Below are 55,279 nucleotides of genomic sequence, written 5' to 3' on the forward strand. Positions count from 1 at the left end.
TGGCTGCGCGGTCTGCTGGGCGACCTGCACCGTCCCGGGTTCGGCGCCGCTGAAGTCGACGACCATGGTCGGCGCCCGCCAATGGGCCGCCTCGGGGTTGGGCGGAGCAACCGACTGCATCACCATCGGGGCCGGCGCGGCGGCCTGCATTGGCGGCGGCGGGACAGGCGTGGCCGGCTGCGGCGCGGCAGGGGCGGGGACCGGGGCGGTCGCGGCCGGAGCGGCAGCCGTCTGGGCCTTGGCCTCGCGGCCCGATGACAGGCCGTTGAACACCATGAAGCCCAGCACCAGGGCGCCGCCGACACCGACCCACAGGGTCATTGGAGAGTCGGGGGCCTGCACGCGGGGGCGGGCGGCCTCGCCTTTGGCGAAGACCGGGCTTACGTCCTGCGGTTTGGGTTGCTTGACCTTCATCGACGCCACCAGGGGTCCTTCTTGCGCTGTCGGAGCGCGCTGGCCTCCTCGACACGGAAGCCGTCGTTATAGATTCGCGTGACCTCGCTGCCACGCCGCAGCACGAAGCCGCGCACCACCCGGTCGACCACCACATAGCCGTCGCGCTGGCGCGTGTTGACCACCGCCTCGCCCCCATCGGGGTCGACGGCGAAGATCGCCGGCAGGTCCTCGTCCTTGCGGAAGCTGAAGTACGTGTCCTGTCCGTCGTCGAACACCTTGATGGGCAAAGTCTTGCCCGACCCCTCGTACGAGTAGGCGACGTTGCGCTCGACCGGCGGCGGAGGCGGGGGAGGCGGCGCGATATAGGCCACCACCGGAGGGGCGTAGAGGAAGCGCACGCTGAAAGGGGCGTTGCGGGCGGCCGCGCGCGGGCGCAGCGACAGCTCGAAATTGTAGCGCCGCAGGTTGGTGATCACCGTCATGTTGGTAGCCGGCCGCTGGGACATCGGCTTCAGGAACAGGAGATTGGCGCGGCGGTTTGGCGTCACCTGCCAGCCCATGGAGTCGCCGATGGCGACGTTCTCGATCTTTTCGCCGGGGTCGAACTCGACCGAGAGCTGATAGCCCAGGGCCACGCGCAGCTCGACCACGGCTTCGGGATCGTACTCGACGACATGGATGCGTGGGTCGCCGGGACCGGGGCGCGGGACGACGGCCAGGGCGGGGGTGGCCACGAGGGCGGCCATGAAGACGAGAGTGGGTACGCGGATCATCGGGCGGCTCCCGCGCGGCGCGCGGTGACTGTGTTGCGGCGATAGGCGTCGCCCAGCCGGCGGCCGTCGTCGACAGTGACCGAGACCTGACGGCTTGTGGCGGACATGACGGCGGTCGCGGCCTGGGCGGCGCGGCTGCGTTCTGTGGACTGAGCCTGGTCGCGCTGCAGATCCATGGCGAGGCGCTCGGCGCGCGAGGGCATGGCCGCCGCGCTGACCTGGGCGTTGGCGGTGGCCTGCGATCCTTCCGTGCGGCGCGTGTCGCGATCGCGGGTCAGCGAAGGAAGGCGGAAGCTCAGCGCCATGATCCAGGCGCCCATGACCAGCGCCGCCTGGCCTGCGGCGAAGACGAAGACCAGGGCCGCGGCGCTCATGGCCGTCTGGGGATCCAGCCGCACGGCCGCGCGCTGGGCGGTCAACGTGTCGATCCACGGCTCGATCACCGATAGCATCAGCACGATCAGCAGCCAGGCGACGAGGGGAGTCAGCGCGGCGGCGGTCATGGCGCGCACCCAGCCCACGAACAGGCCGCGAGTGGCTGGAATCAGGGCCAGAACGATGAACACCGGGCCGATGGCGGTGAGCACGCCGATCGCCAGGGTGGCGGCCGAGATCACGCCAGCGCTGGACAGAAACAGCAGGCCGGCGGCGCCGGCGGAGGCCTCGGCGGCGGCGGCCTGCGGGCTGGAGTAGCCCTTGGCGTTCGGGCCGGCGAGCTTGCCATAGGCCGCGCCGGTTTCGCTGAATTCGTCATAGGCTGCCTGCAGCCCGTCGACCGGGCGCGAGGCCAGCGCCGCGCCGCCCTCGGTCAGGGGCGCGGAGACGATCGCGGCGATCTCGGTCGGCGCGCGGTCGGCGACGTCGAAGACGAGGGTCTGGAAGGCGGACCAGCTGGTCACCATCATCAGGATGACGCCGATCTTGATCGCGATGCCCGGCGCATCCGACAGCCGCGCCGACCCTTGCGCAAACAGCATCCGGTAGCCGATCAGCGCGACATAGATCGTCAGCACCGCGGTCAGCACGCCCTGGAACACGGGCGAGCCCTGGGTCAGAGCCTGATAGCCGCTCTCGGCGTAGACGCGGGTCTGGCATTCCACGGTGGCCAGGACGCCCCGGATCACCCCGTCGTCGACCATGGCGGCGCAGGCCTGGCTCATGCCGCGCTCCGGCCCTTGGACGTGTCGCCGGCCATGAAGCTGGGGAGCCACGCGGCCGGTTCGTCGCCGACCTGCGCGCGCAGCGCATCCAGGCGGCGCACGGCGCGCTCGGTGCCGGCCAGGACGGCCAGCTCGCCCGAGAGCCCGGTCAGGTCGAGGCGGGCGACGACGCTGTGGTCGCCGCGCTTGATCAGGAAGCAGCGCGAAGTGTCGGGCAGGTTTCGCACGAGCTCGAACTCGTGCTCTGTCAGTCCGAAACCATCAATGTAGTCCGCAGCTTTCGCCCGATTGTTCGGGAAGAAGATCTGCGTTGCCGCCTGCTCGATGATCGCCGAGGCGATCCGGCTGTCCAGCGCGTCCGAGGCGCTCTGGGTGCAGAAACCCACCACCCCATTGCGCTTGCGGATGGTCTTTTCCCAATCCTTGATGCGGCGGACGAACACCGGGTCGTCGAGGACCTTCCAGCCCTCATCGACGACGATGATCGCCGGGTCGCCATCCAGGCGCTGCTCGAGCCTGTGGAACAGGTACATCATCGCCGGAATGCGGATGGTGGGACTGTCCAGCAGCCGGGTCATGTCGAAGCCCACGATGCGGGTCTCGATGTCCAGCAGGTCGGCTTCGTTGTCGAACAGCCAGGCGTGATCGCCGCCTTCGCACCATGCCGACAGGCGCGCCGCCAGGTCGCCGGCATGCGGGCGCCGCGCGCCGCGGAACAGTTCGCGCAGGTAGCGCAGGCGGCGGTGGCCGGCGGGCTGGGCGTAGTTGGCGTCGATCGCATCGGCGATCATCAGCCGGTCTTCGCTGTCCAGCGTCTCGCCCTCGGCGGTGAGCAGTTGCGCCACCCACTCGGCCAGGAAGGCGCGGTTGCCGGGGGTGTCGGGGAGGGCTAGCGGGTTGAAGCCCGTGGGCTCGCCAGGTGAGATCACATCGTAGCGGCCGCCGATGGCGCGGATGAAGGGTTCGGCGCCCCGGTCCTTGTCGAAGTAGGCGATCCGCGGCTTCAGGCGCTCGGCCTGGGCCAGCAGGAAGGTGAGCAGCACGGTCTTGCCCGATCCGGAGGGGCCAATGACCGTGAAGTTGCCCAGGTCGCCGTTGTGGAAGTTGAAGTGGTAGGGCCCGAACGCAGTGGTCTCGAGCACGGCGATGGCCGGGCCCCAATGGTTGCCCTCGGCCTGGCCGGTCGGGTGATTGTGGAAGCTGGCGAGGCCCGCGAAGTTGCCGGCGGAGATCAGCGCTCTGCGGGCGATGTATTTGAAGTTGCCGGGGAACTGGGCCCAGAACGACGGCTCGAGGTTGACGTCCTCGCGCACCGCCACCGCACCCGTCTCGGCCAGCGCCGACTGGATGTCGGCGACGTTGGAATCGAGGGCGTCCAGGCTGTCGGCCTTGGTCAGGATGGTGAGGTGGTGTTCGCCATAAGCCGCGCGGCCCGAGCCTACGTCATCGCGGGCCTGGGCCAGTTCGCCGCGCAGGCTGAAAGCGTCGTCCTCGGCGGCCTTGAGGCGGCGCAGCGCCAGGCCCATCCGCTCAAGCGCCGCCTGGCGATCGACGAACGCGAAGCTCTCGGTGAGCACCAGCTCCATCGGCAGGCGCAGCACGCCATCCAGCAGGCCCGGCGCGGTGCGGGCCGGATAGTCCTTCATCGACACCATGGCGCCGAAGGTGGGCTGGCCGTCCTGGCCAGGGCCGAACTCCATGGCGTCCAGGCCGAAGCTGAGGCGGCGCGTGCCGATCGCCTGGGCGAAGTCGCCGCTGGGGGCCAGGATTGGGCGAAGCTCTCCGTTGAGGATCAGGCTCAGGAACTCGGCGCACTCCGAGCGCTGGGCGCCGCCGCCGGCGGTATAAAGACCCAGGGTGCGCGCGCCGTACGGAGATAGCGCCGCGGAGAAAGCCTCGCGGGTGGCGTGCAATTCGCGCAGGTCCCGGGGCAGGTCCGCGTCGCTGGCTCGCGGGCCCTTGAACAGGCGCTCGATGAAGCCGGCCGAGCCCTGTGTAGGCCGCAGCACCAGCGTCAGGAAGATATCGTTGACGTAGAGCCTGCGGCCCTCGAGCTGCGCACGCCAGCGGGCGTCGAGCGTGGCGCAGAAGGGCTCCTGTGGAGAGGCCGGGTAGGCGGGCGTCACCAGGCGGCGGACCACATGATGATAGACGCCCAGACGGGAGCTCGCCGCGCCGCGCAGGACGGTCTCGCGGATGGCCTTGCGATAGTTCAGCTCTTCGTCGGGCGCGGTTTCGAACGGGAAGCCGGCCAGATGCAGCGTCTGCACCAGCAGCCCATCCTTGGTGCGCAGCGTCACATCGTCCACATGGCCGAGATAGGGCAGGCGGTCGCCGACCTTGGCCTCGCGGGGCGCCAGCACCTTGGCTGCGCCGGTAGTGAGGAAGGTGTCGCTCACGGCTGGTACGAGTTCCCGCCCCAGAAGCTGAAGTTTTTCACCCGCGGACAGCTGGACAGCTTGGTCACCCAGAGGTCGAAGAAGCGCGGCTCACGCAAAGAGCCGACATAGCCGACGCCGTGCATCACCACAGCGATCCCCAGCGCCCAGAACGAGCGGGTGATCAGGAAGGCCTCTGCCGTCACCACCATATTGAGGACCATGTACGGATAGGTGACGCCGGCGATCATCTGGGGCCGCGTCAGCGCCGCGAAGACGGGATCCGAGGCCAGCCGGGTCATGGCGCTAGCCCCCGGCCAGACTGCGCAGGCCCGCGACGATCGTCACCGCGCCGAAGATGATGAAGATGCCCACCAGGGTCACGATCCCGCGGCGCCAGTCGAAGCGGCCGACCAGCATCATGTAGCCGATGATGGCGACGGCGATGACGGCCGCGGTGGTGGCCAGGTTGCCCAGCAGGGTGCCCTGGACCCAGTTCAGCGCGCCCAACAGGGGCGAGGAGCCGGCCGGATCGTTCTGGCCCTGGGCATGGGCGGGCGCGGCGGCCAGAGCGGCCAGGACGGTGAGCGGTACGAACTTCTTCATCAGCCTCTACTCGGCGCGGGCGCCAACGGCCTGGGTGGCCGAAAGGCGAGCCAGGATGGCGCGCACATAGGATTGGGTTTCGGCGTAGGGCGGCACGCCGCGATGGCGGTCCACGGCGCCGGGCCCGGCGTTGTAGGCCGCGAGCGCCAGGCGCAGGTCGCCGCCATAGCGGCGCAGCTGCTGGGCCAGATAGGCCGCGCCGCCGTCGATATTGCCTCTGAGGTCGCCCGGATCCACGCCGAGGTCGCTAGCGGTCTTAGGTAACAGTTGCATGACACCGCGTGCGCCCTTTGACGAAACCGCAGCGTTATTGAAACGTGACTCCTGCCACGCCACCGCCTCGACCACTTCGGCCGGCACAGCGTGACGAACCGATGACTCGCGGATCAGGCGCACCACCTCCTCGGGCGGCGCGGTCTGGGCCGTCGAGGGTTCGGGCGGCAGGATGGGGGCCGCGCCCTGGGCGGTATAGACCGCGGGGCCCGCGTACGTCGTGACAGCGCCGTCGTCGCCGATCTCGAGCACCTGAGCCAACGCTGGACCGCCTGCCGTCAGGGACAGCGCCAGCGCAGCGCCGGAAATCCACGCAAATGACGCCCCGCGAAACATGACTTCGCCCCCAATCGACGGCCTCAAGACTAGCCCATCCGGGCGTTGTGCGACCAGACCACTTCGTCGCACGACGGTTTAGGTGAGGTTCTGGAGCCGCAGTCGGGCGGTTGCGCGACGGCTCTGCAACGGGAACGTCACACATCTGTCGGGGAGGTGTCACGACCCGCTCCTAGAACGAGCCCAGCAAGCGGGGGACAGGTCCGGGGGTGGGCTTCGGCCGTCAATCCTGCGTGCGCGCTTTAGCGTAGCCTCGTCGGGAGATACGGATGACCGGCTCGAATTTCAGGATGTTGCTCGTGGCCTCGCTGGCCGCGGTGTCGCTCGCCGGTTGCGGGGGCGGGGGCTCGGATATCGCTTCGCCCGGGGAAGGCCAGTTCGCCACCGGCGGGACGGGCGGCGCTGGCGGCGGCACGGGCGGCAACGGCCAGGCCTCGGCTGACTGCCCCACCGGCTTCATCAACCTGGGCACCGTGGCGAACGGCACGCTGCGGTCGTGCGGCATTCCGCGGGCGATCAACGCCAACCTGACCATCCCCTTCCGGCCGGGCACGGCCTACCGTATCGACGGCGTCGCCGCCGTGGGGCAGGACCGCGGTCCTGACAGCGCCAACCCGCGCGCGGGCACGGCCTCGGCGGTGCTGACGATCGAGCCGGGTGTGGTCATTTTCGGCGGTGTCGCCGAGTACCTGGTCGTGAACCGCGGTTCGCAGATCATCGCCGACGGCACCGCCTCGCGGCCGATCATCTTCACCAGTCTCAACGACCTCAACGGCGGCCCCGAGCTGTCGGGCCAGTGGGGCGGCATCGTCATCGCCGGTCGTGCGCCGATCAACCGCTGCCCGCCCACCACGACGGCCTTCCCGGCGAACCCGACCAACTGCGAGTTCCGCTTCGAGGCGATCCAGACGATCAACTGGGGCGGGAATGCGCCGACCGAGTCGAGCGGCGTTCTGCGCTACGTCCAGGTCAAGGAAGCCGGCTACGAAGTCGCGCCCAACGAAGAGCTGAACGGCATCACCTTCGGCGGCGTCGGCAGCGGCACCACTATCGACTTCGTCCAGGTTCATGGCTCGGCCGATGACGCGGTCGAGTTCTTCGGCGGCACCGTCAACGCCCGTCACCTGGTGCTGACGCAATACGACGATGACGGCATGGATACGGACGAAGGCTTCTCGGGTTCGATCCAGTTCGCCGTCATCTTCAGTGACAACCCGACCGAAGAGTCGCGCTGCTTCGAAGCCTCGTCCGCTGGCTCGACGTCGGGCGGCGTGCCGCTGCTGCGTTCGCGGCCGAAGGTCTCGAACTTCGTCTGCCGCCAGGGCCTGGCGACGACCAACTTCGACACCCGTCAGCACCAGGGCATGGTCCTCAACTCGGGCACCGGCTACGACCTGCTGAACGGCGTGATCTACTCGGCCAACACGCGCATCCCCTGCCTGGATATCGACGACGCGGCGACCATCGCGGCCCCGGCGCCGACCTTCCGCTCGGTGGCCTTCGCCTGCGGCGCGGGCCCGTTCCGGACGACGGACAACAACCAGGACGCGGCGGCGGAACAGCTGTTCACCGCCGGCGCCAACAATATCGCCACGGGCTACACGCCCACCTTCAGCCAGGTGTTCATCAACGGCGGGAACGAGAGCGGCCGCGTCGCCAGCAACCCGACCGCCGTGTCCAGCTTCTTCCTCGTCACCAGCTACATCGGCGCCGTCTCGGGCCCGAATGACACCTGGTTCGTGGGCTGGACCTGCGGTCTCGCCGGCGCGGCCTCCTGCTGATTGCGGCTCCTACCGGGCGGCGGGGACAGCCCCGCCGCCCGCTCCCATTTCCTTCCGACGAAGGTCAGAAACACCGATGAACGCCACCATCCGCAATCTCAGCGCGCTGCTGCTCGCGGGGACCGCGCTCAGCATCGCCATGCCGGTCCACGCTCAGACAGCTCAACCCGCGCCTGCCGCCGATCCCGGCACCGAGGTCGAGGAGATCGTCGTCAACGGGAAGTTCATCCCGGACCAGATCCGCGACACGCCGGAAGTCGCCAACTTCCTGACGATTGAAGATATCCAGCGCGCCGGCGACGACACCGCCGCCCAGGCGCTGACCCGGGTGACCGGCCTCTCGCTCGTCTCCGGAAAGTTCGTCTATGTCCGCGGCCTGGGAGAACGCTACTCGCAGGCGCTGTTGAACGGCTCGCCACTGCCCAGCCCAGAGCCGCTGCAGCGCGTGATCCCGCTGGACCTGTTCCCGTCGTCGATCCTGGCGGGCACGTCGGTGCAGAAGACCTTCTCGGCCAACTATCCGGGCGAATTCGGCGGCGGCATCATCGACCTGCAGACGGTTGGCGTGCCGGACGAGGCCTATCTGAACGTGAGCGTCGGCCTGGGCTACGATAGCGAGACGACCGACAAGCGCGGCCTCACCTACTACGGCTCGAAGTACGACGAACTGGGCTTCGACGACGGCACGCGCAAGCTGCCCGTGGGCGTCCGCCAGTTCGCCGCGAACCGCCCTGTGGTGTTCACCGGCGCGACCGGCGGACTGACGCAGGCCGAGTACAAGGCGGTGGCGCGCAGCTTCTCCAACTCGTCGGTCAATGTGATCCAGAGCGACAAGCCCTGGGCGAACGGCAACGTCGACCTGTCGGCCGGCCAGTCGTTCGAGACCGACTTCGGCCGGGTCGGCGTGGTGGGTGTGCTGGGCTATCGCAACAGTTGGCTGAACCGCGAGGGCGTGCGCCAGACGACGCTGCCGGACGTGGGCGGCATCGCGCTGGCGACGGATTCCACCTTCCAGGCGACACAGAACGACATTTCGTGGAGCGGCCTGGGCGGCGTGGCGCTGGAGTTCGGCGACAACGAGATCCGTTACATGGGCCTCTGGATCCGCTCGACCTCGAAACGGGCCCGCATCACCGAAAACTCGGCGATCTCGCAGGGCAATTCGAACGTCAACGCCTACGCCACCGAGTGGTACCGCCGCGAGCTCCAGCTGAGCCAGCTGTCGGGTAAGCACAAGCTGGGTGACATCGACATCGACTGGCGCGGCACCTATGGCCGCACCACCCGCGAGGCGCCCTATGAGCGCGCCTACCGCTACGGCCTGCGCGCCGATGGCAAGCGCACGGCGCTCCTCTCGGGCGCCAACCAGCTTGTCTCGTTCTCTGACCTGGACGAGAACATTGGCTCGGCCAACATCGACTTCCGCTATGAGTTGCCCGTCGATCTCGTTCGCCAGGCCGAGCTGAAGGTCGGTTACGCTTGGCAGAAGAACGACCGCGCTTCGGTGCGCCGGGACTTCACCTATGACCAGGGCCGCAACTGGGACCCCCTGCGCTACGGGACCGAACGGATCGATTTCCTGGTCGCGGACCGCAACATCAACGACGACATCGTCGTGCTCCGCGAACTGTCGGGCTCGGCGCTGACCGGTGACTCGGCGCAGTACGAAGCCGGCCTGGAGGTTCACGCGGCCTATGTCCAGATCGACGCCGAGATCGTGGAGTTGCTGCGCGCCGGCGTGGGCCTCCGCTACGAGGACGCCAAGGAGACGATCCTGACGCGCGACATCTTCAACGTCGCCGCGGGGCCGACCTTCCAGCGGAAGATCTCGGAGAGTTACGTCTTGCCGACGGCGACCCTCACCTGGAACTTCGCCGAGGATCAGCAACTGCGCGCCGGCCTCTCGAAGACGATCGGGCGTCCGCAGTTCCGGGAACTGGCCCCGCAGCGCTATCGCGACACCGAGACCGACCGGATCCTCACCGGCAACCCGTTCCTCGAAGATACGAAGTTCACGAACGCGGACCTTCGCTACGAGTTCTATTTCGACCGCGGCCAGTACGTGACCGTGGGCGGCTTCTTCAAGGAGCTCAAGAAGCCGGTCGAGAGTCTGGCGGTGCTGGGCTCGGACGGCAATTTCCAGCAGACCTTCTACAACGCGCCCAAGGCCCAGATTTACGGGGCGGAGATCGAGCTCAAGAAGTACTTCGAGCACGAGTTCGGCAACCCGTTCCTGGACAGCAAGCGCTGGCTGGTGGCCGTCAACTACACCTACAATTCCTCGAAGCTGAAGGTCGGCTCGGGCGACACGATCGTCCTGAACACCACGGGCATCCGCACGACCCCGCCGGCCAGCGACTACCTCACCGACGGCGACCGACTGCAGGGCGCCTCGAAGCATCTGGCCAACCTGCAGCTGGGATTCGAAGACGACGAGGCGCAGTCTCAGGCGACCGTGCTGATCAGCTATGCCAGCCCCCGCGTGACGGCTCGGGCCAGCAGCATCGACCTGCCGGATCTGGTCCAGAAGCCGGGCGTCCGGCTGGACTTCGTCTATCGCAAAACCTTCACGGTCATGGAGCGCGAGTTCAGCGGCTCGTTCGAGGCCCGCAACCTCCTGGGAACGGACTCGCAGGAGTACCAGTCGGCCGGCGGCAATCGCTTCGACACCAACAGCTACGATCTGGGCCGGACCGTCTCGCTGGGCCTGACCGCCCGGTTCTAGTGATGCAGGTCCCCCGCCGCGAGGTGGGGGGCCGGCTCAGGCCTCTGCCTCGGCATCGTAGGACGGCCGGAGGGGTTGCGTGCGGATCAGCTCGGCGACCTCATTGGGCGCCAGCTGAAACAACAGGCCGATCGCGCGCATCGAATGACCGCGGCGGTGCATGTCCCGGGCGAACTTCAGCTGATGCTGGGTGAGGGGCGTATCCTTGACGCGGGCGCGGCGGCGGCTGGCTTCGCGCAGGGGCTTGCGGGTCTCATGGTCGGCCAGCATCACCAGCGCCCGGGGAATCGGTCCGTCAGGGGCCAGGCTCTCCACCCGCGATCCGCCGGTCACCCGCAGCGTGACTCCGGCTTCGAAGAAGTGACGCAGCAAGCGAGCGAGCTCGCCCGTGGTCGCGTCGAAAGCGGAGAGGGCATGAACCAGGACCTCGTCGCCTGACCGCAGTCCATAGAGCAGCTGAAACAGAATGCGCTGGCTCGCCGACGTCGCCTGACGCTCCTCGAGGACGACATCACAGCCTACAGCTTCGATGAGTCGCCGCTGCAGGTTCGGCTCAGGAAGGTCCGGCGAAACGCGAACGACGCCATACCGCATCCGTGACTTTTCCTCCCTGGCGGGCGAGCGCCGGTGAGGCAAACGCCCCGCGACGCTGACGAAGCGCCACTATGCCGGGCGAGTACGACGTGTATGTGAATGTCACACGCCAAGTTGCTGGTCTTGCAAAGGATTTAGAACTGCAGCGAGAATTTCGTAAGACTGTCACAATAGTTTCACGTGCCAAGGATAGAAAACGAGGTTTTCCTCCCAACCAGAGACGGATTGAGCCGTTCTGAGGAGGAAATGATGCGCCTGATCGCCTGCGCCATCGCCCTTTCGGCCATCGCCGCTGCGCCGGCTCTGGCCAAGGACGCGCCGGTTCCGAACGACACGACCAAAGCGGCCCGTACGGTCTATGTCTGTGACAACTCGGCGATGACCCGACGCGCTTTCACGCGTGAGCACGGCGCGATGGAGTTCGTCACCGCGAAGGCCGTGACCGAGAGCAGCTCGGCCTGGGCGGCGCCCAAGTGCATGAGGCCCGCCGAAGCGCGCAAACTCAAGGAACTGGCCGGGCGCTGAACTTAGCGCGGTGACTCTGGGAACGCGGCGTCGCCCTCCGGCGGCGCCGTTTCGCTGACCGGCAGGGGCTCGGGCGGCTTTCCGGCGCGCAGCGCCGTGACCATCGCCAGCACCGTTTCGACGACCACCTCAGGTCGGTCGGCGGGCACCTGGTGCGAAGACAGGATCGTGCGCTGGAAGCCGCGGTCCGAGCTGAGCGCTAGGCGCAGGTGCTCAAGCTCCCACACGGATTGGCCGCGACCGTAGCCCACCGTTGGCGACGTCGCGGCTGTTTCTGAAGCGGTGATGACGTAGATCGGCACCTCGTGCAGCAAGGTTCCCAGCCGTTGCACCTGGGCCGAAGTGTCGCTGTAGATCTCGTCGAGCTCCGACAACTGGTTGCGCCAGGCTTCGGCCGGTCGCAGCCGGGTCATCTCCGCGGGCGTCCCGCGGCGGGGCAGACAGCCGGACCAGCGAGGATCGGTCGCCGGGGGCGTGGGATCAAGCTCGGCCGTGGCGAGGCAACGGCTCACCGTCCGGCGAAGGCTCTGCAGACCGTCGACGGCGGGCGATGGCGCGACCCGCTCGACGGTCGGGTCCAACAGCACAAGGCCCTCGACCTCTCCCGGCCGGCGGGCCGCGAAGAGGCGGCTGTAAAGTCCCCCGGCGGAGAAGCCCACAACGACGTACGGCCCCTCAAGTCCCCCCGCGTCCAGCGCCTGGTCCAGGTCGCGGGCCGTCGCCGCGCCATCGCGAGGCAAGGGGCCAGGGTCGCTGAAGCCATAACCGGCCCGGTCGTAGCTGCAGACCCGTGTGGTCTTGGCGATTTCCGGCTGCACGCGCAGCCAGCCGTTCACCCCGGCCCCATAGCCCGACTCCAGAATCACCAGAGGCGCGCCGCGGCCCGTGCAGTGGAAGTTTAGCCTGCGACCGTCGGAAATCTGGACCAGCTGGTCCGGGCGATCCTTCGCGGTTGCGCCCTCGTCGCCGCCGCAGCCGACGAGAAGCGCTGCAACCGCCGGGAGGACGGCTGGCGCCAGGCGGGAGCGACGACGGGAGGATCTTTCAGGCGGCGGATTCACAGTTCCTCGCGTCGAAGCGACGGTTCGTTAAGGGGAGACAGAGCATGGGTTGCTCGCTGTGTGGAAGGCGGCACGCATCTTGCTGGCGTGGTTCCGTCGCTTTGACAGGGTTGGACGCACGCCGGCAATTGCGCGTTGCGGCCCAACTGATACGTAAGTGCTTGTTGGATTGACGGAGGACGCGGGTGGAAACCGTCTACGATTGGATCACGGTCGCGATCTTCGGCGGGCTTGTTGTGCTGTTTCTGCACCGCTCGGTGCAGCCCGGCGAGCCTCAGGATACGATCCTGCACTATCTCCCGCCTTCGGTGGGCTGCGCGGTCGCCAACTATTTCGGCAATGAGGGGCAAGGCCTGGTCTCGTTCCTGATCGTGGCCGGCGTGCTGCTCTACGTCGCCCTGGTGCTGAAGCCCTTCGGACTGAAGTTCCCGCCGAGCAAGCGCTAGCGGCTATTCGGCCCATGAGCGCTTCCAGCGATCGAGAGAACGGTTTCGGCGCCCTAAGGCTCCTGTTTGCCTCGCTGGTCATCGCGTCGCACACGCCTCAGATGTTCGACGGGGACTATTCCCGCGAGCCCCTGAAGGCGCTCTTCGGGACCATCAGCCTGGGCGAACTGGCCGTCGACGGCTTCTTCCTGATCAGTGGCTACCTGATCACCGCCAGCTTCATGTCGGATCCTAAGTCGTATCTGCCGAAGCGGGTGCTGCGCATCTATCCGGCGTTCGTATTCTGCTTCCTCGCCTGCGTTCTGGTCGTCGCGCCTCTGGGCGGGGTGGACCTGCGGGCCTTGTCCATGGGCGAGTGGGTCAAGCTGGGCGGGCAGATGCTGCTGCTGAAGACCCCCGATTCGTTGGGGGTCTTTCCCGGCCTCGCTATCCCGGCGCTGAACGGCTCTATGTGGACCATCAGCTACGAGTTTCGCTGCTATCTCCTGGCCGCGCTGCTGGGCGTTCTGGGGTTCTATCGGCGACGCGGGCTCTACCTGGCTCTGACCATGATGCTCCTCGCCGCCAACTTCGCCTTCCTGACGCCCGCCGGCGGTGTGCTCGAGCAGTTGGCGAGGCCGTTCAACGCTCTCCTCGGACAGCCGCAGGAAGCGATCCGACTGACCTCCGTGTTCATGTGCGGCGCCTGTCTCAAGCTGTTCCCGATCGACTATCAGGGGCGCTTCGCAGCGCTGGCGGCGGTGGCGCTGATCCCGGCGCTGTTTGTGCCGGTGCTGGCGGGCGTCGCGCTTTCGACGCTGGGCGCCTACGTGCTCTTCTGGGTGGCGTTCAAGGTCACGTGGAAGCCGCTCCGGACCATCAACGCAAAAGACGATATCTCGTACGGCCTGTACCTGTACGCATGGCCGGTCGGAAACCTGCTGCTGTTCTATTGGCGCGACCTGAATCTCGTGGCTCATGGACTGCTGACGCTGGCGGTCTCTGTTCTGCTGGGCTTCCTGAGCTGGCACCTGCTTGAGAAGCATTTCATGAAGTTGAAGCGCTACTTCGAGCGGCGTGAGCGACCGGTCGCCGTCTCGGGGCCTGCGCAGGCAGAGAGCAGCACCCCCGCCGCTTAGCGGTCGAGGCCGTAGCGGTAGAGCAGGCGGACACCCACGTCGCCCAGGCCGGGATTGTAGTGGCCGGCCAGGCGCCCATGGCTGACATGGATCCACGAGAGCTCCATGGAGAGGCGGGGCGTGGCCTTCCAGCCCAGCGACAGCTCGGGCTCGAATAGCACGCGAGAGCCCAGGTCCAGCTTTGTCTGACGGTCGCGGATGCGCTTCAGCCGCTCTTCCGGCGTCAGGCCCGGCGCGTTAGGCGAGGGCAGGTTCACCCGGCCATCGTGGACGGCGACGCCGATGCCGGGCTGCAGGTAGAGCCGCTCGTTGAGGTCGAAGCGCCACGAAAGGCCTGTCGCCACGTAGTTTGTGCCGCCCGAGGTGTTGACGCCCGCCAGCAGATGCACCCGCGCGCGTCCCAGGAAATCGAGCTCGTCCAGGGCGGTGGTGCGGGCGCCGACGACGATCTGGGCGCCGTCCTCGAACTTGCCGTACGAGATGCCATCGTCAACATCGTGGGCGTAGACGCCGGCGAAGACCTCGCCGGCCGCCGCGGGCCCGGCGATGGCGGCCGCAGCCAGGGTCGTGAGCAGGATCCTGGACATGCCGGCCTCCGTGGAACGCGAGGAGGCTAGCGCACCGCCCCGCTGTCGCCCAAGAGGCAAGGCGCGGTACGCAGTATGATCGACACGTCCAGCCAGAATGACTGGCGCTCGACATACTCCAGGTCCAGCGCCACGCGGCGCCGGACGTCCTCCGGCGTGTCGACCGGACCGCGCGAGCCGTTCACGGCGGCCCAGCCCGTCAGGCCGGGCTTGATCCGGTGGCGGTGGGCATAGGTCTCGACCAGCTTCGAAGCTTCGGCTCCGCCGCTCAGCATCCCGATGGCGTGCGGGCGGGGGCCGACGATCGACATCTCGCCGGTGATGATGTTCAGGATCTGGGGCAGTTCATCCAGGCTGGTCTTGCGGATGAACTTGCCCACGCGAGTGATCCGGTCGTCGTTGGCGGTGACCTGGCGCGCCGCCTTGTGGTCGGTCGCCTCGGTTCGCATCGAGCGGAACTTCCAGACCAGGAACTCCTCGTTCATGTAGCCGTGTCGGCGCTGACGGAAGAAGATCGGTCCCGGGCTGTCCAGGCGAATGGCGATGGCCACGGCGGCCATGAGGGGCGCCAGTATGATGAGGCCCGCGACGCTCAGGGTCAGGTCCAGGACGCGCTTGGCCAGCAGGTAGCCTGAGCGTTCGGAAGCGCCCGCGACGTGCATCAGGTCGAAGTCGGCGATGCGGCCAACCGCTTTCGCCTCACTCTCCTCGTCCTCGCCGTCGAGCAGCAGGGAAATCGGGTTGGGAATGGGGGCCAGGCGTTCGAGCAACTGCGCGATGCGGGCGCTCGCCTTGGGCGGCACCGTGATCACGATGCGGTCGACATAGGGCAGGATGCGGTGGTCGATCAGGTCGGCGGTCTTGCCCAGTACGGGCACCCCGCAGACCTCGGGGCCGACGCGCTCACGTCGGTCGTCGAAGACGCCCAGGATGTTGACATCCCGGGTCTTGAGCGCCCGGCGGATCAGACGCTGCGCCGCTGCGGTGCCTCCCACGATGATGAGGTTTGGCGTGAGCTGACCGATGGCGCGCAGGCGGCGCAGGACCAGCATCCAGATGCCGTGGGTCGCGAAGAGGGCCATCGAGGCGGCGGCGACCCAGGCCGCGCATCCGATCGCGGGGAACGTGGGATCGATGAGGCCGCAAACGGTGCCCGCGCCGCCCCCGGCCGCGGCGGCGGCGATCAGCAGCCGGCCCAGCCGGCGGCGTAGGCGCTCGCGCGTGTTCATCGAGTAGGCGCCGGTGGCGACCAGCAGGACAAGCGCCAGCGCGGGCGCGCCCAGCCACATGACCTCCGGCAGAGCCATGAACTGGCTGGCGATCAATGACGCGAGGACGAGGCCGGCGGCGTCACCGGCCTGGAACAACCGGGCGAGGCCGGCGCCGGACACGCGATTGCGCACGCTCTGCAGGCGTTTCGGTCGCAGGGGACCGCGGCGATGCGCCGGGGTAGCCCCCGCAGAATCTGCGATGGCGCGGTGCGCGCCCGTGTCGTCCGGCATTCGGATCCCCACCTTTGCGGCGGACCCTAGCGGCAGCCCCTGAGGGATCAGTTAATCGCGGGAGAAACAGGCGGCGTGACGCCCAGCTTCTTCAGGACGAACTGGTGCATCGGCAACGGGTTCTGAATGACCGGTCCCCCGAACGGCGCGCAGAGCGAGAACAGCAGCAGGGCGATAAGGGGGCCCTTCCCCAGCTGCAGAGGCTTCTGAGCGCCATAGGCCATGAGGAGCAGCAGCGACATCGAGGCGCTCAGGCCGACCCAACGGTAAAAGTCTGTGGCGATTACATAGATCAGGAATGGCGCCACGGCGGAGGCGGCGAGGAGAAGGCGCTGGAACCAGCGCGGCTCGTTGCGCACGAGCAGCGCGAACACGAACGCCGCGTAGCCGACTGGGACGATTAGGAAGCCCGCGTGGCGCAGCAGGTGCATGGCGAGGAAGCCCAGCGAGCGCTGGTTCTGTTCGATCGATGAGCCGACTTCGAAATAGCCGCTCCAGAGGTCCATCTGGCCGACCGCGTGCGGGATGAGCCGCGCCATGGCGGCTTCGTACTGGGCCTGGGGCATGGACGTGACGCCGAACAGGATGACGATCAGCGCGCTCACCGACAGCGCCAGAACGGGCGGCGCCAGCATCCTCAGCGACCTCCCTGGCTGGGCCAGCAGCTGAAGATCGTTGCGTAGGAGGTAGGCGGTGAACTGGGCCGGCGCCGTGAAGAGAAAGAGCTCGTGCACAAACGGTCCGACGAACATCACCGCGCTGAACAGGAACACGTTGCGCACCAGGACGATGTTCAGGAACGCGAGGATGAGGATGAAGACGTCCAGTGATCCCGTCGTGTAGGCCACCTGCAGGATGAAGGCCGGCGACAGGAAGACGGCGGCTTTGAAGAGCCATCCCTGATCGTACTTCGATCGAAGAAAGTAGACGGTGGTCAGGCCGATCAGCGCGAGGAGCGCCAGATGCTGGACGGTGATGGCGAAATGGTAGGCGTTCTCGAACAGGCCTGGAAACGGCGTCGCCTGCAGTAGCGTGCCGACGAGACCCCGCCGCACGAACCCGAAGTCGCCGTAGTTCACGTAGAACGGCCACACCCGCCCGAAGGATTTCACACCGAGGTCGGTGACGATCCAGCGGTCCAGGATCAGGAACGCGGCCAGGATGGACGCCAGCGCAGCGACCAGAGTGGGCTGGACGGTGCGGCTGAGCTTCATAGGCGGGTGCGCTTGAACACAGCTTCGGGCAGGTGGGTGATGATCAGCATGACCAGCGCCCACACCGGCTTCACATAGATGACGTCGCGCTTGCGTCGCACGGCCTTTTCGATGGCGGCGGCGACGGCCGCGGGCTGTGCCGTCAGGGCGGGCGACAGCTTCATGCCTTCGGTCATTCGCGTGGCGACGAAGCCCGGTTTCACCGTCAGAACCTGCACCGGCGTTCCCGACAGCCGGTTGCGAAGCCCCGACAGGAAGGCGGTGAAGCCTGCTTTGGCGGAGCCATAGACGTAGTTCGAGCCGCGGCCGCGATCGCCGGCCACCGAACTGATGCCCACCAAAGCGCCTGAGCCCCGGGCCACGAAGCGGTTGGCGAAGGCGGCCAGGATCAGCGCCGGGGCCTCGAAGTTGCTGCGCAGGACGATGGCTGCCTGGACCTGGTCCACCTCTGACGTCGGCTGGTCGCCCATATAGCCGATGGCGCAGACGACGACGCCCGGGAGGTTGGGCAGGGCGTCGATCCAGGCGTCGGGGGCGTCCTTGAGCGCATCGTACTCATGCAGGGTGGCGGCCACGCCATGGCGCAGGGCGATATCGGCGCGGTCGGCTTCAAGGCCCTGGGCGCCGCGCGCGGCGAGCTGGATCGGGTGGCCGGCCGCTGCGAAGCGACGAGCGATGGCTAGGCCCATGTCCGAGCGACCGCCCAGGATCAGAACTGGGGGCTTGGTCATAGGCTGAGCCTCTCTGACTGACCTGAAATGAACGCGCCCGAACGGCCGGCGTCGGCGCGCATGGCGAGGAAGCGGTCTACGCGAGGATCCGACCGGCGCAGCGTCTCGGCGGTCATCCGGCTGTCCTTCGCGAGGTAGAATCGACCCCCGTGCGCGATAGTGATGGCGTCGAGTTCAGTCAGCAATCGCAGGCTCTTGGGGTTCACGGGGAAGTCGATGGCGAGCGTGTAGCCCTCCATCGGGAAGGAGAACGCGCTCTCTTGGGGCCCAAGGCGCTTGAGGACCGTCAGGAAAGAGCCCTGGCGAGCGCCCGAGATCGCCCTCAGCATCGCCTCCAACCCCTCTCGGGCGGAAGCCAGGGGGAGGGCGCACTGGAACTGGGCGAAGCCCTTGCGGCCGTACATGCGGTTCCAGTGGAGGATGGCGTCGAGCGGGTAGAAGTAGGTGTCCCAATCCACATAGTCGACGCCGCTCGCCCAGGCGCCCTTGCGGTAATAGAGCGCGTTGAAGGCCCGAACCGAGAGGCCGTTGATTGTGAACGAGGGAGCGTCCAACGGCATGGTGAGTTTGCGTTTTGGGGGCGTGCGTAGCGGGTCGGCGCGCTTTGCGTCCGGCAGTTCGGCCCGGGTGGCGTGCTCGCCCAGGGTGATCAGCGAGCGTCCCATGGACTTGCCGGTGCAGAGGCAGTCGATCCAGGCCACAGCGTAGGCCGCGTCGCTGCCGGCCTCCAAGGCCTCCATGGCGGTGGCGAGGTCGGGGGCGGCGATGGCTGTCTGGCGGATCCAGGCGCTCTCGACGGGGCGCAGGCGGATCGCCGTGCGGAGGATCACGCCGGTCAGACCCATGCCGCCCAGGGTAAAGTCGAACAGTTCGGGGTTCTCGGCGCGCGAGCATCGGCGGACCTGGCCGTCCGCGCCCATAACGTCGATCCAGTCGACGAACGACCGAAAGGAGCCGTTGCGGCGGTGGTTCTTACCGTGGACGTCGGCGGCGATGGCGCCCCCCAGGGTGACGTACTTGGTGCCGGGCGTGACCCACGGGAACCAGCCGCGGGGCAGGAAGGCGTCGATCACGTCGCCCAACAGGACGCCGGCTTCGGCGGTCAGCTGTCCGGCCTCGGGGTCGAAGGCCAGCATGCGGTTCAGGCGCCGCATGTCGACGGTATTGGCTGGGTTCTGGGCGCTGTCGCCATAGGCGCGGCCGTTGCCGCGCGCGATCAGCGGGCCGCCGGAGACCTGGGCCCGAAGTTCGTCCTCGCTCCGCGGTCCGGTCACCCGGCAGTCGCGGCGTGGAAAGCGTCCCCAGCCTTCGACGTTCATGCGCCCCCCTTGGAGGCGGCCACGGCGGGCGCGAAGACGAACCTGCGGTCGAGCTGGTACTTCACGACGTACCCCACCGCGAGGCCCAGGCAGGCGCCCAGTTCGCGCATGAGGTCGGTGCGCCAGATCAGCCAGAAGGCCGTCTCGGCGCCCCAGAAGATCGCCGTCGTGATGACACCCATGGCCGTATAGAGGGCGAACTTCCTGCCGTGGGCCTGCACGCCGGTGGCGGTGTCGTAGAAGATCCAGCGCTTATCCAGCACGTACTTGATCGCCAGGCCGACGAGCGTCCCCACCGCGACGGCGGCGGTGAACCCGAGGGCAGACGCGTTGATCGCCAGCACCACCCGCTGGGCGGCGAGGTTGGCCACCGTGGCGACGACCGCAAAGGCGGAGTAGCGGACGACAAGGCTGCCCAGGGTCACGGGATCGTGCCCGCCACCACGATAGCCCCGATGACGACGCCGCAGATCTGGCTGACGCGATCCTTCACCGCGAAAACCACCGGGTCATCGTGCATGCGGCGACGATGGGTGACGAACACCATCCGGCTGATCCAGAAGAACAGCACCAGGCAGATCCCCAGCAGCATGTAGGGCCGGGGGTAGAGCGCCTTCACCTCGGGCGAGTTGGTGTAGAGCGCCATGACAAGCACCGAGACGTAACCCGAGGCGGTCGCCATGCTGGTGATCAGCTGCAGGTCTTCGCCGCGGTAGCCGCGCCCTTTGGTGACCGTGTTCGAGGCGACCTCGTCGGCGAGCTCGGCCTGACGCTTCACCGCCGCCAGCGAGAAGAAGAAGAACACCGAGAAGGCCAGGAGCCAGATCGAGAGCGGGATGCCGGTCGCCACGCCGCCCGCGAAGATGCGGATCGTGTAGAGGCCGGCCAGCACGCAGATGTCGATGATGATCCGGCGCTTGAGATAGAGCGAATAGGCCGTCGTGGTGACGTAGTAGCCCAGCATCACCAGCACGAAGTTCGGCCCCAACGGCAGCGCCAGCAGGAAGCCCGCGATCAACAGCGAGGGCGCGAGCCATGTGCCGTAGGCCAGGGGGATGGCGCCCGACGCGAAAGGACGCTTGCGCTTGCGCGGGTGAGACCGGTCGGCCGAGAGGTCGAGGAGGTCGTTCAGGACGTAAACGCTGGAGGCCACGAGGCTGAAGACCACGAAGGCCATCAGCGCCTGGAGCAGGGTCGCGAGTTGCAACGCGTGGGCCGTGAACACGGGCAGGAACACCAGCACGTTCTTGAGCCACTGGTGCGGGCGCAGCGCCTTCAGCACCGCCTTGGCCGAGACGCGTTCGGGCGAGAGATGCTCGACCTCGCAGCCCAGCTTGTCGACCCGCGCCCGAAGGGCCTTGGAGTTGGTGTGGGTGATGGCCTGGGCGCTCTTGGACCAGACCGCGAGGTCGGCGTTGGTGTCGCCCATGTAGGCGAAGCCACCCTGGCCGTAGCGCTCTTCCAGGAATGCGCCCTTGCGCGACGCCTTGAGGTTGGTCGAGCCGTCGGAGCCGTGCGCCTCGTCGAAGATGCCCAGGTGCGCACTGATCTTGTCCGCCAGGCTCTGGTCCGAAGCCGTGACGAGGGCGGTTCGGCCGCCGGCTTCGCGCCAGGCGCGGACGTAGGTCACGACATCTTCGTTGTAGGGCAGCACGGTGACGTCGACGTCCGACATCTCGCAGAGACGCTGCTTCACTGCGGCGCGGCCCTTGGCCAGGCCTGCGGCGGCGACGAACGGCGTCGTCCAGTTGTGCGCGAGCGCCGACCAGAACGTCTCGAACAGCATGTCCGTGCGGATGAGCGTGCCGTCCAGGTCGACGGCCAGGACTCGTCCCTTGAGGTTTGCTGGCTTCAAGGCAGGTCCTTCCCCTTCGGTCCGTCCAAGGCGCGCATGATCGAGAGGTATCTGGTTCCGCAGGCGTTAAGGTTAGATGACGCGGACATGCCCCGTCGATCTCGCGACGGACATTACCGCTCGATTGCGCGGGTTTCTGTCGGCTCTAGTAGGCCCGTTCGTCGCCGAAGATCAGCGGGATCGTGCGCCAGATGATCTTGATGTCGAGTCCGAACGTCCAGGTGTCGATGTACTCGTTGTCGGCTCCGACACGATCGATGATCGCTTGTAGTTCCTTCACCTCGCCTCGGAAGCCGCAAACGGCGGCGTAGCCGGTGAGACCGGGTTTGGCGCGGAAGCGGAGATTGTAGCCCGGCGCCTGCTCGCTCCAGGCCTCGTCGTGGGCGACGGCGTGGGGCCGCGGGCCGATCAGGGACATCTCGCCCCGCAGCACGTTGAGCAGCTGGGGCAGCTCGTCGATCGAGAACTTGCGCAGTATGGCGCCCAGCGGGGTGACGCGCTTGTCGCCCTGAGTGGCCTGCCGAACGGTGTCGCCGTCCTCGGTCACGGTCATCGTGCGGAACTTGAAGACGGTGAAGATCACGCCGTTGAGCCCGGTGCGGCGCTGGCGGAAGAGAGCGGGCCCTGGCGATTCCAGACGCACCAGAAGCGCGACCGTGAGCAGCAACGGAAGGAAGAACAGCAGCGCGCCCGCCGACAAGATGATGTCGAACGCACGCTTCCGCTTGCTGGTGGCCACGGCCATCACGGGCGCGTTGGCTGCGACAGGCGGCCGGTGACCGCCCGTAGGCGACCAGTTGGCGGCTTCGGCATGCGCTCGGAACTCCGCAGGTTTATTCATAGCACCGCCGTCGATCGGGCTTGTCGAGGCCGCTCAGGAAGGCGGACAGCGCCTCGGCGCTCCAGAGGCGCACCATAAGACGCGAGCCCTGGCCGTCGAATTCCGTGCTGAGGTTGGCGGGGCCGTCCGCCACGTCGGCGTGGCGGCTGACAAAGCCGTAGAACGCTGCACGGATCTTGTCCGCATCGTCCTCGGCTGCGAAGCGCGTCTCAAATCCGGACATCATCCCCGACCGTCCCGTGGACCACGCCCCATCTGGAGCAAAACCCGCGCCAAGCTTCCCGTCCCGGCGCTGCGTGATCTGAACCATATTCGGTCGAGCCGGCCGTTCGGTTGCAGACAGGGTTGAGGAAATGTGACCGCCCTGGGGCGAAAGGGCCTAATAGGCCTGCGGATCGCGGAAGATAATGAGCGCCGTCCTGGCGAGGATCGCGATGTCGAGGCCCAGCGACCAGCTGTCGATATAGAGGTTGTCGGCGGAAATCCGGTCCCGCATGCCGCGGAGATCCTGAATCTCACCGCGCAGGCCGTTCACCTGAGCCAGACCGGTCAGGCCCGGCTTGACCCGGAAGCGGTCGGCGTAGGCGGGGATGCGCTCGCCGTAGAACTCATCGTGCGCCAGGGCGTGGGGGCGAGGCCCAACGATCGACATGTCACCCATCAGCACGTTCAGGAACTGTGGGAGTTCATCGAGGCTGAGCTTGCGGAGCAGGCCGCCGACCGCGGTGACGCGGGCGTCGTTCCGGGTGGCCTGGCGGACGTCACCGGCGTCCTCGGTCACGGTCATCGTGCGGAACTTGTAGATCGTGAAGATGCGTCCGTGATGGCCCGTCCGGCGCTGCCTGAATATCACCGGGCCCTTGGACTCCATTCGGACCGCCAGCGCGACGCAGCAGAGCAGCGGTAGGAAGAGGAAGAGGGCCAGGGCGGCGCCTACGATGTCGATCGTGCGTTTGCTCCAGCTGCGCGCGGCGTCATAGCCGAACGGCGTCGATGCAGCCCGGCCGGCCGGCTCTTCAGCCTGCACCACCGAGCCTATCGTCCCTTCGGCGATATCCGTCATCGAAACAGCCCCAATCTACGCAACTGACTGGACGCCCCCGCCACCAGTCCACCACTCGTTAATCGTCTTCTCCAACGAACTGTTCACGCTCATTGGTACATTTTACGACACAGCCCAAGAATTGGGCGTGCCGGAGTAGGATCATGCCGTCCGACGTGTCGATCGACCTCGTCGCACATAGCGCCGTCGAAGCCCGCGCGACCCGACGCCTGCCGGTGGGCATAGGCCTGACCATCGGCGCCTGCGCGTCTGTGGCCCTGTGGACCGTCATCGGCATCAGCCTGCGGGCGCTTCTGGCCTAACGTCGACGCCGAGGTCGCGGCGCGGGGAAATTCCCTCGCCGCTCCTATAGTTAGCCATATTTTACCTGCCCCAGCCCCTTCGGGTCAATCAACCGCGTTCGGCGAGCGATGACGCGCCGGCATCATTTGCCGTGGTCCGGTCTCGGCGCTAGGTGGGGGCGTTCGCGCCGTCGGGGCGCGCGGAGGCTGTTCGATCCCAGCGCCCGTCTATCCGGTGATCCTTTGCGGCGGCGCCGGCGAGCGCCTGTGGCCGGCGTCTCGCGCCGACCGTCCGAAGCCATTCCTGCGTCTGACCGGCGACCGGTCGCTTTTCCAGGCCGCAGCGCTGCGGGCGTCGCCGCTGGGCCCGCTTGTCGTGGTTGGCGGGGCGGCCCACGCGGATCTGATCGCGGATCAGCTCGCGGAGATCAGCGTCGCCGCGACCGTGCTCCTGGAGCCGGTGGGCCGGAACACCGCCGCAGCTGTCGCCGCGGCTGCTGGATGGGTCGCTGCGCGAGCCCCCGGGGCGGTGGCCGCGATCCTGGCGGCCGACCATCACATTCCCGATGCAGAAGCGTTTGGCTCGGCGGTGCGAGAGACGCTGGCGGCAGCCGAGGGCGGCGCGATCGTGACGATCGGGCTGCGGCCCACGTCGGCCTCCGAGGCTCTGGGCTACATCCGGCCGGGCGAAGGGGCGGGCCCGGTGAAGCCCATCCGGGCGTTTGAGGAGAAGCCGACCGCCGAGGTCGCGCTGGGTCTGATCGCGGCCGGCGCGCTCTGGAACAGCGGGACGTTCGTTGCGCGCGTCGCGACGCTGTCGGGCGAACTGCAACGCTGGGCCCCGGACGTGACGAACGCCGTCGCCGCGGCGCTGGCGGAGGCGGTCCAACGCGACGACGCGATCTGGCTGGGGCCCGCGTTCGCCCTCGCGCCGAAGATCGCCTTTGACCGCGCCGTGATGGAGCGAACGGATCGCGGAGCCGTCCTGCCCGCTGATTTCGTCTGGTCGGACCTGGGCGCCTGGGATGCGGTGATGGCGACGGGGGCGCCTGACGAGGCGGGCAATGTGTTGCAGGGGGCGGCCACGGCGCCGGGCTCGAGCCAGGTCCTGGTCCGCGCCGCGCCTGGCATGCGCGTGGCCGTGGTCGGCGCTACGCGGCTGACGGTGGTGGCGGAGCGGGACGCTGTTCTCGTGGCCGACCTGGACCATGCCCAGGCAGTCCGTGACCCGGGCGCAGCCGGCGGGCGCTTCACGACCCTCGACCAGGCGGCCGAAGAGCTGGACGCGTGGCTTCGTACGGCGGCGCTGCCGTTGTGGGGCACGGTAGGGACGGACGACAGCACGGGCGGATTCCGCGAAGGCCTGACCTTGATGGGGCAGCCGTTCGACCCCCGCCGCCGCGCGCGGGTGCAGGCGCGGCAAGCCTTTGTCTTTGCGAGCGCCGCGGCTGACGGATTGCCGGGGCCGTGGGCCGCCATCGCCCGGCGCGGTTTCGACTGGTTCGCCGCTCATGCGGGGCGCCCCGACCACCTGTTTGCGACGACGCTGGACATCATGGGTGCGCGCACCGCCCCCGAACCGCATCTGTACGAGCACGCGTTTGTTCTGCTGGCCCTGGCGGCGCTGGCGCGCGGCCGGGACGCCGCGGCTGTTCTGGCGGCCCTCGACGCCTTCCGGCATCCCCAAGGCGGCTATCGGGAGGCCGGCGAGAACCCCTTTCAGGCTAATGCTCACATGCATCTGCTGGAAGCGGCCATCGCCTGGGAGCGCGCCGACGGCGGCGCGGTCTGGAGCGCGCTGGCGGACGAACTGACCGAGCTGGCGCTCACCCGATTCATCGATCCGGCCTCGGGCGCTCTGAACGAGTTCTTCGATGCCGACTGGCGACCGCTGACGGGTGACGGGGGACTGATTGAGCCTGGGCATCAGTTCGAGTGGGCCTGGCTGTTGGCCCAGCGACCCACCGCGCGCCGGATGGGTGCGGCGCGACGGCTGTTTGAGGTGGGGCGTCGCGGCGTCGACCGTGGATTGGGCGTCGTGGTCAACGCCCTGCATCCCGACCTGGCCATTCGGGATCCGGCGGCGCGACTGTGGCCGCAGACCGAACACCTGAAGGCGGCTCTGGTCCTTGGCGACGAGGCCGCGGCGCTGGAGGCCGCCAACGCGGTGGCGATGTTCCTGGATACCCCGGTGCGCGGCGTGTGGCGCGAGCGCATGGCGGCGCATGGCGGGTTCATCGACCAGCCCGCCCCGGCCACGTCGCTGTATCACCTCTATCTGGCGATCCGCGAACTGACGCGGTTCGCGGGCGAACCGTGCTAGAGGCCCGGCGAATGGTGCAGAACCCTTTCACACAGACGCCCGCGAAGATCGCGGTGATCGGCCTTGGCTATGTCGGCCTGCCTCTCGCCGTGGCGTTCGCCGCCCAGCACGATGTGGTCGGCTTCGATCTCAGCGCCGCGCGGGTGGCGGAGCTGTCGCGTGGCGAAGACCGGACGCTGGAAGTCTCGGCCGAGGCGCTGCGGGCGGCGGGTCGGCTGTCGTTCAGCGACGATCCGGCGGCGCTCAACGGCTGCAACGTCTTCGTCGTCACTGTCCCCACGCCGATCGACGATCACAAGCGGCCCGACCTGTCGGCGCTGATGGCCGCCAGCCGATCGGTGGGGGCCGCGATCGGGCGTGGCGGCGTAGTGATCTACGAGTCCACCGTCTATCCGGGCGCCACCGAGGATGACTGCGTGCCGGTGGTGGCGCAGGTCTCGGGCCTGACGTTCAATCGCGACTTCTTTGCCGGCTACAGCCCCGAGCGGGCGAACCCGGGCGATGCGAACCACCGGCTGGCCGACATCGTCAAGGTGACGGCGGGCTCGACGCCTGAGGCGGCCGACTTTGTCGATGCCCTCTACGCCTCGGTCGTGCGCGCCGGGACGCACCGGGCGAGCTCGATCAAGGTGGCTGAGGCCGCCAAGGTGATTGAGAACACCCAGCGCGACCTGAATATCGCCCTGATCAATGAGTTCGCGCTGATATTCCGCCGGTTGGGCGTCGACACCGAAGAGGTGCTGGCCGCGGCGGCGACAAAGTGGAACTTCCTCAACTTCCGGCCGGGTCTGGTCGGCGGTCACTGCATCGGCGTCGACCCCTACTACCTGACCCACAAGGCCGAGTCCGTGGGGTATCGGCCCGAGGTGATCCTCGCGGGTCGGCGGATCAATGACGGCATGGGCGGCTACGTCGCGCGCGAGCTGGTCAAGGAAATGATCCGTCGCGGCGTGTTGGTGAAGGGCGCCCGCGTGCTGGTGATGGGCCTCGCGTTCAAGGAGAACACGCCTGACCTGCGCAACACCCGCGTGATCGACATCCTGCGCGAGCTCGAGGACTACGGCGCGGCCGTGGACGTCTGGGATCCCTGGATCCCCGCCTCCGAGGCCGAGCACGAGTACGGCCTGTCCCTGATCACCGCCCCGGCCGCAGGCGCCTATGACGGTGTCGTGCTGGCGGTCGCGCACCGAGAGTTCCAGGCGCTGGGGCCAGAAGCGATCCGAGGGTTCGGCAAGCCCGGTGCGGTCGTGTTCGACGTGAAGTCGGCCCTGCCGAAGGGCGCGTCTGACCTGCGGCTCTAGGTGGATTGCCTGGATTTGCGGCGTATCGCCTAATTTGAGGGCGCCCGACGTCCGCGCCGAGGTTTCGCAAAACCGTCACTGGAGCCGCCGGGCGGGGCGGGCCATACAGGTCTTGCCCTTCGGGGCGTTTCCTCCCTTTGACTTGGCCGCGCCCGAAGGCGCGGCTTTCTTTTTGGGCTCCGCGCAAGCGAAAAGGCCGCGGGGGCGAACCCCGCGGCCTTCGCCGTTTCGATGCGGCTGATCAGAACGTGTAGGCGATCTTGCCGTAGTAGTAGCCCCCGTTGATCCCGAAGGACGAGAACGTCGGGTACTGGGTGACAAATCCGTTGGCGTTCCCCCTCAGGAAGGTGTCGCGATACAGCGGGTTCAGCTTGTCGGGATACTTGTTGAACAGGTTGTTGGCGCCGATCGTGATCTTCACCGGCTCGAGAACGCGGTAGCTGATCTCCAGGTCGGTGATGAACGTGGCGTCGATCTTGTTCTTGAAGCACGTCGGCAGGGTCGTGCCGGTGGTCAGCGGGCAGCCGGTGCGGCTGTCGTACCGCGAGGCGGGTCCGTACAGGGTCTCCTTCAGGTTCACCGAGAGCTTGTCCCAGGTCCAAAGGGCGCCCAGCACGAAGCGGTAGTCGGGCGACGTCGTCTCGAGGTTGCCGATCGCGGTCAGGTCGAACAGCGAGGCGCCGGCCAGTTGGGCGGGCGGCTTCGCGATCTTGGTGACCTTGGTGTCTGTCAGGTTGCCGGTCAGCGACCATTGGATCGAGCCCATGTCGGCCAGGTCGGTCATCGTCGTCACCACCAGCTCGGCGCCGCGGGTGCGGGTGTTGAGGCCGTTGGTGAAGATGTTGATGCCGGTCTGGGTCACCGTGGGGTCCAGCACGTTGCCGTTGGCGATGATCGCCGCCCGCACCGCCGGGATGTTGATGTCGCCGCCCGAGCCGAACAGCGAGCCCGAGCCCACGATCCGGTCCTTGATGTTGATCTGGTAGATGTCGAGCGTGGCGGTGATGCCGTAGCCGGGATGCGCGACGAAGCCGACGCTGAAGTTGCGCGACTTTTCGGGATCCAGCCCGTTGACCCCCACCAGCGCCGCGGCGGCCGAATTGGGCGGCAGCTGCACGAACGCCGAAGTCGGCGAGACGTTGGTGGCCGAGTAGTAGCTTTCAGCCAGCGTCGGCGCCCGGAAGCCGGTGCTGGCCGTGCCCCGGATCGCGATCATCTCATTGAAGTCGTAGCGGCCGGTCCCCTTGACGATGAAGGTGTCCCCGAAGTCGCTGAAGTGCTCGTAGCGGGCCGCCAGGTCCAGTTTCAACGGTTCGGACGGCGACAGCGCCACGTTGCCGTAGACGGCGTAGCTGCGGCGGTCGTGCTTGCCGGCGTCGGTGAACTGGAAGCCCGGATACGACTGCGAGCCTTCCTTGTAGCGCGAGGCCGGGTCGCCGGGCTTGATCTCATACTCTTCCCGCCGGTACTCGGCCCCGAACGCGACGTTCATGGGGGCGGCCATGCCCACGTCGTACTCTTTCGAGACGTCGATCTGGCTGGTCCACTGACTGAAGATGAAGGCTCCGTTGTAGAAGTCGGTCGGCGAGAAGCCCGGAGTCGTGGCCGTGGACGTGTCGATGTAGAGCGACCGGTTGAACGAGTCCTTCACGTAGACCGAGACGTTGTCCTTGCCGTAGGTCGTGGCGATGTCGACGTTCCAGCCATCCTCGGTCTTGGTCTTGAGGCCGAAAGTGGCGGCGTAGTCCGTCTCGTTGATCACTTCGCGCGGGCTGAAGCCGAACGGACGCGGGATCGAGCCGTCGCGTCCGATGATCAGGCTGGGCACACGGTAGTTCTGGTAGCCCGAGGCGTATTTGTCGCCATAGGTGCCGAAGCTGTAGACCTCGACCTCGCCGAGGGTGATGCCAAAGTTGTAGCTGCCGATGTTCAGCCGGTATTCGGCGTCGCCGGCGATCCGGTTCATGTACGGGAAGTCGGGGTGGTTCACGAGTTGGGGATAGCGTGACAGCCGCGACGTCGAGGTGATGTTGAACGGCGTGTTCGTCACCCGCGGATCGACGTCGCCCCGGAAGCTGTAGTCGTGGTAGCGCGTCTGGTAGCTCAGGTTCAGGTAAGAGTTCTCGAACGGCGCGAAGCCCACGTTGAGGGTCAGGTCGGCCGTCTCGCCGCCGCCCGACATGTACTTGCCTGCACTGGCCGTTGCGCCGCCACCCTCGGGATCGTCCTTCAGGATGATGTTGATGACGCCGGCGATGGCGTCAGAGCCGTACTGCGCCGCCGCGCCTTCCTGCAGCACTTCGATATGGCTGACCGCGCCCAGGCTGATGAAGTTCAGGTCCGCGGCCGCGCCGCCCTGGAACGGGCCGCCCAGGACCGCGAGGTTGGCCGTGCCGTGACGTCGCTTGCCGTTGATCAGCACCAGGGCGTGGTTGGGCGACAGGCCCCGCAGCTTGGCCGAAAGGGTGAGGTTCGCCGTGTCTCCGCCGAACGCCTGGGCGTTGAACGAGGGCACGTTCTGGGCGATGGCCTGGATCAGGTCGGTCTGGCCGACACGGGACAGGGCCGTTGAATCCAGAACCGTGATGGGCGCCGGGCTGTCCACCGCGCGCAGCCCAGTCGTGCGGGTGCCGGTGACGATGATGCCCTCCAGCTCGCCCGAGTCCGCTGCCGCATCGCCGTCCGCCGCCTGCGCGCCGCCCGCCATGGCGATGCTCAGGATGAGCGCGCTCGCGCCCAGAAACTTCTTGTTCAAGATGGACCCCTCGTTTTCCGATGTTGGGCCCTTCGCGACGTCTCCCCCCGAGAACTCAGTCAGGAGCGCGCCGCCTCATGTGAGGTGTCAACACATCCAAGTGATCGGGCGGTCTCGTGCTTTCCAATTGATCATATCTGGGGCCAACGAGATCGAAATCGAGGCATGGATACTGTGTTGCGTGGAGTTGAGAAATTCTCGCGTCCTGCGAATTCTCAGGATTGTCAATTCGACACTGATGTCAATTGTTGAATTGTTGCGCAGCGGGCGCCGCTTCCGGCCGCAGGGTCCGCGACTTGGCGACGATCGTGGCGGGCCCGCTTGTCACGCCGCCCAACCCTCATCCGACTGAATGCGTCCGCCGCATGGCGGGGGCGTCAGTGTTCGGAGCGGGTCATGGGTCTTAGTCGTCGCGGGTTCCTCCAGCGCATCGGGATGACCGGAGGCTATGCCGCAACTTATTCCGCAATGGTCAGCCTGGGCCTGATGGCGGTTCCGGCCAGGGCGGGGCCGCTGGCGATGCCGGCCAACCTGGGCGCCGGCAAGAGCGTGGTGGTCCTGGGCGCCGGCATCGCCGGACTGACGGCGGCCTACGAACTGGAGCGCTCGGGTTTCAACGTCACCGTGCTGGAGGCGCGGGCTCGGGTAGGCGGCCGCAACTGGACGCTCCGTTCGGGCGATAAGGTCGAGATGGTGGGCGAGGCCACGCAGACGGTGGCTTTCTCGGATCGTCTCTACATGAACGCCGGCCCGGCCCGCATTCCGAGCCATCACACCGGCCTGCTGGGCTATTGCGATCGACTGGGCGTCCCGCTGGAAGTGGAGATCAACTCCAGCCGCAGCGCCTATTTCTGGTCGGCGGGCTCAAACGGCGGACGGCCGATCCAGATGCGCCAGGGGGTGAACGACACCCGCGGCTATATCTCCGAGCTGTTGGCCAAGGCGCTGAACAAAGGGGCGCTGGACCACGACCTGACAGCGGAGGACCGTGAGCGACTGCTGCCGTTCCTGCGCGCCTACGGCGACCTGGACGAGAACATGGCGTTCAGGGGCACCGAACGCTCCGGCTTCGCGCAGCTGCCGGGGGCGGCCGACCAGTTCGGGAAGGGCCGCGATCCCCTGCCGCTGAAGGAGCTGCTGGCCAACGACCAACTGCGCGCCACGCTGTTCGAGGACCAGCTCTACATGCAGGCGACCATGTTCCAGCCGACGGGCGGCATGGACCGGATCGCGGCCGGCTTCCAGCGCGCGATCAAGAGCCCGCTGATCCTCAACGCCGAGGTCCTGCAGATCCGCCAGGGGGCGGCGGGAGTCGAGGTGGCCTGGCGCGACCGGGCTACGGGGGCCAGCCAGGCGACCCGCGCCGACTTCGCCATCGTCACGATCCCGCTGAACATCCTCGCCAAGGTCGACACCAACTTCGACAAGCCGGTGAAGAGGGCGATCGCGTCCGTGCCTTACGACTACTCCAACAAGATCGGCTTCGACGCGCCGCGCTTCTGGGAGAAGCAGCAGATCTACGGCGGCATCTCGTTCGTAGGCGGGGATACGAGCCTGGTCTGGTACCCGTCGAACGACCTGCACACGGCGCGCGGCATGCTGCTGGCCTGTTACGGCTCGGGACCGAACGCCAAGGGCTTTGCGGCGCGGCCGTTGGAGGAACAGGTCGCGATCGCCCGCAGCGTGGTGGGGCGCCTGCATCCCGGGCATGAGGGCGAACTGACCAGTCCCGCCGTCGTGAACTGGAGCAAGATCCCGTTCAACCTGGGGCCCTGGCCCGCGTGGGAAGGGCAGGGCGGCCAGGAGGGCCATCTGGACCAGCCTGCCTACAGATTGCTCAACGAGCCGCACGGACGGGTCTATTTCTCAGGCGCCCACCTGTCGCAGATGCCCGGCTGGCAGGAAGGCGCCGTGCTCTCGGCGCATCGTACCCTAGGCCAGATCGCGTCGCGCGTGTCACAGTCGGTGGCGGAACGCCGCGGTGCGCGGCCGGCGGCCTGAGACGATTTCATCGAGGGGATAATCGAATGCGTAACCTGCTGCTCCCGGCCGCCCTGGTCGCCTTTGCGTTCGCCGCCGGCTCGGCCAGCGCCGAGAACACCCACATCAATCCCAGCAACGGCTTCATCTCCTCGGCCGTGAAGGTGCCGGCCGGGTCGGAGATGCTCTACGTCAGCGGCATCACCCCCGAGGCGGTGCCGGGCGCGCCCGCGGATCGCTCGTTCGGCGACACCAAGACCCAGACCGACAGCGTGCTGAAGCGGATCGGCGCGATCCTCACGGCCCAGGGCTATGGCTGGGAAGACGTGGTCATGATGCGTGTGCTGCTGGTGGGCGACCCCACCAAGGGTGGCGGCATGGACTTCGCCGGGATGATGGAGGGCTACAACGCCGTCTATGGCAGCCTGAAGAAGAAGCCCGCGCGGATCACCTCGCAGGTGGCCGGCCTCGTCCGCCCCGGCATGATGGTCGAGATCGAGGTCCAGGCGGCCAAGAAGCCCTAACTGGCCACAACCGTTGGCTTGAGCCTCGCCCGGAGTCGCGCGAGCTTGCGATGCATGGATCGTCGCAAGTTGCTGGCGCTGGGCGCCGCGGGTTTCGTGGGCGCGGCCGCCGCGCCGGGGTTCGGCTGGACGCAGGAGCTCTCGCCCCTGCCGAATCCCCCTGCGCCCATCGGACGCGAGGAGCGGGCGGCGCGGATCGCCAAGGCCCAGAAGCTGATGCGCGAGCTCGGCTTCGGCGCCCTGCTGGTCGAGCCGGGCTCGAGCCTGATCTACTTCACCGGCGTGCGCTGGAGCCGCAGCGAGCGGCTGACCTGCGCCCTGATCCCGGCCGACGGAGAGGTGTGCATCGTCACCCCCTTCTTCGAAGAGCCGTCGGTGCGTGAGAGCCTGGGCATCGCGGCCCAGGTCCGCACCTGGCAGGAGCACGAAGACCCGACGGCGCTGGTCGCGGGCTGGCTGAAGGAGAGGAAGCTGGGCTCGGCGGTCGTGGGGATCGAGGAGACCAACCGCTATTTCATCGTCGATGGCCTGAAAAAGAACCTGCCGAGCGCCGTCCTGAAGAACGGGGCCCCGGTGGTCCGCGGCTGCCGGATGATCAAGACCGCGCCCGAGATCGCGCTGATGCAGCGGGCCAGCGACATCACGATGGCCGCCTATCGCCACACGATCCCGAAGATCGAGGCCGGCATGACCCCGCGCGACATCGGGGCGATCATGAACCGCGCCACGGCGGCGCTCGGCGGCGAGCCCGAGTTCGCGCTGGTCCTCCTGGGCGAAGCGTCGGCCTATCCGCACGGCTCGGGCAAGCCGCAGGTGGTGAAGCCGGGCGAGGTGGTGCTGATGGATTGCGGCTGCACATTCCGCGGCTATCAGTCGGACATCTCACGCACCTTCGTGTTCGGCGAGGCGACGGTCAGACAGCGGAAGGTGTGGAACGAGGTAAAGCGGGGGCAGGAGATCGCCTTCGAGGCGGCGAGGCTGGGCGTGTCCGCCGGGAGCGTCGACGACGCGGCGCGGAACTACTACGTCGGCCTTGGCTACGGGCCCGACTACAAGCTGCCGGGCCTGTCGCATCGCACAGGCCATGGCATCGGCATGGATGGCCACGAGCCGGTGAACCTGGTCCGCGGCGAGACCACCAAGCTGGCCCCCGGCATGTGTTTCTCGGACGAGCCCGGCATCTACATTCCCGGAGAGTTCGGCGTGCGCCTGGAGGACTGCTTCCACATGACGGAGCAGGGGCCGAAGTGGTTCTCGCAGCCGTCGGCGTCGCTCGAGAAGCCGGTCTAGGCGCGCAGCACCAGGAAAAGGTAGCCGTACGTTTCCGGACAGTGCGGCGGACGTCCATCCCCTCACGGATCTCGGCAAGGACGGCGTGGGCGATCGGATCGCCGGCCATGCGGGTGCCGGCGACCTCCAGGCGCTCAGCCAGCGGGCCGTAGTAGTGTGTCCACCAGGCTGCGTCAGTCAGCACGAAGTCGCCAACAAGGTCGTAACCGTGCACCGAGGCCCGGTCGCCGGGGCCCTCGCGCGGCATTTCGTTGTGGACCGCAAAGAACGCCGCACTTGCGCCGGATCCGAGAAGTCCATGCTCAGACCCTGTAGTACTCCCGGTACCACTCGACGAAGTGCGCGACGCCGGTCTCGATCGACGTGGAGGGGGCGTAGTCGAGGACAGCGCGGGTCTCGGCGGTGTCGGCCTCGGTGGCGGTGACGTCGCCTGGCTGCATCGGCAGGAAGTTGATCTGCGCCTTCTTCTGAAGCTTTTGCTCCAGCACCTCGATGTAGCGCATCAGTTCCTCGCGGCGTCCGGCGCCGAGGTTGAGCACGCGCCACGGAGCTGCGCTGGTGGCCGGGTCCGGGTTCTTCGCGTCCCAGCCGGAATTGGTCTCAGGCGGGCGGTCCAGGGCTGCGACCAGGCCGTCGACGATGTCGTCCACGTAGGTGAAGTCGCGCTGCATCCTGCCCTGGCCGTACACGTCGATCGGCTGGCCCTTGAGGATGGCGTCGGTGAACTTGAACAGGGCCATGTCGGGCCGGCCCCAAGGTCCGTAGACGGTAAAGAAGCGGAAGCCCGTGGCCGGGATGCCGAAAAGATGGGCGTAGGCGTGGGCCATGCTCTCGTTGGCCGCCTTGGTGGCGGCGTAGAGCGTGATCGGGTGGGTGGCCGCGTCGTGGACGCTGAACGGCATGTTGGCGTGGTTGCCGTAGATCGAGCTGGTGGAGGCATAGAGCAGGTGCCGGGGGGGATAGGCGCGGCAGCCTTCCAGGACGTTGAGGAAGCCCACGACGTTGGAGTCGACGTAGGTGTCGGGATTTTCGAGGCTGTAACGCACCCCCGCCTGGGCGGCGAGGTTGACCACGTGACTGGGCTTCGTCTCGGCGAAGACGGCGGGCATGCGCTCGCGGTCGGCCAGGTCGAGCTGCAGGTGGCGGTAGCCGGGGTAGCCCTGCAGGATCGTGAGCCGCGCGGCCTTCAGCCTGGGGTCGTAGTAGGAATTGAGGCTGTCGACGCCCACGACCTCATCGCCACGCTCCAGGAGCCTGCGGCTGAGGTGGAAGCCGATGAAGCCGGCCGAGCCGGTGACCAGAATCGCCAAGACGTCGCCTCAGAGCTGCGGGTGCGCAGAGGTGGGCCTAGCGGCGTCCGGGTTGCAAGGGCCTTAAGGTCAGCGCGTTCCGTAGCGCAGGTCGCGCAGCCGCGACACGCGGGTGGCGGCTTCGGCGGCGACCGCGGCCTTGCGGGCCTCGATCACGTCGCGCGCCCGCACCTGGGCCAGCAATGGGAAGGTCGCCGACAGGGTCGCGACCAGCAGGCCCATGCGACCTTCGCGCCAGCCGCCCCGCAGGACGAAGCCCATCAGGAACACGCCCGCGCCCGCGGCCAGGCTCTGAATGGCCCAGGGCTGGCGTTTGCGGTCGGCGATATCCTCGGCGGCGATGGCGGCGAGGCGATTCAGGCGCTCGACCAGCCCGCCGGTGTCACGGCCCAGGATGCGGCGGACCGCGCCCTTCAGCGCGCCGCCCGAGCGGCCCGCCAGGATAGAGGGGGCGTTGAGGCGGCGAGCCTGCCAGCTCTTCAGGCCGCGCTTGTAGAGGCGGATCTCGCGGCGCGCGCTGAGCTGACCGGCCCAACCGTCACGGACCAGGGTTTCGCCCACGTAGTTGTCGATGGGCAGGTCGTAGTGGTCGCCGTCCTGGCGCATCTGCAGGACTGCGCGAATCTCCCAGGCCAGGTGAGCGTCGACCAGTTCGTCGGGCTCGATCTCCAGGATCCAGTCGCCGGTGCAGGCCGCGGCGCCCGCCGCCTTCCGCTGGCTTTCCAGGGGGAAGATGCCGTCGATCACGACGCAGCCGTTGCGGCGTGCAATCTCCTGCGAGCGATCGGTGCAGCGGTCGGCGACCACCACGACCTCATCGCAAAACGACAGCTTGCGAAGGCAGTCGGACAACTGCGTGTCCTGGTTCTGCACGCAAACCAATGCCGATAGTTTGACCACTGCGGACCCCGTCCCCGAACCCATCACTGGATAAGACGCCGCCCGCGCGTTCCGCCCCCCAAGCGCGGCTTTAGGATTTTGTTCAGAAAGTGGCGCCGAGTCGCACGCCGAACGTGCGTGGCCGCTGCGGCGTGGCCTGCCGGACGCCGTTGTTGCCGCTGAAGCTGAACGGGTTACCGTAGGCAAAGGTGTCGGCGTCGTAGTCGAAGGGGTTCGAGACGAAGGCCGTGATCCGCCAATGGTCGGTGGAGATCTCGGCCGCCAGCTTGGAGCGCAGGTAGTTGTCGGTGCGGGCGGCCGAGGCGGCGTCGAAACTGATGCGCGAGCGGCCCACGTAGCTGGCCTCGCCGACGAGCCGCAGCGAGAACCGATCGTTCAGCGCCCGTTCGTAAACGGCCAAGATGCCGCCCGAGGTGTCGGGCACGCCCGGCAGATCGTCCGAGACCCGGTTCGCGAAGTCAGGATTTGGGTTGCGAACGGACGAATTCGACACGAGGCCGTTGACCGCCACGGTCAAACCCCACGACCACTCGTAGCTGAGTTCCCCCTCCAGCCCCAGGATGCGGGCGTCGCCGACGTTTGCCGTGAAGGGCAGGCCAGAGGCCCGGTACTGGTCGGTCTGCACATTGGACCAGTCGCTGTAATAGGCGGCCGCGCGGACGGCTAGGCGGCCCTCCATTCGTCGCAATTTCACACCGGTCTCGAAGTTCCGCAGGCGATCGGGCGCGAACACGGCGCGTTCGGCCCGGATCGGGAAGAACCCCGACGAGTTGAAGCCGCCGGGTCGGTATCCCTCGCTGATGAGGCCGTAGACCAGGTCCCCATTGTCGAATTCACGCTGAACCGACAGTTTCGGCGAGAAGCCGTCGAAGCTGTCCTTGCGATCAAAGGCGCGAGGTCCGAGCAGGGCGACCACCACGGCGGTCGTGTGCACGTTCGTCGCGAACAGCCGTCCGCCGGCCGTCGCACTCCAGCCGCCCCCCAGATCGTAGGTGGCCTCGCCGTAGAGCGCATACTCGCTCAGGCGATCCTTGCGGTCCTCGGTATAGGCGGCGGCGACGCCCACGCCCGATCCGACAGAGGTCAGAGCGTCCAGCCGCGAGGGCGCCCGCTCGACGGTGCGCGCGGCATTGACACCGGCCAGCCAGCTGAACCGTCCATCGCCCGAAGAGCGAACCACGAGATCCTGGGCCAGGATGTTGGCCCGCGTCGTCTCCACATAGGCGCCGAGAGCGCCCAGCGAAGCCGGTGTCAGTGCGCGCAGGCCCGCGGTCGCGTCGAACTGGCTCGAGAAGACGTGGTGCACATAGTTGCTCGACGAGGTGACGCTGCCCCAGGCGAATTCGCCGTGAGCCGTAACGCCGGCGTAGGAGAAGTCGTTGTTGTGAGTTTCGCGGATCTCGCTGCGGCGCGCGGTTGGGGCGCCCGGCGTGCTCATGGCCGAGGTGACGTACTGGGTGTCGTCCGAGCGCAGGTGCTGGGTCGCGGCATGGGCGTCCAGTCGCCAGCTGTCGTTGAACCGGACGCGCAGGGCGATACGCCCGCCGTCGCGGCGCGTCTGATCCACGTTGGGCACCCGCAGGTTCACATCGTCGAGGTAGCCGCCCTGGACCTCCTCGTAGGCCACCAGACGCAACCCGACATGATCCTTGATCAGGGGGATGCTCAGGTAACCGTCCAGCTCGTGGCTCTCCTCGCCGCCTTCGGTGTGGGCGATGGTGGCGGAGCCGCCGAACTCGAAGTCTTTCAGGTCGGGCTTGGTGGTGACGATGCGATACACGCCCGCGACCGCGCCCGAGCCGTAGAGTGCGCCCTGGGGCCCCCGGACCACCTCGATGCGGTCGATATCGACGAGGCGAAGATCGGGGTCGGGCGCGTTGTAGTTGACCGGGGCGTCGTCGAGGTAGGTGCCGACGGTCGAGCGGGTGCGGCCGGTGAAGGCGCCGTCCGACAGGCCCCGGATCAGGAGTTTGTCGCGGCCGGGCCCCAGATTGGTGGTCAGCACGCCGGCCAGCTGGCCGACGGTCTGGCCGACGTCGTTGGCGCGGGTGGCGCTGATCTGATCGCGCGAAATCGCGCTGACGCCCGCGGGCAGCCGTTCCAGGGCCACGGGACGCTTCGTGGCGGTGACGACCACCTCGGCCACGATGGAGGGCGGGCGGCTGGGATCTCGCTGGGGCAGGGCCTGGGGCGGCGGCGCGGCCGGCGAAATGCGCACCGTGCGGGCGTCGACAATCCGGTAGCGGCACGGCGCGCCCTCCAGCAGTTGCTCCAGCGCCTGCTCCAGGGTGTAGCGGCCGGTGAGGGCGGCCCGGCCTCCCGTCCCGCAGCTTGCGGTGCCCAGGACCGAGACGTTGGCCTGCAGCCCGAGGTCGATCAGGGCGTCGGCGTAGGACCGTGGCGGTATGGTGAAGCGATAGCGCGCGTCGGCGGCCTCAACGCGCCCCGCTCCGCAAGCGAGGGCCACGCCGCCCAGTAACGCCGATAGAGGCAGACTTCGCCTCGGTATTGTTCCACGCCCTTGTCAGCGGTCGGACGCAACATCGCGCCGCAGAACCACGCCCGCGTCGGAACGTACCGCTCTTATGGGAACCAGCAAGGCCAGGCGTTGGATTACGGACGCCTGATCGTCGATGATCAGCACGCCGGAGATGGGTGTGCGGGCCAGAGCGGCGTCTTCGATGCGGATCGGCGTCGCAAACTGCTGGTTGAGATCGGCGACGACCTCGCTCAGCGGCTGTTCGCGATAGACCATGCGGCCCTGACGCCAGCCCAGGACCTCTTCGGCCGTCGCCGGGGCGATCTGGGCGATCGTTGCGCCTTCCTGATGGTCCAGGCGCTGACCCGGGTGCAGGCGGTAGGCGCGGCCTGCAGCGCCCGCGGCAGGTCGCACCTCGACGGCGCCGCGTGCGACGGTGACCGACAGCTTGCCTTCGAGGCGGCGGACGTCGAACTGGGTGCCAACAACCCGAACCGTGCGGTCTCCGACCGCGATCGTGAACGGCCGGTCGGGCGCATGGGCCACGTCGAACACAGCCTGGCCCTGGTCGAGGCTTACCCTGCGCATGTCGCGGTCGAGGGTGACGGAGAGTCGGGTGCCGCCATTCAGGTCGATGGTCGAGCCGTCCGCCAGCTGCACGGTGCGCCGCTCACCCTTGGCGGTGACGTAAGTCTGAGTGTCGGCCGTCACGAGCTGCGGAGCGATGACGACGGCGAGCGCAGCGGCGGCGGCCATCGCGCCGACACCCATCACGGCGCGACGACCGTAGGCCGGCGGCGGCGAGCGTCGTGCGCCAAGCTCTAGTGTGACCGCATCTCCGGCGGCGGCGTACGCCTGGGAGACCGACATGGCCGCGTCGAAGGCGAGCGCATTCTCCGGCCCGGCTGAGAGCCAGCCATCGAAGGCCACGGCCTCGGCGTCGGTCAGATCGCCGGCTTCGAGACGCACGACCCATGCGGCGGCGTCTTCACGCCGCGCATCGTCGCCATTTCGCCAAGCCTGGACCATCAGCCCTTCCGCCAACCCCGCGACGCGGGCCCCGTTGCCTCGTAAGACGTCACCGACGGCGCTCGCCCCCACCTTGCTCGATACAATTTCTGGTAGATCAACGGCCCAGCCTCGCGGTCAGGGCCTTCAAGGCCGCGGATATGTGCTTCTCCACCGACTTTACCGAGATCCCCATGACGCGGGCGGTGTCCGCGTGACTGCGGCCCTCCAGCTTGTGCAATCGGAAGGCGCGCTGCATCTGCGGCGGCAGCTCGGCGACCGCTTCAACCAGCTGGCGCAGGCGTTGGCGAGAGGCGGCCACGTCGTCGGCGGGCGCCTGGTCGGCCACGTCGTCGCCGCCGATCGTGTCGTGGGCTATCACGCGCCAGGCGGTCTCGCGGGCCACCGAGCGGGCGTCGCCACGGGCGCGATCCAGCATGACGTTCGTGGCGATCCGGTAGATCAGGGCGACCGGGTTCTCGGCGGTCACCGAAGGGTCGCGGGTGGCGAGCTTGACGTAGAGCTCCTGGGCCAGGTCCTCGGCCACGGTGATGGACCCAGTGCGCACGGCGAAGAAGCGGACCAGATTCGTCCGGCGCTCGAGGTAGATCTCCAGCAGCGGATCGGTGGGGCGCTTGGCGCTGAAGTCAGCCACGATGCTCATGACCACAGCCGCCCGGAGGGGCTGAGCGACGGCATGGGGCGCGGTTGATCCATAGGTCCGTGGCGCGGCGGCTGAAGGTCCAGCCCCAGACATGCCCCATTCCGCGCCCGCCGCCAACGGCGCGCCGCGTCGCGGGGTGGGGGGTGAGCGGGATCGGCGGCGTCTTGATGACGACGACACGAGGATTGCGGCGCGCGGCGCCGGCCCTGGGGCGTGTCGTTCAGGCGTGCGGGTCGCGGGGGAGCGGCCCGCACGTCCCCTTCTTCGGGCCCTGATTCGCGGAAGACGAACCGACAGCGCCTCCGGCGGTGGGGCGCCGCTGGGTCACGCCGCTATTTCCACAGGCGAATTCGGCCGATCACGTCGAGTCGACCGGCGGAGAGTTGGCCTGCGGTATGCAGACCAACAATCAGTCAGTATGACGTTTGCTCTCGGCAAGAGAGCGGGCGGGCCAGCCTGTTGTGCCAAAATGGGGTTCGAGGAGTCGTCTTTCATGAGCCTTAAGACCGTGCCGGGACTCGAACCCGCGCCGACCAAACACGCCAAGCTCGTACAGTGGGTGCGTGAGATCGCGGAGATGACGCAACCCGACCGGGTGGTCTGGTGCGATGGGTCCGAAGAAGAGTGGACCCGCCTGACGGGCGAACTGGTGGCCGGCGGCACCCTGAAACCCCTGAACCCGGCGAAGCGTCCGAACTCCTTCTATGCGGCGTCCGATCCGCGTGACGTGGCGCGCGTCGAAAGCCGCACGTTCATCTGCTCGGAAAAGGCCGAAGACGCCGGCCCAACCAACAACTGGCTCGACCCGAACGAGATGCGCGCCGACCTGAAGGACCTCTTCAAGGGCGTGATGCGCGGCCGCACCATGTATGTGGTGCCGTTCTGCATGGGCCCCCTGGGCTCGAAGATCAGCCAGATCGGCGTCGAGATCACCGACAGCGCCTACGTGGCCGTGTCGATGAAGATCATGACCCGCATGGGCAAGGGCGCCCTGGACATGCTGGGCGAGGACGGCTTTTTCGTGCCGGCGGTCCATACGGTGGGCATGCCGCTGGTGGACGGCGTCAAGGACGTCGCCTGGCCGTGCAACGAGATCAAGTACATCGTCCACTTCCCCGAGAGCCGCGAGATCTGGTCGTACGGCTCGGGCTACGGCGGCAACGCTCTGCTGGGCAAGAAGTGCTTTGCGCTGCGCATCGCCTCGGTCATGGCCCGCGACGAGGGCTGGTTCGCCGAGCACATGCTGATCCTGAAGCTGACGTCTCCGGAAGGCGCGGCCAAGTACATCGCCGCCGCGTTCCCCAGCGCCTGTGGCAAGACCAACATGGCGATGCTGCAGCCCACGCTGCCCGGCTGGAAGGCCGAGACGATCGGCGATGATATCTGCTGGATGCGTTTCGGCGACGACGGCCGCCTTTACGCGATCAACCCGGAAGCGGGCTTCTTCGGCGTCGCCCCGGGCACCGGCGAGGTGACCAACAAGAACGCGGTCGACGCGCTCTGGGGCAATTCGATCTTCACCAACGTGGCCCTGACCGATGATGGCGACGTCTGGTGGGAAGGCCTGACCGAAGAACCGCCGGCGCACCTGATCGACTGGAAGGGCCGCGACTGGACCCCCGACAGCGCCGAGCCGGCCGCGCATCCGAACGCGCGCTTCACGGTCCCGGCCTCGCAATGCCCGGTGGCCGCGCCGGAGTGGGAGGATCCGGCGGGCGTGCCGATCTCGGCCATTCTGTTCGGTGGTCGCCGCGCCTCGGCGGTGCCGCTGGTGACCGAAGCCAATGACTGGCAGCACGGTGTGTTCATGGCCTCGAACGTCGCCTCGGAAGGCACCGCCGCGGCCGAGAACGCCATTGGCGAGCTGCGCCGTGACCCGTTCGCGATGTTGCCCTTCTGCGGCTACAACATGGGCGACTACTTCGGCCACTGGCTGAAGATGGGCGAGACCCACGACGCCTCGAAGCTGCCGCAGATCTACTTCGTGAACTGGTTCCGCAAGGACGAGCGCGGCAAGTTCGTGTGGCCGGGCTACGGCGAGAACAGCCGCGTGCTGAAGTGGATCGCTGAGCGCCTGGACGGCAAGGCCGATGCCGTCGACACGCCCATCGGCCGGGTGCCGACCAAGGCCAGCCTGGACCTGTCGGGCCTGAGCCTCACGGACACCCAGCTGAATCTGCTGCTCAGCGTCGATCCGGCGATCTGGGCCAAGGAAGCGGCCCTGATCCCCGAGTTCTACGAACGCTTTGGCGAAGCCACCCCCAAGGCGCTCTGGGACGAGTATGAGGCCCTGGTCGCCCGCCTGCAGACAGCGGCCAATGACGCCGAGGGCGAGCGGATCGTGGCGGCCGAGTAAGCCACCCCTTCCGGTCCCGAAATCGAGAAGGCCGCGGGTTCGCCCGCGGCCTTTGTCGTTTCGGCGGGGCCTAGCTGCCGGTTCCTGCGATCACGCGGAGGCTGGGCTGGCCGGCCGGCTTCTCGCCGCGGACCTGGGCGACAAGCTCGAACAGGGCGCGGCGGACGTCCTCGGACGGGCCGTCGCGGGCGATGCGGGCGAGGTCTTCCAGGTGGCCGGGCGTAACCCGCACGGCCGAGTTGGAAATCACTTCCAGGACCTTGGGCGCCGCCGGCAGCGAGGTTTCGGTCTCGTCCAGCAGGGCCTCAGTCAACTTTTCGCCGGGGCGAAGACCGGTGATCTCGATCTCGATGTCGCGGCGACCGCTAAGCGCGATCATCTGGCGGGCGAGCTCCAGGATGCTGACCGGTTCGCCCATCTCCAGCAGGAACAGCCGCGAGTCGTGGCGATCGTCCTCATGGCAGGCCGCCGTGGCGTGGAGCACCAACTGGGCCGCCTCGGGGATGGTCATGAAGAAGCGGGTCATCTCGGGGTGGGTGACCGTGACGGGCCCGCCACGCTCGATCTGCGACTTGAAGATCGGCACCACCGAGCCCGACGACCCCAGCACGTTTCCGAACCGCACGGCCGAGAAGCGGGTGTCGCTATTGCTGGTGGCCTGCTGAGCGTGGATCACCGCCTCGGCGAGGCGCTTGGTGGCGCCCATGACGTTTGTGGGATCGACGGCCTTATCCGTGGAGATCAGCACCATCTGCCCCGCGCCGGCGGCCTTGGCGGCCTCGGTGACGTTCCAGGTGCCGACGACGTTGGTCAGCAGGCCCTCGCGGGGATGGCGCTCGACCATAGAGACGTGCTTCAGGGCCGCGGCGTGGAAAACCAGGTCGGGGCGCTCTTCCTGGAAGATGGCGACCGTCCGGGCGGCGTGACGCACGTCACACAGCACGGCCTTGACCGGCATGTGCGGGAAGGTCTCCCGCATCTCGCGTTCGATCTCGAACAGCGCCGTCTCGGAGAAGTCGAGGACGGTGAGGTGCGCGCACCCGAAGTTGGCGACCTGGCGGCACAGTTCCGAGCCGATCGATCCGCCGGCGCCTGTGATCAGAACGCGCTTGCCGGCCAGCAGGTGGCTCACGGCCATGCGGTCGAGTTCGATGGGTTCGCGCGCCAGTAACTCCTCGATGTTGATGTCGCGCATCGGCAGGAGGGTCAGGCCGTCGTGCTGCGAAAGCTCGACGATCGAGGGCAGGCGCAGCAGGCGGATGCCGTCGTTCTTGAGGCGGCCCAGCTGGTCGGCGGTGAGGCCCTTCAGCTTGCCGGGCTCCTCCAGGAACAGGATGGCGCGCGGATAGCGGTTCCAGCGACGCAGGTCGGCCAGGGCCTCGTCCAGGCGGTCGATGGCCTCGAGGATGCAGACGCCGCGCACCTGAGCGCCGACATCGCGACGGTCGGTGCCGATGATGCCGACGGCGTTGTACATCCGGTCGGGATTGCGGGCGGCGTCGCGGAGATAGGTATCGGCCAGAGACGGCGGGCCGATCAGCAGGAGGTGAGGGGCCTGGGTCAGGCGGTCCGCAATGGGCTTGAGCGGCGAGAAGCTCTCGAGCGCGTGCTCGTGCAGGGCGCGACGCAGGATCCGAACGCCCATCGAGATGACCATCTGGAACAGCGGCGCCATCACCAGGGTGGAGCGCGGCAGGCCCTCGGCGCGGTCCAGGACGAAGACGAACAACAGGAACACGCCCACGGTGAGCAGGGCGATCCGCGCCAGGACCAGAGCGTCAGGGATCGAGACATAACGCCAGGGCGAGAGCTCGCTGCGGAAGGCGATGCAGAAGGCCGCGGCGATAGCGGCGTACAGGGCGGCGAACTGGAAGAAGCTGAGCGCGCCCGCCTCGCCGAACCCGAGTTCAGGCTGAGTGGGGGCGACGAAGAAGGCGATGGCGAACGCCAATGCGGCCAGGAGGGCGTCGAAGACGACGGTCTGGGCCCGGACAGCCATCCGCTCCATGCGCCGCACTCCACTCACGTATCGATTCCTAACCATAGGCGCCGACCGCGACGCCGCTAGCGAAACTTGGGGCCGGCGGGCATTTTCCGCGGACCAAGCGCCCGAAATAGAACGGAAATGGGCGCTGAACGAGCGCCGGAAAGTAGGAACTGACGCCCGGCGGCGCAAACGGAAAAGCCGCCGCGGTGACGCGGCGGCCTTCCTAGCCCCCGAAGGGCTAACGGTCGGTGTGTTACCAGACGAACTTGATGCCGCCGACGACACGGCCTTCCGAGATGGCGCCGAACTTGTCCTTGGCGGTGTCCCAGTAGCGCAGGTCGAGGCTGATGTTGTCGGTGAGGGCGTAGCCGAGGCCGGCGTTCCACGTAGTGTAGCCGGGGCCCACCTCGATGTCCTGGCGGCCGAGGGCGCCCGAGACGCTGACCTTGGTATCCGGGATCGTGACCGCGGCGTTGATCTCGTAGTACCAGGCATCGCCGGTGTCGCCGAAGAACTCGGGCGAGTAGAACACCGCGGCGCCCAGGGTGGCCGGACCGGCCGGCACCGAAGCGGCGAGCTTGGCTTCCACGTAGTCTTGGTTCGAACCCTTCGGGCTGTCGACGTAGCCGTAGTAGATCACGCCCAGGTCGAAGGTGACCGGCCCGGCGGTCGGCTTGATGCCGGCGTACAGGTCGTACTCGGCGTCGGTGCCATTGCTGAAATCGACGTTAGAGACCCAGACACCGGCGTAGCCGATGCCCATGGTGGCGTCGATGCCGCCGAAGACCGACGGGTCTTCATCCGTCTGGCTGATGCCGCGGAAGACGTAGTCCGTGTTCGCGCCGATGTTGAACGAGAAGGACGGACCGGAGTCGTCCTGAGCATAGGCGGCGCCGGCGAAGCAGAGCGAAGCGGCCGTGGCCGCCAGCGCGAGTTTAAGCGTTCTCATTTTTGGTATCCCCTCTCAGTGTCCGACCGGTCGAGCCGGTGGGCGTCGCCATCGTCGTCTCCGGGGGCCGCAGATCAACGCGACGGGCCGATGACAGCCGAGCCATGGGAGGGGTGACCAAGAATTGGGCGCGCCACGGACATGGCGCCCCATAATTGGGCAGATCAGCGTTCCGCCGATACCCTAGCGTGCAACAAGCGGCGCGAATCCCAGGTGAGAGCCGGCGTCGACGAGCAGCGTCTCGCCGGTCACGTGGCGCGAATGGGGCGAGGCGAGGAAGACCGCCGACACGGCGATGTCTTCGGCCGTCGAGGCCGCCTTAAGCGGAGTCCCGGCCGCGGCATTCTCACGGACCTTCGCGGCGGCGGCTTCGCCCATACCCTTGCCGAACCACGGTGTGTCGATGAACCCGGGGCAGACCGAGTTGACTCGGATCTTCGGGGCGAGCGCGCGGGCCAGCGAGAGGGTCATAGTGTTGAGCGCGCCCTTGGAGGCCGCATAGGGCACCGACGAGCCGATGCCGGTGACGCCGGCGATCGAGGCGGTCATCACGACAGCGCCGGGACGGGGGCCGGCCTCCAGCAGGGCCCGGCAGGCGCGAACCATCTGATACGGGCCGATCACGTTGACGGCGTAGAGCTTGTGGAAATCGTCGGCGGAGACGCCCTCAAGGTTCGCGTGGTTGTTGAAGGTCGTCGTGCCGGCATTGTTGAACAGCGCGTCGATGCGACCGTAAGGCTCGGCGGCGGCGGCGATCCTGCGGCAGTCATCGTCGTTGGCGACGTCGCCCTGGACGAGGACCGTCTCGGCGCCGTGGGCCTGGCACAGGCGAGCCGTCTCCTCGGCGTCGTCCTTGTTGCGCGCATAGTTGATGACCACGACCCTGGCGCCGCGGGAGGCCACCTCAACCGCGACGGCCCGGCCGAGGCCGGTCGACGAACCCGTCACCACCACCACGAAGTCCTGATAGTCGCCTTGAGCCATCGCGCGTCCTCCCGTTCGCTTCGTTGTTTGCAGGCGTACTAGCCGCTAAACGCCAGGACATGGAAGAGACGCATCTCACGCAGCTGGGCCGCGACGTGCGGGGCTTTGACAGTCCCGAGACCGCGGTTCTGGAACGCGTGCCCAATCCGCACCCCGGCACGACCTATCTGGTGCGCTTCACCGCGCCAGAATTCACGTCGCTCTGTCCGGTGACCGGTCAGCCTGACTTCGCCCACATGGTGATCGACTATGCGCCGGCCGATTGGCTGGTCGAGTCGAAGTCGCTGAAGCTGTACCTGGGCGCTTTCCGCAATCACGGCGCCTTCCATGAGGACTGCACGGTGGCGATCGGCCGGCGGCTGGTGGCGGAACTGTCGCCGGCATGGCTGCGGATCGGCGGCTACTGGTACCCGCGCGGCGGCATCCCGATCGACGTGTTCTGGCAGACCGGGCCGGCGCCCGCTGGCCTCTGGTTGCCGGACCAGGGCGTCGCGCCGTACCGCGGTCGCGGCTGAACATGCCGGCCGAGGCTGCAAGCGGGATACACTTGTGTGACGGCCGAAATACTGCGCCATGGCAAGCAAACGGTGAAGCTTTAGGACGTGTCGTCCAGCAAACCGGCATAGGGCATCCTGTCCAACTCGCAGGCGCCTTACTCTCGCGAGAGGCGAAATCGGCGGCGACTGCTGCAACCGCGCCCCTGCGGGCTTCCCAAAAGCTGGGGAGAGGCCTATACCTGACTTGCCCAATCTCTCCTCGGGCGTGTCACCTCAGGCCGGACGGCGCGACGCGTCGCCCGGCCGCCGTGTTTCTGAGGATGACGTGTTTCTGAGGATGACGTTGGAGGCGGAGCTCAGGCCGTCCAGCGGGTGACGAGCGGGGTGAGTCCCGGGCGTTCACGCTCCAACGGGGGTTCGCGGGGAGTCCCCAGCAGCATGACGCCGGCCACGCGTTCGCCTTCCTTCACGCCCAGGATCTCGCAGGCCTCGGCGTCGTAGCTGTACCAGTCGGTGATCCAGTTGGCGCCGAAGCCCATGGCGAGCGCGGCGTACAGCAGGTTGGTGCAGACGGCGCCGGCCGACAAAATCTGCTCCCACTCCGGGATCGACGCACCAGGGCGGGGCGACGAAATCACCACCACGGCCATGGGCGGGGTGCGCAGCTTAATCAGCTTGGCGGCCAGTTGCGGGTCGCCCTTGCGACCGGCGAGCTGCTCCAGGCTCTGGACCAGGTCGGCCTTGCCGTCGCCGTCCAGGATCACGAAGCGCCAGGGGGCCAGCTTGCCATGGTCGGGCACGCGCGCGGCCAGGCGCAGAAGGTCGGCGAGCTGGGTCTCGCTGGGGGCTGGCGCGGCCAGTGTGACGGCCGACGTCGAGCGCCGCAGCGCCAGGAATTCGAGCACCTGGGGCGCCGCGGCGAACGGGAGAGCGTCGCCGAACGACGGCGGGGACGGGAGACTGTAGGGCAATGGGGGTCCCGGCGTTTAAGGATACCGATACGAGCCCTTCTTTATGGGGGCGGACACGCGAACCGCAAGGCGAGGGAGCCAAGATGGGTGGCAAGCCGGCCTGGCTCCGGTCGCACGGGAGGCCCTGGATTCGGGGCGCCGCGACGCCGGTGTTCGACAACCCCTGGATCTCGGTCACCCAGTATGCGGCGACGGCGCCCACCGGCAATCCGGCCACGTATGGCCTCGTGAGCTTCAAGAACTACGCCGTGGCGATTCTGCCGCTGTTCGACGACGGCACGACACTCCTGGTGGGCCAGCACCGCTTTCCGCTGGGCGACTACAGTTGGGAGATACCCGAGGGCGGCGGCGCCCTGGACGCCGACCCGCTCGAGAGCGCTCGGCGAGAACTGGCCGAGGAGACCGGGCTACAGGCGGCAGAGTGGCGCGAGATCCTGCAGGTGGAGCTTTCGAACTCGGTGAGCGACGAGCGCGCCTTCGGCTACCTGGCGACCGGGCTGTCGATCGCGGACGAGGTCCACCATGCCGACGACACCGAGTCGCTGGAGAAGGTCCGCGTTCCGTTCGGCGAGGCCCTGGACGCCGCCCTTTCCGGCGACCTGAAGGACGTACTGACAGTGGCGATGCTGCTGAAGGTCTCCCATATGGCGAGGGAAGGGCATTTGGCGCCTGCGCTTGCGCGCGCCATATTGGGCTGAGGGAGATGACCCTATGGGTCGGGAGGAACTGATGAGCCAGCGCCTGGAGGTGGTGAACCCCAAAGCGCCGCCGCCCGTTTGGGCCGCGCTTCGTAACGAGGCGTACGCCGCCGCCAAGAACGAGGCGGCCCTGGCCAGCCTGCTGGCCGCCGTGATCCTCAATCACGACACCCTGGGAGATGCGCTGAGCTATCAGCTGGCGCGCAAGCTGGGCGATCAGGAGCTGCGGGCCATGAGCCTGCGCGACACCATCGAGGAAGCCTATGACGGCGACCCGTCGCTGGTGGAGATCGCCGAGGCGGACCTCAAGGCGGTGTTCGAGCGCGACCCGGCCTGCAAGGGCTATGTCCAGCCTTTCCTCTTCTTCAAGGGCTTCCTGGCGCTGCAGACCCATCGGGTCGCACACTGGCTCTATGGCGAGGGCCGCCAGACGCTGGCGTTCTATCTGCAGAGCCGCAGCAGCGAGCTGTTCCAGGTCGATATCAATCCGGCCACGCGCATCGGCCGCGGCGTGTTCGTCGACCACGGCACCGGCATCGTGATCGGCGAAACCGCGGTGATCGGCGACGATGTCTCGATGCTGCAGGGCGTCACCCTGGGCGGCACAGGCGCGGAGCAGGGCGATCGCCACCCGAAAGTGGGCAAGGGCGTGCTGCTGGGCGCCGGCGCGAAGGTGCTGGGCAACATCAAGATCGGCGACTACGCGAAGGTCGCGTCGGGCTCAGTGGTGCTGAAGGACGTGCCGGCGGGCTGCACGGCGGCAGGCGTGCCCGCGCGCCTCGTGAACTGCCCGACCTGCGAGGAGCCGGCGCGCAGCATGGACCACACCCTGGCCGAGGCTGTGTACGACTACGTCATCTGAGGTTTCGCCGCCGCGCGGGTTTCTGTAGGTTCGCGCCGAAACTGACCTCGAGGAGCGTTCGCGTGGACGAAAGAGCTATCCGCAAGATCGAAGGCCATCTGCGCGGGACCTTCGCCAACGCGCGGATCACGCTGATGCCCCGTCCGAAGCAGAAGGACAGCGCCGAGGTCTACGTCGGCGAGGAGTTCATCGGCGTGGTGTTCGAGGACGAGGACGGCGACGGTTCGTACGTCTTCAACATGTCGATCCTGGCCGAAGACCTGCCGTAGCCGCCCAGAGCGCAAAGCGCTCACGACTTGAAGCGGCGAGCCTCTCGGCCCCATCAGGTTGAGCCAACCTGATCGGAGAGGCTCTAGCGGATCTGAACGACCTCCAGCGTGCCTGCGGGCGCCGGCCGGATCGGCGGCGCCGGCTGGGTCGTGTCCAGCCACTGGGCCCAGTGCTCACGCGGCAGGATCACGATCTGGCGGTCGTGGTAGGGCGCGATGTCGGGTCCGGGCGGGCAGGTGAGCAGGGTGAAGCGGTCGTCGCGGATCAGTCCGGCCACGCCCAGGAACGGCTGGCCGGCCGGGGTGAACCGCCATTTCGACTTGGGCGCCTTGGGGCCCGTGAACTCGAAGAAGGCGTCGATCGGGACCAGGCAACGCCCCTTTGCAAAGCTGCGGTCGTCCGAGCGGAAATTGATGATGGGCCCGCGGGGGCCTGGAAAACCCCATCGCATCTGCTGCAGGTGGGCCCCGCCGTCACGCCCGGTGACGATGAAGCTGGGGTCGGTAGGGCGGATCGAGGGGCGCGGCTCCATGTTGGGCGCGCCGCCGTCCCAGGCCAGCGACAGGTCCAGCTGGGCGAACTCCTTGAGCAGCTCGTCGAGCGACCGCTCCTGGGCGTATTCGTTGCACATGGGTTGACAATAAATCTACAGAAGACCCGGCGCCAAGCGCCGTAGGAAATATGCGGTCAGGCCGCGCCGCGGATGATCCGGCGCGCCTGGAAGGGTGGGATGATGGCGGTGATGTGGGCCGCCCAGCGCAGCCTGGCGTCGCGCCGCATGGGGCCTGCGACGCTCTCGAGATCGTAGACGCCGGCGCGGGAGCCGCGGAGCAGGCGCTTGACCAGCACCTCGTCGGTATCGGTCTCGACGATCACCACCTGGCCCAGCATGTCGGGGGTCGGCGCGGTGCGCTGGTCCTCGAAGTAAATCAGAGCGCCGTCGTCGGCCAGGCCGCGCATCGAATGGCCCACCACCTTGAGGGCGCGGGCGCGGTCGGTGCCGCCCGGGGGCACGGGTGTGAGCTCGGCGGGATCCTGGCCCAGGGCGTAGAGGACCGTGCCGTCAGGATTGGCGCCCACCTGGCCGATCACAGGCACGAACCCCACGGGCGTCGTGGGCGCCATCGCACCGGCGGCGTCGTAGAGCCATTCGGCGCTGACCCCGAAGGCGGCCGCGTATTCCTTGGCGCGGCGATAGGAGAAGGGCGCGTTGCCGTTCTCGTTCGAGGCGAAGGTGTTGCGGCTCCAGCCGTGCGCATCCGCCGCCGCGGCGGCGGTTTCGAAGCCCCTGTCGATGCGGGCCTGCCTGAGCCGTTCGGCGCGACCGTCCATGACTGTAGATTACATGCTGACCCACTTGACTCAAGAAGGTGTAGAAAATATACAGCACGTATGGCGAACATCGAAGTTCTCAACTATTCCGTGCTCCGTTGCGGCGGGGCTTCCCAGGGGCGAGCCTGCGCAGAACTGGGCGTCAGTTCCGGACGTGGGTTGGTGCTGGAGGCGTCGTTTCTCCGGCGCGACCCCGACGCCGTGCGGCCACGGTTCGCGCGGCACGCGCGGCACGTGAAGGCGGCGCTGGCGGCGGGCGGCTTCCCGGTGCTGAAGCGATGAGCGGGGCCCAGGACGCCGCGGCGGTGGTGGCGGGCGAGCTCAGCCGGCGCAAGCCCGGGGAGCGGGGGCGGTTCCTGCGCGAGCTGCTGGCCCACTCGGCCGCCGGCCTGGTGGTCATCGAAGGCGAGGCCGAGGCCTCGGAAGCGGTCTACCGGCTGGCCGACGCGGTGGTGGCGCGAGGGCTGGCGCGATGAGGGATCGCAAGGCGAAGGACCCGACGCTCAAGGCGCAGCGGGCGGCGCGCAACCGGCTGGTCCGGCTGGAACAGCAGGCCAGGGCGCGGGCCGAGTCGGCGGCGGTGGCCGATGGCGTCGCCGAGACGGTGGCGCTGTCGCGAGCCCGGGGTGCGGCCGTGGTCGGGCCCGAGCCGGGCCGCCGTGCCCCGCGCGACACGCCTTACAGGCGGCTGAACGGACTGGACTGGCTGGCGGCCAAGGGGCGCATCAGCGAGGAGGCCAAGGCGGCGGGCGAGCGCTATGGCTGGGTCTACCGACGTGTGAAGCTGGAGAAGTCCATCCCCTCGACCCTGGATGTGCGGGTGCGCGGGCCCTTCGTGCCGCCGGCGCTGGAGGATGTGCTGGCGCACGGCGAGGCGACCGACGCGGCGCGCAGGCGGCTGGCGGAGTTCCGTCGGAGGCTCTCGGGGCACCCCGACCTGGTGGCGGCCTGCGACGCGATCTGCGGCGAGGAGCAGACACCGCGAGAGGCGGCAGGAGGCGAGCGTGACGCCGGGCGACTGGAAGCGGTTCTGAAGGTGGCCCTGGAGTTGCTGGCGATGAGCTGAGGCGTTCGGCCGACCGGCGGCGCCGGTTGCTGACAGCGTGGACGCCGCTAGAGTCGCCCCCGAGAGGGGTAAGTCGAATGACCATCAGGATGGGACTGGCGCTGATCGGCGCGATCGCCTTGCTGGCGGTCGCGCCGGCAAGGGCCCAAACGCCGTCGGCCTACCGGGTGGTGCACGGCTGGCCGGTGCTGCCGGAAGGCCGGATCCTGGGTTCCGCGGCGGGCGTCGGGGTCAATTCGAAGGGCGAAGTTCTGGTCTTCCACCGGGCCGGCCGCACCTGGTCCGAGCCGCTGCCGCTGGATGCGATCAAGGCGCCGACGGTGGCGGTGTTCGACGCGGCGACGGGCCGCTTCCTGAGAGAGTGGGGCGCCGGCGCGTTTGCGATGCCTCATGGGCTGAGCGTGGACGCACAGGACAACGTGTGGCTGACCGACGTGGCGCTGCAGCAGCTCTTCAAGTTCAGTCCCGACGGAACGCTGCTGATGACGCTGGGCGAGCGTGGGGTCGCGGGGGCCGATGCGGGCCACTTCAACCGACCGACCGACGTCGCGGTGTTGCCCGACGGATCATTCCTGGTGAGCGACGGCTATCGCAACACCCGGGTCGCGAAGTTCGCCGCCGACGGCCGATTCCTGTCCCAATGGGGGCGGCCGGGCAGGGGCGAGGGCCAGTTCAACACGCCGCACGCGATTGCGGTGGACGCGAAGGGCCAGGTGTATGTGGCCGATCGGCAGAACGATCGGGTCCAGGTGTTCGACGGGGAGGGCCGTTTCCTGCGGCAGCTCAAGGGGCCCGAGGCCGGGCGACCCTATTCGGTGGCGGTCCTGGCCGACGGCGGCGTCGCGATCGCCGACGGCGGGGAGCAGCCGGCAAGCGGGCCGGATCGCTCGGGCGTGGCGATCCTGGACGCCGAGGGACGCGTGCGGCAGCGCCTGGGCCGGTTCGGCAATCAAGACGGTCAGTTCCGGATGGCGCACGACCTGGCGGTGGACGCTAACGGTGCGCTCTACGTCGTGGATATCACCGGGCAGCGCGTCCAGAAGTTCGAGCCGGCGCGGTAGGGCGATGTTGTTCTTATTTTGTTCTTGACATTCGCGCGCGAATTTGAGAGAGTTCTGTCAGAGTTGATCAGTGCGTCCGGAGAGCCTCGGCTCGTCAGGACGTCAGGGGCCGGCGACGCCGTAGCGGTCGAAGAGGGCTTGCAGGTCGTTGCGGCTCCGGGGTGTTTGCAGCGCGAGCATCAGGAGGATGCGGGCCTTTGCGGGCGTGAGCTCGCGGCCTGCGATCGTGCCCAGGGCGTCGTCGCTCAGGTCGCCCGTCGCGGCCGGGTTGTACCAGATGTCGCCGACCCCCTGCCGGGCGGTGCGGACGACGGGGATGCCGGCGGCGGTGAGCTCCTTGACCGCCTGGCGCGCCCCGGCCGAGAGGGATCCGGCGCCGACACCTGCGATTACCAGGGCCCGGGCGCCGGACGCGGCGGCGCGGATGTCTTCCGCCCGAACGCCGGCATAGCCGTAGGCGATCGCGACGCGGGGCAGGGTGTCGCCCTTGACCGGGAGCGCCGCGTCATGGGGCTCGGCTTGGGCGAAGAAGCGCGGGCGTTCGGTGAGCACGTCGCCGATCGGGCCGCGGCTAGGGGCCGCGAAGGCGTTCACGCGCCGCACGTCGAACTTGGTGACCGAGCGCGGGTCGAAGATCGTGTCGTTCATGACCACCATCGCGCCGCGGTTGCGCGCGTCGTCGGCGGTGGCGACGCGCACGGCGTCGAGCAGGTTCTGGGGGCCGTCGGCCGACACGGCGGTTCCCGGGCGCATCGATCCGACCACGACGACGGGCTTGGTCGAGGGCGTCGCGAGACTGAGGAAGTAGGCGGTCTCCTCCAGGGTGTCGGTGCCATGGGTGATGATGACGCCCGAGACCTGCGGATCGGCGAGCGCGACCTGGATGCGGTCCAGGAGCTTCCGCCATATGGCCTCGTCGACGTCGTAGCTGCCGACGTTGGCGATCTGCTCGGCGGTGACGTTGGCCACGTCGCCCAGGCCCGGAACCGCGCGCAGGATGTCGCCGATGGGCACAACACCGGCCCGATAGCTGGCGCCCGGCCCTTGGCCCGCGCCGGCGATCGTGCCGCCCGTGGCAAGCAGGCGGACGGTCTTGGTTGGCGGGACGGTCGGCGCCGGAACAGGCGGCGTCTGGGCCTGGGCCCCGGCGGCGGCCGCGAGCAGACAGACCACAGCCAGTGCGGCGACAGGTTTCGGCATTGGCGCCCCCTTGAACCCCTCAGGCGGCTGTAGGGGATCGCGCCCGGAATGTCTCGCGCGGCGCTGGCCCGTCAGCCGCCTGCCAGTCCGGCGACCCAGGCTTTGGTGGCCTCGCAGGCATCCATGGCGCGCCGGTAGCCATCGCGATCTGTGGTGCGGGCGACGTAGGCCTGTTCGAGGCCGGTCAGGACGGCGTTGCCGGTGCGCTGGGCCAGTTGCAGGGCGTAGGTGACGGAGATATCGGCCGCGGAGAACGCCTCGCCCGCCATGTAGGGCGCGTGGGCGAGCTGGCGGGCCACGAGGCGGCGGCGGCTCTCGAAGGTGGACTGCGCCTTGCGGGCCGTCCAGTTGTCGCGCTCAGCCTCGGGCGCGAGCATGTTGGTGACGATCACGAAGAAGGTGGAGGCGGCGAGGCCCGCTTCGCCCAGGTGCAGGAACTGCTGGTAGGCGGGGAAGGCGGGGTCGTGCGGGGCGGGCGCCAGCGGCGTGGGGCCGTAGCGGGCCATCAGGTATTCCATGATGGCGATGGACTCGACCATGGTCGTCTCGCCGTCACGGAGCGCGGGAATGAAGCCGGACGGGTTGATGGCCAGGAACTCGGAATCGTTCTCGACGCCGGCCAGCATGTCGACCGGGCGGAGGCGATAGGGCAGGCCCATCTCCTCCAGCAGCCAGACGACCCGAAACCCGCGGCCTTCGCCGAAGACGGTGATCATGGGGGCGGCTCCTACGCGACTGAGGCGCAGGAGCCTGCCTTACTGGTACGAAAATGCAACCGGTCGGGGGTTGCGCGTGCGGCAACACGCGATGCTGCCAGACGTGGCGGCCGGGTCTTGGCCAGAGGCCAATGGATCAGGCGGCGCCTTGGAGCGGGGCGCTTCGACGGCGCAGCATCACGCCGGCGACGCCGAGGCCCAGGATCATCACGGCCCACCTCGCCGGCTCGG

54 protein-coding genes (1 of these 54 cut by a window edge) are annotated in these 55,279 nt (G+C 68.0%); 20 read left to right on the forward strand and 34 right to left on the reverse strand.

Annotated features, from left to right (window positions below; all coding sequences use genetic code 11):
- The 7 genes from EPN98_RS03285 to EPN98_RS03315 form a co-directional block, all read right to left on the reverse strand.
- A partial coding sequence (locus tag EPN98_RS03285) for a hypothetical protein (RefSeq protein ID WP_293360270.1) occupies positions 1-414 on the reverse strand: 414 nt, incomplete at its 3' end.
- Complete coding sequence (locus EPN98_RS03290) at positions 411-1,169, reverse strand: TrbG/VirB9 family P-type conjugative transfer protein (RefSeq protein ID WP_293360273.1); 759 nt, start codon at positions 1,167-1,169, stop codon at positions 411-413. The genes EPN98_RS03290 and EPN98_RS03285, both read right to left, overlap by 4 nt.
- Positions 1,166-2,329 (reverse strand): type IV secretion system protein, encoded by a 1,164-nt coding sequence (locus EPN98_RS03295; protein ID WP_293360275.1) that lies wholly within the window; start codon positions 2,327-2,329, stop codon positions 1,166-1,168. Before EPN98_RS03295 ends, EPN98_RS03290 begins: the two co-directional genes overlap by 4 nt.
- Positions 2,326-4,728 (reverse strand): VirB4 family type IV secretion/conjugal transfer ATPase, encoded by a 2,403-nt coding sequence (locus EPN98_RS03300; protein ID WP_293360278.1) that lies wholly within the window; start codon positions 4,726-4,728, stop codon positions 2,326-2,328. The genes EPN98_RS03295 and EPN98_RS03300 overlap by 4 nt, the downstream gene beginning before the upstream one ends.
- A complete protein-coding gene (locus EPN98_RS03305) occupies positions 4,725-5,009 on the reverse strand; it encodes a type IV secretion system protein VirB3 (protein ID WP_293360281.1) in 285 nt (94 codons plus the stop codon). Before EPN98_RS03305 ends, EPN98_RS03300 begins: the two co-directional genes overlap by 4 nt.
- 4 nt (positions 5,010-5,013) lie before the next feature.
- A complete protein-coding gene (locus EPN98_RS03310) occupies positions 5,014-5,313 on the reverse strand; it encodes a TrbC/VirB2 family protein (RefSeq protein WP_293360284.1) in 300 nt (99 codons plus the stop codon).
- A gap of 6 nt (positions 5,314-5,319) precedes the next feature.
- Positions 5,320-5,838, reverse strand: coding sequence for a lytic transglycosylase domain-containing protein (locus tag EPN98_RS03315; protein WP_293360474.1), 519 nt, complete (start codon positions 5,836-5,838; stop codon positions 5,320-5,322).
- 353 nt (positions 5,839-6,191) lie between these two features.
- On the opposite strand from EPN98_RS03315, the gene EPN98_RS03320 reads away from it, so the two are divergent.
- Together EPN98_RS03320 and EPN98_RS03325 are read left to right on the forward strand one after the other, a co-directional pair.
- A complete protein-coding gene (locus EPN98_RS03320; protein WP_293360287.1) occupies positions 6,192-7,703 on the forward strand; it encodes a hypothetical protein in 1,512 nt (503 codons plus the stop codon).
- Positions 7,704-7,779: 76 nt separating this feature from the next.
- Entirely contained in the window at positions 7,780-10,428 is a 2,649-nt protein-coding gene (locus EPN98_RS03325; protein ID WP_293360290.1) for a TonB-dependent receptor, read from the forward strand.
- 36 nt (positions 10,429-10,464) lie between these two features.
- On the opposite strand, the gene EPN98_RS03330 is transcribed toward EPN98_RS03325, so the two are convergent.
- Positions 10,465-11,022 carry a recombinase family protein gene (locus EPN98_RS03330; protein WP_293360293.1) on the reverse strand — a complete coding sequence of 186 codons (558 nt, stop codon included), beginning with the start codon at positions 11,020-11,022 and terminating at the stop codon, positions 10,465-10,467.
- 246 nt (positions 11,023-11,268) lie between these two features.
- Between EPN98_RS03330 and EPN98_RS03335 the strand changes: the two genes are divergently transcribed.
- Entirely contained in the window at positions 11,269-11,547 is a 279-nt protein-coding gene (locus EPN98_RS03335) for a hypothetical protein (protein ID WP_293360296.1), read from the forward strand.
- 2 nt (positions 11,548-11,549) lie between these two features.
- Here the strand turns inward: EPN98_RS03335 and EPN98_RS03340 are convergent, their stop codons facing one another.
- Complete coding sequence (locus tag EPN98_RS03340) at positions 11,550-12,413, reverse strand: alpha/beta hydrolase (RefSeq protein WP_293360299.1); 864 nt, start codon at positions 12,411-12,413, stop codon at positions 11,550-11,552.
- Positions 12,414-12,793: 380 nt separating this feature from the next.
- On the opposite strand from EPN98_RS03340, the gene EPN98_RS03345 reads away from it, so the two are divergent.
- Together EPN98_RS03345 and EPN98_RS03350 are read left to right on the forward strand one after the other, a co-directional pair.
- Positions 12,794-13,054 (forward strand): XrtV sorting system accessory protein, encoded by a 261-nt coding sequence (locus tag EPN98_RS03345; protein ID WP_293360302.1) that lies wholly within the window; start codon positions 12,794-12,796, stop codon positions 13,052-13,054.
- Positions 13,055-13,068: 14 nt separating this feature from the next.
- On the forward strand, positions 13,069-14,172 hold the full coding sequence (locus EPN98_RS03350) for an acyltransferase (RefSeq protein WP_293360305.1): 1,104 nt from the start codon (positions 13,069-13,071) through the stop codon (positions 14,170-14,172).
- Here the strand turns inward: EPN98_RS03350 and EPN98_RS03355 are convergent.
- The 10 genes from EPN98_RS03355 to EPN98_RS03400 form a co-directional block, all read right to left on the reverse strand.
- Positions 14,169-14,759: an acyloxyacyl hydrolase gene (locus tag EPN98_RS03355; protein WP_293360308.1), complete on the reverse strand. Its 591-nt coding sequence runs from the start codon at positions 14,757-14,759 to the stop codon at positions 14,169-14,171. The two genes, EPN98_RS03350 and EPN98_RS03355, sit on opposite strands and share 4 nt — an antisense overlap.
- Positions 14,760-14,785: 26 nt before the next feature.
- The gene (locus tag EPN98_RS03360) at positions 14,786-16,261 is read right to left on the reverse strand and encodes an exopolysaccharide biosynthesis polyprenyl glycosylphosphotransferase (RefSeq protein WP_293360311.1); all 1,476 of its coding nucleotides are present in this window, start codon (positions 16,259-16,261) and stop codon (positions 14,786-14,788) included.
- A 47-nt stretch (positions 16,262-16,308) separates the two neighbouring features.
- Positions 16,309-17,475, reverse strand: a complete 1,167-nt coding sequence (locus EPN98_RS03365) for a hypothetical protein (RefSeq protein ID WP_293360313.1) — start codon at positions 17,473-17,475, stop codon at positions 16,309-16,311.
- The gene (locus EPN98_RS03370; RefSeq protein ID WP_293360315.1) at positions 17,472-18,206 is read right to left on the reverse strand and encodes an SDR family oxidoreductase; all 735 of its coding nucleotides are present in this window, start codon (positions 18,204-18,206) and stop codon (positions 17,472-17,474) included. The genes EPN98_RS03365 and EPN98_RS03370 overlap by 4 nt, the downstream gene beginning before the upstream one ends.
- Positions 18,203-19,525: an FAD-binding oxidoreductase gene (locus EPN98_RS03375; RefSeq protein WP_293360318.1), complete on the reverse strand. Its 1,323-nt coding sequence runs from the start codon at positions 19,523-19,525 to the stop codon at positions 18,203-18,205. The genes EPN98_RS03370 and EPN98_RS03375 overlap by 4 nt, the downstream gene beginning before the upstream one ends.
- Positions 19,522-19,950 carry a GtrA family protein gene (locus EPN98_RS03380; protein ID WP_293360321.1) on the reverse strand — a complete coding sequence of 143 codons (429 nt, stop codon included), beginning with the start codon at positions 19,948-19,950 and terminating at the stop codon, positions 19,522-19,524. The genes EPN98_RS03375 and EPN98_RS03380 overlap by 4 nt, the downstream gene beginning before the upstream one ends.
- Positions 19,947-21,380, reverse strand: coding sequence for a UbiA family prenyltransferase (locus EPN98_RS03385; protein WP_293360323.1), 1,434 nt, complete (start codon positions 21,378-21,380; stop codon positions 19,947-19,949). The genes EPN98_RS03380 and EPN98_RS03385 overlap by 4 nt, the downstream gene beginning before the upstream one ends.
- 145 nt (positions 21,381-21,525) lie before the next feature.
- Positions 21,526-22,221 carry a sugar transferase gene (locus tag EPN98_RS03390; protein ID WP_293360326.1) on the reverse strand — a complete coding sequence of 232 codons (696 nt, stop codon included), beginning with the start codon at positions 22,219-22,221 and terminating at the stop codon, positions 21,526-21,528.
- Positions 22,214-22,444: a hypothetical protein gene (locus EPN98_RS03395; protein ID WP_293360329.1), complete on the reverse strand. Its 231-nt coding sequence runs from the start codon at positions 22,442-22,444 to the stop codon at positions 22,214-22,216. The genes EPN98_RS03390 and EPN98_RS03395 overlap by 8 nt, the downstream gene beginning before the upstream one ends.
- A gap of 156 nt (positions 22,445-22,600) precedes the next feature.
- Complete coding sequence (locus EPN98_RS03400) at positions 22,601-23,284, reverse strand: exopolysaccharide biosynthesis polyprenyl glycosylphosphotransferase (RefSeq protein WP_293360332.1); 684 nt, start codon at positions 23,282-23,284, stop codon at positions 22,601-22,603.
- Positions 23,285-23,427: 143 nt separating this feature from the next.
- On the opposite strand from EPN98_RS03400, the gene EPN98_RS03405 reads away from it, so the two are divergent.
- The 3 genes from EPN98_RS03405 (at position 23,428) to EPN98_RS03415 (ending at position 27,189) form a co-directional block, all read left to right on the forward strand.
- Positions 23,428-23,586: a hypothetical protein gene (locus EPN98_RS03405; RefSeq protein ID WP_293360334.1), complete on the forward strand. Its 159-nt coding sequence runs from the start codon at positions 23,428-23,430 to the stop codon at positions 23,584-23,586.
- A 214-nt stretch (positions 23,587-23,800) separates the two neighbouring features.
- A complete protein-coding gene (locus tag EPN98_RS03410) occupies positions 23,801-25,888 on the forward strand; it encodes an AGE family epimerase/isomerase (RefSeq protein WP_293360337.1) in 2,088 nt (695 codons plus the stop codon).
- Between the two features lie 11 nt (positions 25,889-25,899).
- Complete coding sequence (locus tag EPN98_RS03415) at positions 25,900-27,189, forward strand: nucleotide sugar dehydrogenase (RefSeq protein WP_293360340.1); 1,290 nt, start codon at positions 25,900-25,902, stop codon at positions 27,187-27,189.
- Positions 27,190-27,430: 241 nt separating this feature from the next.
- Here the strand turns inward: EPN98_RS03415 and EPN98_RS03420 are convergent, their stop codons facing one another.
- Positions 27,431-29,944, reverse strand: a complete 2,514-nt coding sequence (locus EPN98_RS03420; RefSeq protein ID WP_293360343.1) for a TonB-dependent receptor — start codon at positions 29,942-29,944, stop codon at positions 27,431-27,433.
- Between the two features lie 396 nt (positions 29,945-30,340).
- Here EPN98_RS03420 and EPN98_RS03425 point away from each other — a divergent pair, with 396 nt between their 5' ends.
- From EPN98_RS03425 to EPN98_RS03435, 3 genes are read left to right on the forward strand one after another with little or no spacing between them, the layout of a single operon-like run.
- Entirely contained in the window at positions 30,341-31,945 is a 1,605-nt protein-coding gene (locus EPN98_RS03425; RefSeq protein WP_293360346.1) for an FAD-dependent oxidoreductase, read from the forward strand.
- A 26-nt stretch (positions 31,946-31,971) separates the two neighbouring features.
- Positions 31,972-32,448, forward strand: a complete 477-nt coding sequence (locus EPN98_RS03430; protein ID WP_293360349.1) for a RidA family protein — start codon at positions 31,972-31,974, stop codon at positions 32,446-32,448.
- Positions 32,449-32,502: 54 nt separating this feature from the next.
- The gene (locus tag EPN98_RS03435) at positions 32,503-33,738 is read left to right on the forward strand and encodes a Xaa-Pro peptidase family protein (RefSeq protein WP_293360352.1); all 1,236 of its coding nucleotides are present in this window, start codon (positions 32,503-32,505) and stop codon (positions 33,736-33,738) included.
- A gap of 302 nt (positions 33,739-34,040) precedes the next feature.
- Here the strand turns inward: EPN98_RS03435 and EPN98_RS03440 are convergent, their stop codons facing one another.
- The 5 genes from EPN98_RS03440 to EPN98_RS03460 all read right to left on the reverse strand — a co-directional run bounded on the left by EPN98_RS03440 (position 34,041) and on the right by EPN98_RS03460 (position 40,099).
- On the reverse strand, positions 34,041-35,048 hold the full coding sequence (locus EPN98_RS03440; protein ID WP_293360354.1) for an NAD-dependent epimerase: 1,008 nt from the start codon (positions 35,046-35,048) through the stop codon (positions 34,041-34,043).
- A 69-nt stretch (positions 35,049-35,117) separates the two neighbouring features.
- Complete coding sequence (locus tag EPN98_RS03445; protein WP_293360357.1) at positions 35,118-35,900, reverse strand: glycosyltransferase family 2 protein; 783 nt, start codon at positions 35,898-35,900, stop codon at positions 35,118-35,120.
- A gap of 130 nt (positions 35,901-36,030) precedes the next feature.
- On the reverse strand, positions 36,031-38,415 hold the full coding sequence (locus EPN98_RS03450) for a TonB-dependent receptor (RefSeq protein ID WP_293360360.1): 2,385 nt from the start codon (positions 38,413-38,415) through the stop codon (positions 36,031-36,033).
- Positions 38,416-38,472: 57 nt separating this feature from the next.
- Positions 38,473-39,456, reverse strand: a complete 984-nt coding sequence (locus EPN98_RS03455) for a FecR domain-containing protein (protein WP_293360363.1) — start codon at positions 39,454-39,456, stop codon at positions 38,473-38,475.
- 97 nt (positions 39,457-39,553) lie between these two features.
- On the reverse strand, positions 39,554-40,099 hold the full coding sequence (locus EPN98_RS03460; RefSeq protein WP_293360366.1) for an RNA polymerase sigma factor: 546 nt from the start codon (positions 40,097-40,099) through the stop codon (positions 39,554-39,556).
- Positions 40,100-40,592: 493 nt separating this feature from the next.
- Between EPN98_RS03460 and EPN98_RS03465 the strand changes: the two genes are divergently transcribed.
- Positions 40,593-42,455: a phosphoenolpyruvate carboxykinase (GTP) gene (locus EPN98_RS03465; protein WP_293360368.1), complete on the forward strand. Its 1,863-nt coding sequence runs from the start codon at positions 40,593-40,595 to the stop codon at positions 42,453-42,455.
- Positions 42,456-42,525: 70 nt separating this feature from the next.
- Here EPN98_RS03465 and EPN98_RS03470 read toward each other — a convergent pair whose 3' ends face one another.
- The 3 genes from EPN98_RS03470 to EPN98_RS03480 form a co-directional block, all read right to left on the reverse strand.
- Positions 42,526-44,463, reverse strand: coding sequence for a nucleoside-diphosphate sugar epimerase/dehydratase (locus EPN98_RS03470; RefSeq protein WP_293360371.1), 1,938 nt, complete (start codon positions 44,461-44,463; stop codon positions 42,526-42,528).
- A gap of 232 nt (positions 44,464-44,695) precedes the next feature.
- On the reverse strand, positions 44,696-45,391 hold the full coding sequence (locus tag EPN98_RS03475; protein ID WP_293360373.1) for a TorF family putative porin: 696 nt from the start codon (positions 45,389-45,391) through the stop codon (positions 44,696-44,698).
- Positions 45,392-45,574: 183 nt separating this feature from the next.
- Complete coding sequence (locus tag EPN98_RS03480; protein WP_293360376.1) at positions 45,575-46,375, reverse strand: SDR family NAD(P)-dependent oxidoreductase; 801 nt, start codon at positions 46,373-46,375, stop codon at positions 45,575-45,577.
- A 59-nt stretch (positions 46,376-46,434) separates the two neighbouring features.
- Between EPN98_RS03480 and queF the strand changes: the two genes are divergently transcribed.
- The gene (queF, locus tag EPN98_RS03485; RefSeq protein WP_293360379.1) at positions 46,435-46,890 is read left to right on the forward strand and encodes a preQ(1) synthase; all 456 of its coding nucleotides are present in this window, start codon (positions 46,435-46,437) and stop codon (positions 46,888-46,890) included.
- 338 nt (positions 46,891-47,228) lie between these two features.
- Here the strand turns inward: queF and EPN98_RS03490 are convergent, their stop codons facing one another.
- A complete protein-coding gene (locus EPN98_RS03490) occupies positions 47,229-47,843 on the reverse strand; it encodes a nitroreductase (protein ID WP_293360381.1) in 615 nt (204 codons plus the stop codon).
- A gap of 83 nt (positions 47,844-47,926) precedes the next feature.
- Here EPN98_RS03490 and EPN98_RS03495 point away from each other — a divergent pair, with 83 nt between their 5' ends.
- From EPN98_RS03495 to EPN98_RS03505, 3 genes are all read left to right on the forward strand, one after another.
- Positions 47,927-48,541 carry an NUDIX hydrolase gene (locus EPN98_RS03495; protein ID WP_293360384.1) on the forward strand — a complete coding sequence of 205 codons (615 nt, stop codon included), beginning with the start codon at positions 47,927-47,929 and terminating at the stop codon, positions 48,539-48,541.
- Between the two features lie 31 nt (positions 48,542-48,572).
- Positions 48,573-49,403, forward strand: a complete 831-nt coding sequence (cysE, locus tag EPN98_RS03500; RefSeq protein WP_293360387.1) for a serine O-acetyltransferase — start codon at positions 48,573-48,575, stop codon at positions 49,401-49,403.
- A 62-nt stretch (positions 49,404-49,465) separates the two neighbouring features.
- Positions 49,466-49,672 carry a DUF3126 family protein gene (locus EPN98_RS03505; protein WP_293360389.1) on the forward strand — a complete coding sequence of 69 codons (207 nt, stop codon included), beginning with the start codon at positions 49,466-49,468 and terminating at the stop codon, positions 49,670-49,672.
- Between the two features lie 83 nt (positions 49,673-49,755).
- Here the strand turns inward: EPN98_RS03505 and EPN98_RS03510 are convergent, their stop codons facing one another.
- Both EPN98_RS03510 and EPN98_RS03515 read right to left on the reverse strand, forming a co-directional pair.
- On the reverse strand, positions 49,756-50,304 hold the full coding sequence (locus EPN98_RS03510; RefSeq protein ID WP_293360390.1) for an SOS response-associated peptidase family protein: 549 nt from the start codon (positions 50,302-50,304) through the stop codon (positions 49,756-49,758).
- Positions 50,305-50,360: 56 nt separating this feature from the next.
- The gene (locus tag EPN98_RS03515; RefSeq protein ID WP_293360392.1) at positions 50,361-51,005 is read right to left on the reverse strand and encodes a S24 family peptidase; all 645 of its coding nucleotides are present in this window, start codon (positions 51,003-51,005) and stop codon (positions 50,361-50,363) included.
- Between the two features lie 60 nt (positions 51,006-51,065).
- Between EPN98_RS03515 and EPN98_RS03520 the strand changes: the two genes are divergently transcribed.
- The 4 genes from EPN98_RS03520 (at position 51,066) to EPN98_RS03535 (ending at position 53,132) form a co-directional block, all read left to right on the forward strand.
- A complete protein-coding gene (locus EPN98_RS03520; protein WP_293360395.1) occupies positions 51,066-51,287 on the forward strand; it encodes a hypothetical protein in 222 nt (73 codons plus the stop codon).
- A complete protein-coding gene (locus tag EPN98_RS03525) occupies positions 51,284-51,481 on the forward strand; it encodes a hypothetical protein (protein WP_293360397.1) in 198 nt (65 codons plus the stop codon). Before EPN98_RS03520 ends, EPN98_RS03525 begins: the two co-directional genes overlap by 4 nt.
- Complete coding sequence (locus EPN98_RS03530) at positions 51,478-52,071, forward strand: hypothetical protein (protein WP_293360400.1); 594 nt, start codon at positions 51,478-51,480, stop codon at positions 52,069-52,071. The genes EPN98_RS03525 and EPN98_RS03530 overlap by 4 nt, the downstream gene beginning before the upstream one ends.
- 77 nt (positions 52,072-52,148) lie before the next feature.
- Positions 52,149-53,132, forward strand: coding sequence for a peptidyl-alpha-hydroxyglycine alpha-amidating lyase family protein (locus EPN98_RS03535; protein WP_293360403.1), 984 nt, complete (start codon positions 52,149-52,151; stop codon positions 53,130-53,132).
- 102 nt (positions 53,133-53,234) lie between these two features.
- Here EPN98_RS03535 and EPN98_RS03540 read toward each other — a convergent pair whose 3' ends face one another.
- The 3 genes from EPN98_RS03540 to EPN98_RS03550 all read right to left on the reverse strand — a co-directional run.
- On the reverse strand, positions 53,235-54,332 hold the full coding sequence (locus tag EPN98_RS03540; protein WP_293360405.1) for an asparaginase: 1,098 nt from the start codon (positions 54,330-54,332) through the stop codon (positions 53,235-53,237).
- Between the two features lie 71 nt (positions 54,333-54,403).
- Complete coding sequence (locus EPN98_RS03545; RefSeq protein WP_293360408.1) at positions 54,404-55,048, reverse strand: glutathione S-transferase family protein; 645 nt, start codon at positions 55,046-55,048, stop codon at positions 54,404-54,406.
- Positions 55,049-55,184: 136 nt separating this feature from the next.
- On the reverse strand, positions 55,185-55,279 hold the 3' end of the coding sequence (locus tag EPN98_RS03550) for a PEPxxWA-CTERM sorting domain-containing protein (protein WP_293360411.1). It continues 469 nt past the right edge of the window; 95 of the gene's 564 nt are visible here — the last part of the coding sequence; its start codon lies beyond the right edge, outside the window — the gene reads right to left on this strand; it ends in the stop codon at positions 55,185-55,187.

This window comes from Phenylobacterium sp. (assembly GCF_004299445.1).
Taxonomy (GTDB): Bacteria; Pseudomonadota; Alphaproteobacteria; order Caulobacterales; family Caulobacteraceae; genus Phenylobacterium.

What these genes read in the sequence shown, in the direction of transcription:
- EPN98_RS03470 (WP_293360371.1), bottom strand. Translation starts at nt 44,463, where the DNA reads ATGGAGCGGATGGCTGTCCGGGCCCAGACCGTCGTCTTCGACGCCCTC.
- EPN98_RS03415 (WP_293360340.1), top strand. Translation starts at nt 25,900, where the DNA reads ATGGTGCAGAACCCTTTCACACAGACGCCCGCGAAGATCGCGGTGATC.
- EPN98_RS03510 (WP_293360390.1), bottom strand. Translation starts at nt 50,304, where the DNA reads ATGTGCAACGAATACGCCCAGGAGCGGTCGCTCGACGAGCTGCTCAAG.
- cysE (WP_293360387.1), top strand. Translation starts at nt 48,573, where the DNA reads ATGAGCCAGCGCCTGGAGGTGGTGAACCCCAAAGCGCCGCCGCCCGTT.
- EPN98_RS03310 (WP_293360284.1), bottom strand. Translation starts at nt 5,313, where the DNA reads ATGAAGAAGTTCGTACCGCTCACCGTCCTGGCCGCTCTGGCCGCCGCG.
- EPN98_RS03365 (WP_293360313.1), bottom strand. Translation starts at nt 17,475, where the DNA reads ATGAAGCTCAGCCGCACCGTCCAGCCCACTCTGGTCGCTGCGCTGGCG.
- EPN98_RS03375 (WP_293360318.1), bottom strand. Translation starts at nt 19,525, where the DNA reads ATGAACGTCGAAGGCTGGGGACGCTTTCCACGCCGCGACTGCCGGGTG.
- EPN98_RS03475 (WP_293360373.1), bottom strand. Translation starts at nt 45,391, where the DNA reads ATGAGAACGCTTAAACTCGCGCTGGCGGCCACGGCCGCTTCGCTCTGC.
- EPN98_RS03325 (WP_293360290.1), top strand. Translation starts at nt 7,780, where the DNA reads ATGAACGCCACCATCCGCAATCTCAGCGCGCTGCTGCTCGCGGGGACC.
- EPN98_RS03455 (WP_293360363.1), bottom strand. Translation starts at nt 39,456, where the DNA reads ATGGTCCAGGCTTGGCGAAATGGCGACGATGCGCGGCGTGAAGACGCC.
- EPN98_RS03395 (WP_293360329.1), bottom strand. Translation starts at nt 22,444, where the DNA reads ATGTCCGGATTTGAGACGCGCTTCGCAGCCGAGGACGATGCGGACAAG.
- EPN98_RS03355 (WP_293360308.1), bottom strand. Translation starts at nt 14,759, where the DNA reads ATGTCCAGGATCCTGCTCACGACCCTGGCTGCGGCCGCCATCGCCGGG.
- EPN98_RS03295 (WP_293360275.1), bottom strand. Translation starts at nt 2,329, where the DNA reads ATGAGCCAGGCCTGCGCCGCCATGGTCGACGACGGGGTGATCCGGGGC.
- EPN98_RS03305 (WP_293360281.1), bottom strand. Translation starts at nt 5,009, where the DNA reads ATGACCCGGCTGGCCTCGGATCCCGTCTTCGCGGCGCTGACGCGGCCC.
- EPN98_RS03545 (WP_293360408.1), bottom strand. Translation starts at nt 55,048, where the DNA reads ATGATCACCGTCTTCGGCGAAGGCCGCGGGTTTCGGGTCGTCTGGCTG.
- EPN98_RS03495 (WP_293360384.1), top strand. Translation starts at nt 47,927, where the DNA reads ATGGGTGGCAAGCCGGCCTGGCTCCGGTCGCACGGGAGGCCCTGGATT.
- EPN98_RS03425 (WP_293360346.1), top strand. Translation starts at nt 30,341, where the DNA reads ATGGGTCTTAGTCGTCGCGGGTTCCTCCAGCGCATCGGGATGACCGGA.
- EPN98_RS03430 (WP_293360349.1), top strand. Translation starts at nt 31,972, where the DNA reads ATGCGTAACCTGCTGCTCCCGGCCGCCCTGGTCGCCTTTGCGTTCGCC.
- EPN98_RS03480 (WP_293360376.1), bottom strand. Translation starts at nt 46,375, where the DNA reads ATGGCTCAAGGCGACTATCAGGACTTCGTGGTGGTGGTGACGGGTTCG.
- EPN98_RS03390 (WP_293360326.1), bottom strand. Translation starts at nt 22,221, where the DNA reads ATGAATAAACCTGCGGAGTTCCGAGCGCATGCCGAAGCCGCCAACTGG.
- EPN98_RS03520 (WP_293360395.1), top strand. Translation starts at nt 51,066, where the DNA reads ATGGCGAACATCGAAGTTCTCAACTATTCCGTGCTCCGTTGCGGCGGG.
- EPN98_RS03335 (WP_293360296.1), top strand. Translation starts at nt 11,269, where the DNA reads ATGATGCGCCTGATCGCCTGCGCCATCGCCCTTTCGGCCATCGCCGCT.
- EPN98_RS03535 (WP_293360403.1), top strand. Translation starts at nt 52,149, where the DNA reads ATGACCATCAGGATGGGACTGGCGCTGATCGGCGCGATCGCCTTGCTG.
- EPN98_RS03400 (WP_293360332.1), bottom strand. Translation starts at nt 23,284, where the DNA reads ATGACGGATATCGCCGAAGGGACGATAGGCTCGGTGGTGCAGGCTGAA.
- EPN98_RS03530 (WP_293360400.1), top strand. Translation starts at nt 51,478, where the DNA reads ATGAGGGATCGCAAGGCGAAGGACCCGACGCTCAAGGCGCAGCGGGCG.
- EPN98_RS03540 (WP_293360405.1), bottom strand. Translation starts at nt 54,332, where the DNA reads ATGCCGAAACCTGTCGCCGCACTGGCTGTGGTCTGTCTGCTCGCGGCC.
- EPN98_RS03525 (WP_293360397.1), top strand. Translation starts at nt 51,284, where the DNA reads ATGAGCGGGGCCCAGGACGCCGCGGCGGTGGTGGCGGGCGAGCTCAGC.
- EPN98_RS03405 (WP_293360334.1), top strand. Translation starts at nt 23,428, where the DNA reads ATGCCGTCCGACGTGTCGATCGACCTCGTCGCACATAGCGCCGTCGAA.
- EPN98_RS03330 (WP_293360293.1), bottom strand. Translation starts at nt 11,022, where the DNA reads ATGCGGTATGGCGTCGTTCGCGTTTCGCCGGACCTTCCTGAGCCGAAC.
- EPN98_RS03515 (WP_293360392.1), bottom strand. Translation starts at nt 51,005, where the DNA reads ATGGACGGTCGCGCCGAACGGCTCAGGCAGGCCCGCATCGACAGGGGC.
- queF (WP_293360379.1), top strand. Translation starts at nt 46,435, where the DNA reads ATGGAAGAGACGCATCTCACGCAGCTGGGCCGCGACGTGCGGGGCTTT.
- EPN98_RS03360 (WP_293360311.1), bottom strand. Translation starts at nt 16,261, where the DNA reads ATGCCGGACGACACGGGCGCGCACCGCGCCATCGCAGATTCTGCGGGG.
- EPN98_RS03350 (WP_293360305.1), top strand. Translation starts at nt 13,069, where the DNA reads ATGAGCGCTTCCAGCGATCGAGAGAACGGTTTCGGCGCCCTAAGGCTC.
- EPN98_RS03435 (WP_293360352.1), top strand. Translation starts at nt 32,503, where the DNA reads ATGGATCGTCGCAAGTTGCTGGCGCTGGGCGCCGCGGGTTTCGTGGGC.
- EPN98_RS03290 (WP_293360273.1), bottom strand. Translation starts at nt 1,169, where the DNA reads ATGATCCGCGTACCCACTCTCGTCTTCATGGCCGCCCTCGTGGCCACC.
- EPN98_RS03460 (WP_293360366.1), bottom strand. Translation starts at nt 40,099, where the DNA reads ATGAGCATCGTGGCTGACTTCAGCGCCAAGCGCCCCACCGATCCGCTG.
- EPN98_RS03465 (WP_293360368.1), top strand. Translation starts at nt 40,593, where the DNA reads ATGAGCCTTAAGACCGTGCCGGGACTCGAACCCGCGCCGACCAAACAC.
- EPN98_RS03370 (WP_293360315.1), bottom strand. Translation starts at nt 18,206, where the DNA reads ATGACCAAGCCCCCAGTTCTGATCCTGGGCGGTCGCTCGGACATGGGC.
- EPN98_RS03320 (WP_293360287.1), top strand. Translation starts at nt 6,192, where the DNA reads ATGACCGGCTCGAATTTCAGGATGTTGCTCGTGGCCTCGCTGGCCGCG.